Source organism: Sinorhizobium sp. P24N7 (assembly GCF_042436655.1).
Classification (GTDB): Bacteria; Pseudomonadota; Alphaproteobacteria; order Rhizobiales; family Rhizobiaceae; genus Sinorhizobium; species Sinorhizobium meliloti_A.
Map to the genome: position 1 here is coordinate 108,034 of NZ_JBHMIW010000017.1, position 55,720 is coordinate 163,753.

The following is a 55,720-nucleotide window of genomic DNA, read 5'->3' on the forward strand; positions in this document are numbered from 1 at the left end:
CCCTCGAATGTGATCCCACCACCATGCCCTTCGAGCAATGGTCGTCCGCCAAACGCACGTCGTTCGGTTGCTTCTCCGGTTGCGAGTTCATCGACGGGGAAACCGTTCGCGACGCCGTTGACGCGGGCAGCTCGCTCATTGTCGAATACCACTCGACCACCATGACTGTGTGCACAGAAGCGTACCTGTGAACGTAAGGAGACTGTCTGAAATGGCATCTGCGAAGGAACTTCAACGCCTCAAGGACTCGTGGCTCAGAGACCCAACCTGGGACATCGAGGACACCGAGGGCTTCGAGGACCACGCCGAGGAACTGCGAGCATTCGCAGAGGCACACCGCATCGAGCAGGAAAAGGAATACCAAAACCGTATTCTGGCGAAAGCCATCGCTCTCGGTTGCCCCGGGAACATCGACCTGGCGGTTTATGTCGAACGATTGGAAGAGCGCATCGCTCACCTCGAGCAACGGGTTTTCGACTGACGAAACCCTTCACCCGCGACAACTGATGCTCTGAAGGGCCGCCCTTGGTCAGAGGGCGGCCCTCTTGCCCGTGACGAGTTTTCCAGACCGCCTGACACCCCAAGCGGCCGCTCGTCATGGAGCACGCACTCATGTCCGATTACGCTTCCTACATCACGCAAGCTCTTGCCACTGAAGGCGGCCATCTCCAGATCGGCCGCGGCGGCTTCACCCTTCACTTCGGATTGAGCCGTCTCAGCGGATACGACTGCGACACGGTCAAGGCCGAAGCCATCGCCGCAGGCCTTCCCGTCTACGACAGCCGCAAGGTCGACTTCGGCGCCGTCGCGAAGATCGTTTGCAGCGGTCCGATGATCGCCGTCGGGCGTTCACCCGACCCGAAGCCGTGGAACGCTTTCTCCTCCGTTCCGCTCTACCACGTCATGGAAGCCTACCGGCAGGCCGGCGCCGAGGTCCATCACATGCCGCCCGTTCCCGTCGATTCCGACCTGGACGGTTAAGGGGGAGCCGATGAAAAGCTACAGCGAGGCCAGGATCGAACTCCGGCGCATGGAAGAGGCCTGCCGCCTGAATTGCCGGCACCTCAAGATCATCGATCGCCAAATCATCGCGGCCGCCGAGCGGATGACGATCCCAGACAGGAACAAGGTCCGCCAGTATGGCAGGCATGCATCCACCTGGACCAACGCCGACGAACGGCATTACCGGGACTGCATCGACGCCGTATTCGAAAGTCGGCGCGCGGAAGTGGAGGCTCTAAGGCGCAAGATCGAGCGCCAGACAGCCGCGATCAACCTGTTGCGGCGCCGACTCGGGATCAACGAACCTGCGCCGGCCATTCCACACATCGTCAGCGGCTGAATAATCCGCACCTCGAAGGATCCCGCCATGGACAGAACTCAAGTGAAAGTCGATCAGATCTTTGCCTCCGATCGGCAGCAGCCTCCGGCCGAACGATCCCTCCCCTGGCCGGAAAAGCGCAGCGGCATCACCGTTGTCGTCGAACCGAAACCGCACTGGGCCATCGATCTCCTCGCCTTCCGCTTATCGGAGCGTTCCTACTGCTATTACGCGGGCTGGTGCCACAACGGTTCGAATGCCCGCTTCTTCAGGCATATCGAAAAGTGCGGCGCCGATATCCTGGAGAAAGCGCGGGCCATGATCGCTGATGAGCTTTCCCAAGGGCTGTGGGACCGCGCAGCGTAATTAAAAAGAAGCAGCAGCACGCATCGGGCGCCCCACGTGGCGCCCGTTTTCTTTTCATCTGGAGAGCCAGAGGCAGGCCGGAAAGAGAGTGGACCGGCGGAGCCGAAAGAGTGAGCGCAAGCCGGTCCTCCCTTCCCACTCTCAGGAGGACTGCCCATGCCAGCCATCGCCCTGTCCGATCAGGACGTCTCCCCGGACGATGTCCTGTCGCGCTACGATGCCAACCGTCATCAGTTTCGCATTCTTTCCGCGCAGCTGCGTGATCCCAATCGAACGGCGCTGTTCGATGCACTCGCCGCCGCCAACGTCGCCTTCGTGATCGTCAGCTTGGACCGCGATGACGACGACGGTCGACTCGAGGATCTCGCGGTGATCGGCGCCGATCGCGCTGCGCGTCTCCCCGACGCCTCGATCACCCTTCCGGTCGCACTCTGGGGTGTGCCTGCGCCCGTCCTGCTCGATCTTTCATTCCCGCACGCGATCGAGCGGCTCGCTTTTGATTTCGTCGAGCAGAACTACGGTTCCCTCAGCCTCGACTTCACGAACCTCGACAACATCAGCTTCAACGTCGCGGCGCGCTCGATCGCGTTCGCTCCCCGCCGTGGAGGAAAAACCAATGCCTGAGGTCATCGAAACTCTCGTCTATCGCATCGACGAACTCTCCGAATCCGCCAAGGAAAAGGCGCGCAGCTGGCACAGGGAAAGCGCCTTCGACTACGATTGGCATGAAACCGTCTACGACGATTTCGAGACGATATGTGTGATCCTGGGGATCCGGCTCAAGTCCCGCTCGAGGCGGACAGCGGGCGGCGGGAGCTCCTCCAAGACCTGCATCTGGTTTTCCGGTTTCTGGAGCCAGGGCGACGGCGCTTGCTTCGAGGGCTACTACCGGTACGAGCGGGACTGCATCCGCAGAATCCGCACGCATGCGCCTCTCGACAAGGAGCTGCACCGGATCGCCGATGCACTGCAGCAAGTTCAGAGGCGGAATTTCTACCAGATCCAGGCCGAGACCACCCATCGCGGCCGGTATCACCACGCCTATAGCATGGACATTTCCGTCGAGCGCGACAGTCCGAAGTATCAGGACTTGTCCGGGGACGACGAGCCGATCGTCGTCGAGGCGCTCCGCGACCTCGCCCATTGGCTCTACCGTCAGCTGGAGCAGGAGTACGAGCACCTGACCTCGAACGAGGAGGTCGACGAGGCGCTTCTGGCGAACGGCTACACCTTCACCGAGGGCGGCCGGCATTTCGGTTAAGCCCTGATTTTCCACCGCGTGATTGCCGAATTTTCTACTTTAGAAAACGTGCATTGGCGACTATATGCGCAACCAGCGATTGGCCATCGAACGGCCCCAAAACAACGATTAGGAGCGGAGCCTTGAGCCGATACATCGTGCAAATCACAAACGGGACCGATACGGATGAGAAAGGGACGATCGGCTACGATCCGCCCTTGCGCACCTTTTTTCTCCAAGCATTTCCGGACCCGGAAACAGACGACTGTGCGCTCTGGTTGGGCGCATGGCTTGAAGAATACCCGACGCTTGAATCCATCATCGAGGCGGCGCGAGCCCAGGGCTACGAAGTGCACGGGCTGACGAAGGAAATGATCCTCGCGATGGTCAAGGAAGCCGGGCCGCCTCACCCACCGAGCCTGGGTGAACGACTCGGCATAGTGCGGTAGAAGTCTTCAGAGCAGATTCGAGGGCGGAAGCAGCAGCGCCGGGCCAGCGGCGCATTCGGGGAGGATGGGCCACCCCGACCGAGGCGACGGCCTCGCCCTCGAACCGGAGGTGTTGCATGTGGTTTCTGCCACTTAGCATCACCCTAGACGTGAAAAGGACCCGGACGAGCTGGCAACTCCGAATCCGGGTCCAATTCTGGGTCTAGGAAAGGGGGCGGGCCGCAAGGCTCGTCCCCACTCCGGAAATCAATATAGCGATTTTCGCCCCGACTTCAAAGCTCCCCGCCGCTCCAAGCCCCTCGAGCGAGCGAGGAGCGGCCAGACCGTTCGAACGGATAGGGCAGGTTCAAACGAGAGAGTGAGAGGCAGGCCGGGAAGGGCAAGCCTTCCTGCGGCCAAAGAGAGCCGCCGGGAGGATCCCGCAACCCTCGGAGGCCTCCATGAACGTTTCCTTCCGCCCCTCTCCCGCAATCCTCGCCCCACGCGCCGCCCCGCTGCTTGAAGCCGCGCGCCTCCTCCTCCCGCTCATCGAGGCTGGCCAGCCTATTTCGACGGACATGCTGCGCACGGCCGTCGAATCCGCCTACGGCGACAGCGATTCCAACGGCGCCTGGGTCTGGAAAGACGCTTATGAGGCGCTCGAATGCGCCCAGATCCTCTTCATGATCAAGTATGGCGCTCGCATCCGTCGCCAGGCAGCCGATCCCGCGACCGAACTCGGCATGCTGGAAAAAATCGCCGCGCTCGTTCCCACTCAGACGCGCCGCTCCGAAGAATCGCAGCGCCTGCAGCAATTCTCGACCCCCTTGCCGCTCGCTTTCGTGGCGGCTCACGCGGCCGGCCTGACTGCCGAGGACCTGGTCCTCGAGCCATCTGCCGGCACGGGGCTTCTCGCCTGCTTTGCGAAAATCTCCGGCGCAAAACTTCTCCTCAACGAAATCGCCGATGATCGCGCCCACCTTCTTGCCGAGATCTTCGGCCAATCGGTGACGCGCCACGACGCCGCCACCATCCATGATCGGCTGGCGCCATCTTCCTTCCCCTCCGTCGTTCTCATGAATCCGCCCTTTTCCGCAGCGCCAAATGTCGAAGGCCGGTTCAGGGCCGCTACCATGCAGCATGTCCGCTCCGCGTTGGCTCGTCTTGCCGCCGGCGGCCGGCTGGTCATGATCTCCGGCTCGAACTTCGCGCCGGGATCCAGCCAGTGGGGCGATTTCTTCCGCTCGATCGAGGACCGGGCAACGATCCGCTTCAGCTCGGCCATCTCGGGCAAAATCTACGCGAGCCACGGCACCACCTTTGAAACCCGCCTGACGGTGATCGACAAGGTGGCCCGCGACGACACCCCTGCCTCGCTGCACACCGAGGTTGCGCAGTCTTGCTGCGAGCTGCTCTCCCGCGTCGCCGCGGCGATCCCGCCACGTCTTCTTGCATCAGCCGGGCCGGTTTCGCTTCGCCCGGTGAAGCCCTCGAGCACCATTTCAACGTTGCGCGAAAAGGCACGGGCACAGGCACGCGCAGCTGCGACCGAGGCTGCTCGACACCCTCTCGACAAGGCCGAAGCCGTAGAGCTCGACTATGCGCCGCGCATCGACGAGGCAGGCCGTCCTTCTCAACCCTCCGGCCTCTATGAGCCTTATCGCGTCCAAGCGATTTCGATCGCCGGATCCGTGCCTCATCCGACGGCGCTGGTGCAGTCGGCCGCTATGGCGTCGATCGCCCCTCCCCTTCCGACCTATCGGCCCACCCTGCCGAGATCGATTATCGCCAGCGGCGTTCTCTCTGACGCCCAACTGGAGAGCGTCATCTATGCCGGCGAGGCCCATAGCGCCCACCTCTCCGGAACCTATACCGTCAACGATACCTACGATCAGCTGAAGGCGGCGCCCGAAGACGCGACCGACGCCTTTTGCCTCCGTCGCGGGTGGTATCTTGGTGACGGGACCGGTTGCGGCAAAGGCCGCCAGGTCGCCGGCATCATCATGGACAACTTCCTCAAGGGTCGCCGGCGGGCCGTTTGGGTATCGAAGTCCGACAAGCTGATCGAAGACGCCGTTCGTGACTGGACGGCTCTGGGAGGTGCCGCGTCCGATATCGTGCCGTTGGGCCGCTTCCGGCAAGGCGCTCCCATCAAGCTCAACGAGGGGATTCTCTTCGTCACCTACGCCACGCTGCGCACATCCGAGCGCCAGGACGGCGATGGCACTCTCAAGGCTAGCCGCCTCACGCAGATCGTGGACTGGTTGGGTCGAGACTTCGACGGTGTCATCGCATTCGATGAAGCTCACGCGATGGCGAATGCCGCGGGGGAGAAGGGCGAGCGCGGCGAGAAAAAACCCTCTGAACAGGGCCTCGCGGGGCTGCGCCTGCAGAACGCCCTTCCGGATGCTCGCGTCGTCTATGTCTCCGCAACCGGTGCAACGACCGTTGGAAACTTGGCTTATGCCAGCCGCCTCGGCCTCTGGGCGACCGGGGACTTCCCCTTCGCTACGCGCGCTGATTTCGTCGCGGCCATGGAATCGGGCGGTATCGCCGCGATGGAAGTGATCTCGCGCGACCTCAAGGCCCTCGGGCTCTATATCGCCCGGTCGATTTCGTTCGAGGGCGTCGAATATGAAATGCTCGTCCACGAGCTCACCGACGCGCAGCGCCGCATCTACGACGACTACGCCGGTGCATTCCAGATCATCCATCAGAATCTCGAAGAGGCACTTCTCGCTTCGGGCATCACATCAGATGAAGGAACGCTCAACAGACAGGCGAAGTCAGCCGCCCGCAGCGCTTTCGAGAGCAACAAGCAGCGGTTCTTCAATCACCTCATCACGGCGATGAAGTGCCCTTCCCTTATCCGCGCGATCGAGGAGGACCTGGCGGCCGGTCATGCAGCCGTTATCCAGATCGTGTCGACGAGTGAAGCGCTGCTCGATCGGCGGCTCTCCGAGATCCCCGCCTCCGAATGGTCTGACCTCACGCTGGACATCACGCCGCGCGAATATGTCATCGACTATCTCGCTCATTCCTTCCCCACGCAGTTGTTTGAGCCTTACACCGACGAGGACGGCAATCTCCGTTCCCGCCCGGCCGTCGATGCCAACGGCAATCCCATCCAGTGCCGGGAGGCGCTGCAGCGGCGCGACAGTCTGATCAAGCATCTTTGCGCCCTTCCTCCGGTCCATGGCGCGCTCGACCAGATCCTATGGCACTTCGGAAAGGATCGGGTGGCGGAAGTCACCGGCCGCACCCGTCGCATCGTGCGCACCGCCGACGGCCGCCTGGCTGTCGAGCGTCGCCCGGGTTCGGCCAACCTCAGCGAAGCCCATGCCTTCATGGACGACATCAAGCGGATCCTCGTCTTCTCGGACGCCGGTGGCACTGGGCGCTCGTATCACGCAGAGCTGACGGTCCGGAATCAGCGCCTTCGCGTTCACTATCTGCTTGAACCGGGCTGGCGCGCCGACAATGCTATCCAGGGCCTTGGCCGCACGCATCGGACCAATCAAAAACAACCGCCGCTCTTCCGGCCATGCGCAACGAACGTGAAAGGAGAAAAGCGCTTCCTTTCCACGATCGCCCGCAGACTGGACACTCTTGGCGCGATCACCAAGGGCCAGCGTCAGACCGGCGGACAGGGGATGTTCAGACCGGAGGACAATCTGGAGAGCCCCTACGCCCGTGCCGCTCTGCGTCAGTTCTACTCCAACCTCGTCCGAGGGAAGGTCGACGCCTGCTCGCTGACCGAGTTCATCGACATGACGGCGCTCAACATCGTCGACTCTGCAGGTTCCCTGCTTGATGAGCTTCCGCCGATCTCGCAGTTCCTCAATCGCTGCCTTGCGCTGACGATCGACATGCAGAACTCGATTTTCGAGACGTTCGAAATGCTGCTCGACAAGATCATCGACGACGCAATGCGCGCCGGCACCCTCGACGTCGGGCTGGAAATCCTGACTGCCGAGCGCTTCGACGTCGTGGAACGTCGCGTGATCCATCAGCATGCAGGCAGTGGCGCGACCACCCTGGCGCTGACGATCAACGAAACGACGCGCAACACGCCGCTGTCGATCGCCGCCGTTCGCCAGCTCGTCGCTTCCGACCGTTCGGCGTCTCTTCTGGTCAACGCCAAATCCGGCCGCGCTGGTTTGATGCAGTCAGCACCGAGCGTCATGGACGAGGACGGCACTCCTATCCGGCGCGTGCAGCTCACGCGACCGATGCACCGCGAGCGGCTTTTCGAATCCGAACTGGAGACAACGCAATGGCATCCTGCTTCCGATGCTGATTTCGAGCGGGCATGGGTCGAAGAGTTTGAACAGGTTCCCGAATTTTCAACGCGGCGGATCACGCTCATTTCCGGCCTGCTCTTGCCGATCTGGAATCGGCTGCCCGAGGAAAACTGCCGCGTCTATCGTTTGGAGACCCACGATGGCGAACGCATCCTTGGCCGACTGGTCACGACTGACCAGCTCTCCACGGTTTTCCGGTCGCTCGGCATCGATGTGACGGTGGACATGAGCCCGTCCGAGATGCTCGAGGCGATCATGGACCGCGGTTCCTCGATCGACATTGCAGACGGGCTCACCCTGAAACGTTCCCGCGTCATGGGCGAGCACCGCCTCGAGATCACCGGACACATGCCGTCGGCGCTTCCCGCACTCAAGGCGATGGGCTGCTTCACCGAGATCATTTCCTGGACGACGAGGCTCTTCGTCCCCGCGAACAACACAGACGTGCTCGAGAAACTGCTTCGCCGTCACCAGCTGCTCGATTGTTCGGAGGGTGCGTGATGGAAGCGATCGCCACAACACCGAATATCGACATGCTGATCGCGAGCGGTTCCCCCGTCGCGATCGGTGTGTCAGGCGGCAAGGACAGCCAGGCCTCTGCGCTTGCCACGTTCTCGCACCTGGACAGGATCGGGCATACCGGTCCCCGACTGCTGATCCATGCCGATCTCGGATCGGTCGAATGGGACGCCTCCTCCAGCATTTGCGAGGAGTTGGCCTCCTTTCTCGGTGTCGAGCTCGTCACGGTCAGGCGCAGATCCGGCGGTCTCATGGAGCGGTGGGAAGCCCGTTGGCTGTCCAGCGTCGATCGCTATCAATCGCTTTCGACTGTCACGCTCGTGCCCTGCTGGTCGACGCCGGCCATGCGCTTTTGCACCTCCGAGCTGAAGACCCATGTCATCACGGCCGAGCTGAAGCGCCGCTTCCCCGCGCAGACGATCATCAATGTCACAGGCGTTCGCCGTGCCGAGAGCGCTGCGGGGGCAAACGCAACGGTCGCAAGCGCCGACGCGGGTGGCCGCATCATGACCTGGCGCCCGATCGTGGAATGGAGCGAAGCGGACGTTTTTGCGGCCATTGACCGGAGCGGTCTGCTTCCGCATCCCGCCTACCGGCAGTTCGGCATGTCTCGGGTCTCGTGCCGGTTCTGCATCATGTCGAGCCTGCCGGACCTCGTCGCAGCGGCGGCCCGACCGGAAGCGCATGACCTTTATCGCCGAATGGTCGCGCTCGAGGCGCGCAGCACATTCGCGTTTCAAGGTTCCCGGTGGCTCGGGGACGTTGCCCCTCACCTCCTCGATGCACAGAGCCGGGCGGCGCTCGTGCGGGGCAAAGCCGCCGCTGTTGCTCGCGTTAACGCTGAGGGACGTATCACCAGACCAATGCTTTACGTGAAAGGCTGGCCGGTACGCATGCTGACCGATGGAGAGGCTGATCTGCTTGCTGAGGTTCGGCAAGAGGTTAGCCACTCTTTAGGCTTTGCCTCTCGATTTGTGGATCGAGAGAGCATCCATGCTCGATACGCCGAGCTCCTAGCAGCCAAAAACCCAACCCGTCTTGCGGAGGCAGCATGAACACCGTCACGGATATCTCACGCGCTCTTGCCGATCGAGCGGAAGCCTTTTGCCGCTCCTGGCTCCCCGCCGGCCGAAAGGTCGGCAATTACTGGATCGTCGGAAACAAGCATGGGGATTCAGGCCGCAGCCTCGTCATTCGGCTGAGGCACTCTGCCGGCAGGCAACCCGGCAAATGGGTGGATCACGCAACAGGCGAACACGGGGATCTTCTCGACATCCTCGAAGAGCGCCTTGCAGCCCGCTCCTGGGGCGATGTCTTCTCCGAGGCACGTCGATTCCTCGGCCGCAGCGATCCGGTTTTCCCTCAAGGTCGTTCGCGAAACCGCACATCCCAACCGGACCGCAATCGTTCTGCGGCAGCACGCAAGCTGCTCGCGATCGGGCGGCCGATCCAGGCCACACTTGCGGAACGCTATCTGCGTTTGCGCGGTATCGCGCGGTTCGGGTCCGCTCTGCGTTTCCATCATGCGGTCTATTTTCGCGACGAAGCTGACCGGACCCGGCAGCTTCCGGCCCTGCTTGCCGCCGTCACCGATAATGCCGGTCAGGTCACTGGTTGCGCTCGCACATGGCTAAATCCTGCGACCGCGCGCGTCGCGGCCATTGCCGAACCCAAACGCGTGATCGGCAACCTGGCGGGCAATGCGGTGCGGTTTCATCACGGTTCGGCGGGAGACGAGCTGGTCGCCGGCGAAGGCATCGAAACGATGCTCTCCATCGGAACCGCCTTTCCAGTTCTCGACGTCTGCGCCTGCCTCACGGCCACGCACCTTGGGCAGTTCATTCCGCCGGCGGACCTCAAGCGTCTGTGGATCGCGCGCGATAACGACGACGCCGGCGAGCGCGCTGCCACACTCCTGCGCCAGCGGGCCGAAGCTCTCGGGATCGCCGTCTTTGACCTTGTGCCACGGCGCAACGACTTCAACGACGATCTGAGGGAGGACGGGCTTCTGGCGTTGCGCGGGAGTCTGCAAACCGCGATCGAGGCCGCGCGAGGCGGATCAATGTCGGGTGCCTGAAAGGAGACAGGTCCGGGCGTGCCATTCGGTCACGCTGCGACCCCGCACGGCCTGGATGAGTTCGCGATATAACCCTTCGGGTCGGGCGCAAAGGCGCCCTCGATCCCACACAACGCCATCCCGTTCAAAAAATTCCCCGCCGGTAAACCGGCTCCTCGCGCAGCAATTTTTTGCGCTCCGGCGTCCGGCGCTTTGCTTGGCCCTGCGGGTGTGTGGGCTCTCCTTCGGGTTCTTATCGCCTCATCCCAGGCCGCGCAGGCCACAGCAAAATGACCGAGACCATGATGCCGCACCTTGCTCCCACTTCCAGCCCGACCGCCGCCCTCCTCGACGAACTCGCGCTCTACGGCGTGCGGGCCAACTCCGACGAACCGGATTTCCGCCCCCTCCCCGATCACGACGCCGTCGAAGGCGGCGTTGCGGTGATGGTCGAAGCGATCCAGTCGATCTTCGGCGGAACCCGCCTCGAGGATGAGGTCGAAGAAGTGCTCTGGTCCGTCGTAAACATCTTCCACCGCCGCCTCACTCACACCCAGAAGCGCCTCGACGACAACGAAGGCCGCCAACGCACCGCGCTGGCCGAGCAAGACGGCTCCGAGGTCAAGAGCGTCGAGCTGGAAAAGCTGGTGTCCGAGGGCTACTCGCTCAGCGAATGCCGGAATGCCTTCGAGGCCATGCGCGATATCGCCTCCGAACACTATCGCGTCGAAACGGGATCCACCTGGCTTCCACGCACAGGCTCGAAAGTCTCGCACCGGGCTCTAACAGCGGCCGTCATCGACAGCCGGAACTTCATCTCGGCCAAGCGTCGGTCGGAAATCGAGGTCCATTGCCCTGCCGGCACGCGCATCGCCTTCACGGGCGGCGACTATCAGGACTACGACGCCATCTGGAAGGTTCTCGATCAGTCGCTCGCAAAGCACCCTGACATGATCCTGCTCCATGGCGGAACGCCCTCCGGCGCGGAACTCATCGCCGCAAAATGGGCGGAAGCTCGCGGCGTCACCCAGGTGGCTTTCAAGCCAGACTGGAGAGCACATCGCAAGGCTGCCCCCTTCAAACGCAACGATGCCCTTCTGGAAACCATGCCGATCGGCCTCATCGCCTGCCCGGGGACCGGGATCACCGACAATCTCGTCGACAAGGCCCGCGCGCTTGGAATCCCGGTCAAGCGGATCGGGAACAGGACGGCGCCGTGATCGGCGCCTTTCCAACCCTTAAACGCCGAACGGAAAGAACGCATTCGTGCCTTTCGACTAGCTCCCGGACAGTTTCCGAGTCGGGTCAGGAAGCGGACGCTGGTTCTCTGCCGCCCGCGCGCCAGAAGCGGGCGTCTCTGCTAGGGCGACGTGGGATCGACTGTATCGGCATCAATCTGGGCAGCGACCAGCCTCTGCAGTCGCCACAAATTGCGGTCTCGAATACCGCGTTCCTCTAAGTGGACAACGGTGTTGTAGAGATACTCGGCGCCAGAACCCCAGTGGCCGCAGGCTCTGGATAAGCGTTCGGCCACCGCTTCAAGCGAAAGCCTTCCCGTGTAGCCCGGTCCCTTTCTGTTAGCGACAAAGCCGAGCGTCCGCACTGACTGACCCTCGATTTCGACGGTAATCCATCGCGGCATGTTGCTGGGAGGTTTCGTTGTCATCTCCCGGCGAAATAGTTTGTTGAGCTGGAGCTCCGCTGTGGTTCCCTGCAACCGGTAACCGACACCTTTGCACTGGCCGCCTCGATCGAGAGCCATCATGAGTCCGGGCTGATCTATGGTGCCGCGCCATCTCGTCAGACGGAGACAGAAAGACCGATGCCAGCCTCGGGCAATTCCAAGGCGTTGCTCCGTATGGTCTACTTCAGGTTTCCAGATCAGGGAACCGTATGCAAAGAGCCAGATGTCTTCGCCCTTCGGGGTGGCCGCTAGAATTGCGTCGACGGCTGCGGCATAGTCGGCATCCGCGTGATAGGCGAGCCCTGGGACCGGGCCGGGATCCTCAAGCTTCCGGTGAACCCGAGCCACCATCTGAGCAGTGAGTTGCATTTGCACAGTCCTCTATATCAGTGGTTGAAATTGCTGTGAGGAGTAAGGCCAAATCGGAATGTTCGTAGCCTTCGGAAGATTCCGCTGATGGCGGCGCCGGACTTCGAGAAGACGCGGTGTTGCCGGAGACCTGGATGAAGGTCGCACGCGCGGTCTCGCGGCGGCATGTAGGCTAGGGGATCTAGCCCTGAACAATGCACTGAGAGAATCATAAGTTCACCAATGTCCAAATCGCGGACGGTAGATCGTTGCCGATCCTCTCCGGAAGTATCCTCTGCTAAGGTCTCCCGCCATTTGTCGGATATGGTCATGACACGCTCCTCTTTGAACCGCGGCCAATCATCTCACCGACACGTTAGGGCGCCGTCGGTTAGGCATTCATGGAGCGTTAGAAGCGTGTTAGAAATGGGCCTATCGGAGTGCGGTGAGGCGCAAAATCGGATGGCAGCGCTTCGTGTCGAGGTTCTAGGTGGATTTGACGTTCAATCCGAGTCTGGACCGATCAGGTTTGCGACGCGAAAGGCGCTGGGATTGTTCGCCTATCTCGCTTTCAACCCCGGCCGCAGCCATGGCCGGACCCAGCTCTATGGCTTGTTCTGGGGGGAATGCGGCGAGCAGCAGGCCCGCGGTAGTTTGCGTTATGCTCTCACGGACATTCGCAAAGGACTGGGACAGTACCGCACAGAGCTAAGCACGGAGCGCGACAGGATTTGCCTCAAACCTGAGAACGTCACGGTGGACGCTTCGGAATTCGAGCACCTCGCCCGCTCTCATGTGCCCTCCGAGCTGCGGCGCGCCGCAGTGCTCTATAGAGGCGATCTGCTTGCTGATGTCGAAATCCGCGCACCTGCGTTCAACGAATGGCTGGAGGAAGAACGCGAGCGTTTGCGCGCCCTCCTCGCGCAGGCCCTTGGTCGCCTCCTCGAGATGGGACCGGATTACGACCTGGCTCAGCGGCTTCTCGCTCTCGATCCATTTAGCGAGGTTGCTCATCGGGCGTTGATGCGCCACTACGCTGCGCAGAAGCAGTGGACGCTCGCTATCCGCCAATTTGATGCCTGTGCGACCATACTGAAGCGCGAGTTGGGCGTAACCCCGGAACCTGCTACTTGCAGACTCCGAGAAACTATACTGAACCATCGGCCTGTCTCCGACCTGGCGATTTCATCGCCGGCGGCGGGCACTGCTTCCAACTGCGGACCTCCCGCCGTTGAGGTCTCGACATTTGCCTGCATTGATGCGCTACCCGAAATGGCGGCCCTGGCTTCAGGACTGCGCGAGGCGATCTCGACCGAACTTGCCCGGTTTCGAGATGTAATAGTCTTCCGTGGCGGTAAGGCTGACGACGCTCAATTCGGCCTTGAGGGGACGCTTCAACGATTAGGCTCGCGCCTAAGGCTGACCGTAATGTTGATTGAGAGGGAGACCAGCCAACAAATTTGGGCAGAACGCTATGACCGAGCGGCGGACGACCCGTTCACGTTCCAGGACGAGCTGGCCGCGACAATAGCCACGACAGCGGTTGCCAGCCTGACGAGGCTCGTGCATGAGCGAGCGCAACACCGAGCCGCTTCGGATCTGCGCGCCTACGAATGCTTCGTACGGGGCAACCGATATGTGGATCAAGTCGATGACCCCGAAGCTCAGGCACAAGCGCAATACTGGTTCGAAAGAGCTCTTGAGATTGATCCGACCTTGGCACGAGCCCACAATGGGCTGGCGTTCGCGAGCGTCCGCGCCTTTCTCGCCGATGTCGGAGTGCAATCATCGGCCAAGCTCGATCAGGCGCTTCGTCATGCTGAAACCGCCATTGAGCTCGATCCTACGGATCCACGGGCTCACTACGCGTTAGCGTACGTCTCCTTACAGCGCCGAGAGTTCTCGCGCGCACAACGCCACTTTCTCCAGGCTTTGCAAATCAATCCGAATGATCCGACAATACTAACCGGATGGAGCTACGCGCAGGCTTGCCTGGGTGATGCGGATTCTGGTCTGAAGACATTGGACTTGGCACTTCGATTGATGGCGGCCCCTCCAGAATGGTGCTTCATCTACCGGTCTCGTATTCTGCTTCTTGCGCGTCGGCCATCCGAGAGCGTGACGCAGCTTTCGAAGCTCGCCCGGGCAGATGGCCCGCGTGATCTCGCCTGGCACGCGATCGCCTGTGCCCATGCCGGGCGGCACACCGACGCCAGTCTCCTTGCGGCGGCTTTCATTGACGCGATGCGGGCGAGTTGGCGCGGCGACATCCATGCGGGGGAACGTGAGTTCGCTTCCTGGTTTGTCGATTCAGCGCTACTGGCCCGCACTGAGGATCGCGAATACCTGCGACACGGTCTGAATCTCGCTGGTCTCCACGTGCAATGAAGCCGTGGGAGCACTCGGAGTGCCTTGTACCGATGCGTTCAAACCAGCAGGCCCGACGGTCCTCTGGCTCACCGGGAGCGGCGCACTCCTTGCGGTGCGCGAGGCGGTGCCGGCCAATCCGTCGCACCCACTCGCATGACGCTTTCCGGCAACGACTTGGGGTTCACGAAGGGCAACTTGGGCTACCTTGGGCCGTAGACTGAGCGAAAACGGATGTCCGCAAAAGGGTCGCACGCTGCGGTTTGCAAGTTGCCCGTCCAACGACTGTTGTGTGGCGAAACCGGCCAAATCTCAGTCGCATTAACGTTGTCATGGCCCTTGGGATGTCATTTCGCCCCTACCGGAAGCGACCCCTACGATACAATCCTTGACGGCCCCTTCTTTGCAAACCCCTCCGTGTCTGGATGGCAATACCTGCAGCGCCGCAAGCCAGAGGTTCAGATCAAACGATCCGTCACAGCCTGGCGAAGGTGTGCGAGATGTCGGCAGCAGCCAAAACAGGCGCAGGGACGATCGGAAGCCTCGACCTCGGCGCAAGATGTGAGCGGCGGACGACTTCTCCGCCAAGCCTTGCAATTGGATGGGAGGGCTAATCGCGGCCCGGAACTGTTTTCGTCCTCCCTAGGCATCTGGATTCCGCATCAGTCGCTTAATGCGTCAAAGGCGAAAATGCCCCCACGGCCCTTCCCATCGATGAGCGACAAACACGAGGCGCGGAGACACCGTTCTCCGTGCTGGCCCCGAATTCATTCCCAGTGACGCCCCCTATTCGAACCGCCGCCGTCGATCCGGTCAACCCCTGCCCGACCCTTCGGGCAAGCCAGCGGCGGGTATCCCCATAATCGCTTCGCGATCACGGCGCTTCGCGCCGCCCTTCGGGTGGGTGATCCCCCTCCCGCCGCTGGCACAGGCATGGGTCAAGCTCCGGGATTTCATCCCGTCGTGACCAGCTCTCCTTCTGGCGCTTTTTCATGGGCGTTCACGGGAATGATCCCGATCAGCAAAGGAGAACTGCAATGTCCGCAACCATCGCTCGTCTCACCGCCAACGAAAAGGGCTTCGCCGGTACCCTCGCTACCCTCGCCATCCGTTGCCCGATCACCATTGTCGAGAATGCCAAGAAGGACGAAAACAGCCAGGAACCCGACTACCGCGTCCTCGCCAACCGCAACGGCTTTGAACTGGGCGCAGCCTGGGTCCGCACCTCCCAACGCACCGGCGCCGAGTACATCTCCGTCTCTCTCCGCGCCCCCGAGTTTGGCACCCTCTACGCCAACATCGCACCGGCTCCGGGCGGCAAGGAAGGCGAATACGTCATGATCTGGAACCCGCCGGCACACTGACCGGCGAGGTCGGAAAACCCCCGCCCAAACGGGCGGGGCTTTCTGCGCCGAACCGCCTCGGACCATCAAAGGAGCGACCTCCATGCCCGTCAACACACCACTAAACGTTGAAAATCATGGCAGAAATCCCTATATTCCGCCTCGAAAGAGAGGTGCCATGCTCGACAACGTTCCCGACTTCATCACCACGCGCGAGCAGGCCGATGCCGTTTTCGAGGAGTTCTTCAAGTCTGGAGACCTCGACGTCTTCTCGCGCCATCGCCAAGTGATGATCGATGACGTTCATCGTGGCAGCCTGGCAATCATGCGCGGTTCAGGCAATGAGCTCGGCCCGTTCGAAGAGTTCGTCGCTGCCCTCAGACGGCACAACATTCTCACCAGAGACGAGGCTTTCGCCCTCGGCGACCGCTACATCGAATACAAGCGTTCAACGGCGGCCTGATCGGCCGCTTTTCTTTTTCCTGATTGCAAGTGCGCTATTCGCCTCGCGTTAAGATTGACGCCGGGGCTCAAAGCGATTCAAATCGCGCCTGATTTATTGGCGTTTTTTTGGTGACCATGGCTCAAGATCCCTATTGCTATCCGGGCACTTCGGTTCTCATCAACAAATTCGGCGTTCGCGATCAGGAACAACTCAACTTCCGCGAACAGAGCGTGACCGACGAGGCAATCCAGGACCTCGCGCGCAATCCCGTCAAAGGCAACTTCGACACAAAGCACCTCATGGAGGTTCATCGACGCATCTTCCAAGATGTGTATCCCTGGGCCGGCCAGCAGCGGATCTACAATATGTCCAAGCCCGAACCGGTGCTTGGAGGCGCTTCCGTCAAATACGGCGATCACAAGCAGATGCAGCAGCTGCTCGACCACGACACCAAAGAGCTTGGCAGGTTCCGTTGGGACGACAGCAACAAGGCGCAATCGGCCGCTCAGTTCACGAAACTCATCAGCAATATCTGGCAGGCTCACGCCTTCCGCGAAGGAAACACCCGCACGATCGGCGTGTTCATGCACCAGTTCGCGAAGGAACGAGGTTTCGAGCTCGACCGCGAAACCATGTGGCCGGCCGCCAGCGAGACCCGTGACTTCCTTGCGAAAGCCACGATTGGCGACGGCAAGGACTTCGCAAAACGTCTGCTCCAGGCCCACCAGATCGCGAAAGACCGCAACCATCCGGAGCTCGGACGCGTCACCAGCATGACCGCCCAGATGCTGAGGATGATGGGCAAGCCGGAGATCCAGTTCCCGAAACAGGGCGACGAGGTCGAGGGGCAGATCCTCACCGTCAGTTACGGCACTGCCCTTGTCGCCAATGCCCGCGGCGTTCACGCCGTCGACACCAAGAACTTCGCCAAGACGCCGCAGACGAATGATCGCATCAGCGTCTCCGTCGAACATCCCGTCGCGTCCAAGAGCAGCCAGGATCGCTCCGACGACAAGGCGCGCAACGACGACAAGAGCCAGCGCACCCAAAGCGAGCCGCCTGGCAAGTCGGTTAAGCTTGCCCCGCCGCAATCCCCCAGCAAATACCGGTCGCGCTGATAGTCGCGCGGCCCTTGATCAGAACGGCCATGGCAAGCCGAAATTGCGCCAAAGCTCGATCAGCGCGTTGATGAACTCGATTATTTCATGGATGCGTCGGAAAGATTGCATGGGATGCCCTCAAAAAAGACATCCCCTTATTGATCGCAGAAAGTTGTCTCTCCCACTTTGCTGTAGGATTCCCGGGCACGTCGCCTGAGGCGACCGCGCTCTATCGCTTCGCGACCGAGCCCCGCAAGCGGGTCTCGGCCCATTCGGGTCACGATCGCTCGTGCGAGCAAAGCCCGACCATGGTGCCCATGACGTTCACGCTCACTCCGGCAACAGCCGGACAATGATCGTCCTGGCGGCCGATGGCAATTTGCCGATTGATGCGGTGGACGGCACCTCTGGCGTCGAATCCCGCGTTTGCGTCGGCATCTTCCAAAGCGGCTCTGCGCAATCCTTTCGCTACGCACTCTACCGCTGGCCCGTCCAAGCGCAACCCTGAAGGGTTCTCCTCTCCGCTTCGCTCCGTTGCGAACGCTTCGCGGTGCTGCTTGGCCGTTCCAGCGGTCGATGAGCTACGCGATTGCGCAAAACCACTTTGGAGGAAAACCTTATGAAAACGCTCGTAACCTTCTGCCAGAGAACTGGTCGCCGTCTTCGGCTCTATATCAATCGGCAAATCGCCAAGCTGACCCAAAAGGGCCAGCTCAAAATCACCGTCGGGCTGTCGCTTCCGTTCATCGCCAAACTGGAGGTCCGCTACCAGGTCGAGTTCGCTCGCACGCCCGACAACGGCACCAAGCCGCAATGACCGGGAGCCCCGCCCTGCGAGCCCAGGGCGGGGCTTTCCCTTGTCCCTTGCGCCTTCGCGCGCCTCGCGCTCGCTAAAGCCGGCCTGCCGGCCGGATACGGTCACGTCCGCTGGTCGCGGACGTGTTTCCCCCTCTCTCCATGCCGTCCCAGTGTACTTCCCTCTCCTTGCGCCTCAAAGATGAGCGGTCCCCCCAATTTTCAGCCACCACCCTCGCTTGGGCTCGGGGCCGCTTCGCTGGCGTCAGAAAATCCGGCTCCCCCGCTCCCCGGCTCTGCCGGCCGCTGGCGCGGTCCTTGACCCGCGCGTCGATAAAAGTTGCCTCCTTTCGTCATAGAGACGAAAAGGAGAATGATATGACACTTGATCCCTCTTACGAGCTGATCCCGGCCGTTGCGCTTGACCGGTTGAAGGCGAACTTCCGCAAGAATCTCGCCCGGCGCCAGGCCGATCGCGAGCCGATCGATTTTCGGCCTGTCGTCAAACTCTGGATGCCAACCGGTCAGGCGATCTGGCTGGTGACCGAGTATGACGAAGAAGCCGGTATGCTCTTTGGCCTCTGCGACCTCGGCCAGGGAGCCCCGGCTCTCGGCTATGTTTCCCTTGAGGAGATCAGATCCATCGTCGGGCCGTGCGGTGTGCACGCTGACCGCGATTGCACCTTCATCGCGTCCCGGACTCTGTCGGAATACGCCGAAGATGCTCGTCGCCGCGGACACATCGAAACTTTCGAGACGAAAGGAGACTGACATGAAAGGCGCTCTCGTCATCCTCTCGCTCATCATCGCACCGGCGAGCGCATTGGCTGATGCGACCCCGGTTTCCGCCTCGACGGCCGATCGTTGCGGCGCAGGCAACCGGGGTTGCGCTCCGCAGCTCGTCCGAGACTTCATGCATCTCGGTTACAGCCTGCTTCCGAACACATCTTCCGCGACAATTTCCCAATATGCCTATGCCTGTGCGGAACGGCCCGACTGGCGAAGCGATTGCATCTCCGATCCGGCTGCTGTTCTCGCCCGCCTGGGACTGACTCCAGAGGATTGATGATTTCTGCCGATCTTTCATAGGCTCCTGCGTCACCAGCGCAGGGGCCTTTTTCTTTGCCTCCTGGATCGTGCCGGGGCTTTCACGCCCCATTGCCGGCCTCGCGGCCGGATACGGTGTCGTCACCTTGCGGCGCCGACCGGCTTTTCCGTCTCGACTTATCTATTGTGCCATCCGGGCCACGCGAGCCTCAAGGATGAGCGGTTCCCCCAATTTTCAGCCGCCACCCTCGCTTACGCTCGGGCCGCTACGCTGGCGCCAGAAAATCGGCACCCCCGCTCCCCGGCTCTGCCGGTCGCTTCGCGATCCTTGACCCTCGCTATCCGGATGCCGGGACCTCTCCGTTCTCGACGAGGAGAACGGATCAAACGATGAGGTTCACAATGTCCATTCAGATCACTTCCGCGAACGACATCACCCGCGTTGAACTCCGCGGCCACTCCTACGCTGCCGACGAGCTGCGCGAGGCAATCTGGCTCTCCAACATGGAACTGCGCAACGGCCTTCCGAAGCGCGAGCGCATCGAAGCTCAGCAGCAGCTCGCAGAAATGGAGATCGCTCTTGAGGCCCTTGTTGCGGTCGAGGGAGAGAGGCGGTGACGCCTCTCTTTCCTTTATTCTCGCGGAGTGGCTTTGGGCGCAAAGCCAACCGCATCGAGCGAGCGGCGCCGTCTTTATAGGGTCGTGCCCTACTGCAACGTAATCTTCTCTCTATGTCGTCCCATTCTACTGGCCCCTCCTCCCGCCTCAAGGACATCGCGGCTCCCCCAATTTTCAGACGCCTACCCTCGCCCTGCTCGGGCTGCTTCGCGCCGGAGTCTGAAAATCGGCTCCCCCGCTCGCCGGCTCTGCCGGTCGCTTCGCGATCCTTGACCCACTCGTCGGTTCGGCGTGGCCCACCTCCGTCATAGACACGGAAGGAGTTCACCATGACTACGGTATTTGGCGGCTGCATCGAACCTGACGGCTACGAGCTGGCCAACGACGTCATTGTCACTGAATGCAGTCACTGCGGTGGCGAGGCGCGTCACAGCTATTGGGAGACTTGCGAAGCCGGTTCGATCAATCTCAACGAATCAATCATTTGCACCGTCTGCGGGGCTAGTGAGGGCGACCTCGACGACGGCTACTTCGAGGTTGATGAGGCTGCCAGGGCCTTGGAGTATGACGAGTACATCGCTGAATTCTGCTGAGTGGTGCGCTCGAGCGGGAGGGCTTTGTCCCTCTCGCTCAATGAATTTGCCTCTCTTGTCCGCTCACTGGCATCGAGCCTGTTCGCGGCTATGAGGGGAGAGACTAGCCGCCTCTCCCCTCATTCTCCCCTCTTCTCACGGAGCGGATTTTCAATCCGCCCGGCCTTTCGGGCCGTTTGACGGACGCTGCCGCGACTTCCCCAAACAATACGGAGCGCAGCATCCGGCTGCACTTCACCCTCATGTTTCGGGTTTCCGTTCCGCCGGATCCCGCCCTCCTGCGGTGTGTCCGCCGCCCCACTTCTCGTCCCTTATGAGCCAATTTTCTGAACGAATCTTGGCTCAAGCGGTCCTCGAAAGGGCGGCTCCCATCAGCATTTCTAGACAGCCTGAATGCCTTCCGTGCTGTTCCCACGACCCCGATCACTCGCATTCACTCGTGATGCTGCATCGGATCGAAGCAGCAGGGGGTAGGTGGGGCACTACAGACAAACAGTCCGTTTAGAAATGGCAGGATAGGCTATCGGTATACCGCTAGCCGTTGCCGCCCGAGGGGCGGTGCTCGCTGCGCGAGTGGGGTCTGGTGGAGATCGGAAGTGAGGCTATTTCGGCCACAGATGGCCGGAGAAGAGGAGAGCGGGTTTGGCTGGTGTGGTGGTGGACCGCTCGAGCCGCTTCGCCTCTCTGTGAGCCGTTATTTTGGCTCGCTCCCAGGAGAGCGACGGGCGGCGGCCAAATCCGTGGCCGAGACGTAGCCGAGATGGCAGTGGAACGCAACTGCCGGCGGTGGCAATCGCAGCGACTGGCAGTATGCCACAATGCACAACGTGGCGAGTGCCATAATGCCAGAGAGGCAGAATGGCAAAAGCTGCGCCTGCACGACGCGACAAGTGGTCGTGAGGCAGTCGCGCAGACTGGCAGACGTTGCGACGTTGCAACGCCGCGACTGGCATAATGGCAGAGTGGCAGAGTGGCAATGTGGCAGTGTGGAAGAATGGTAGACGCCGCGACTGTACGACGTTGCGACAGGCATTATGGCAGTATGGCCGCCGCGCAGTTGTAGCGGTGCAGCGACGCGACGGCGCGACAACGCACCGACGATACGACGCTGCGGTGTAGCATCGCTGCAACGCTACGCCGCTTCGTCGCGTCGAGGGGCACACGCCGCGATTGAACAAGTGGCAGTCGTCTCTTATGGTCGTCGCGTCGTCGCTACGGCTGGCAGTCGCGTCAACTGACAGTTAACGATCCCGAGGTAGTGTGACGACATGCTCACCAATGGGTGGGTGACGAAATCAGGTCTGAACCAAAGGATCGACTATGCGACCACTTTCACTGGCCATCTCGACTTTCAAAGGCGGGGCAGGGAAAACGACATTGTGCATCAACCTGGCTGCCGAGTTCGCTGAGCAGGGGCACCGTGCGCAGCTGGTTGATTGCGATGATCAGCAAACTGCTACGCGGTGGTATGAAGTCTCGAAAAAGCGCGGGATGATACCATCAGACGGAAGCATCACTCACGTGCAGATTTCTTCGGAGGACGACTTCCACGCCAAACTGCGTTCGGCGCCACCAGCAGACGTTCGTGTCTTCGATGTAGGCGGCTATGTCCACGGCCGCGCGGTCGACGTCTATGAAGAGTGCGATGCCGTCATCATTCCGATCATTCTCGAGCCGACGTCGGCAACACAGGCGATCAACGTAGCCAAAATCCTTGACGAGATCTCGGCGAAGCGCGGCGGTCGGCCGATCCCGTACGCTGCGATGTGGAACAACGTGGACATGATTGCGCTGAAATCCAACCGTTCGCTGCCCGAGGTCGTCAAGATCCTGCACTACGGCAAAATTCCTATCGTCAACTCGATAATCAAGAAGAGCAACCATTTCAGCGACGTCGTTGCTGGCTATGGATCACTCTATTCGAAGCTCGAGAGCATCGAAAACAACCCGAAGCTCACGCCTTCGGCCAAGACGCGAGCGGCTGAGAGTGTCAAAGATGCGATCGACTCCGTGAAGATGGTCAACAACGAATTCATCAAGCTTCTCTCGCCCGAGGAGCAGGACACGAAGAAAGCGAGTAACGGTTGATGGCCAAAGAACCGAAAGAACGGGAAGTTGCTGGCAATATCCTTAGTATGGCCACTTCGCGATTTCAGCCACCGATGTCGGTCGATGATGATGACGCGGCTGTGGCTTTCATGCCCACCGACATGACGATCGAGAAGGCAAGGCGCATCGCCCCGATGCCGGCCGAGACGCCCGGGCAAACAGAGCAGGCTTCACCCGATCAGCCCGATGCGCCCGCCGAGGGGCAGGACTCGCCAAAGTCTGCCGCATCGAGAACGCCAGCGCAGCGAAAGAAGCCGGCGCCAGAGCCCAAGGCCAAGGCAGCATCGCGGCGGGTTTCGTTATTCTTCGACGATGAAATGATGCTCCGCGTGTTCAAGTACGCAGTCCACGCGGGGAAAGACCCCAAGAAAGCGCTTCGCCGGCTGATCGATGAAGCGCTGAAGGAGAGGGGATTCTAGCCCATGCGGGATCCCGCTGTTATGTTCCGCCTGCCGGGGCATCTTCAAGCAAACCTGGATGCCCTGGCCAAACATCTGAACACCTCTCCAAACCTGATTGCGAAACTGATCGTGATCAGGGAGATCACGCAAATTCCTGCAATGTTGGAAGAGCATGAAAAGCAGCTTGGAAACATGCACCACTTCCTGCAGGAGATGGCTTTGCGTAACGAGCAATTCCTTGCGGAAGACGGCGATCGCACGGAAGCGGCCGAGGCGATCATGGCCAAGCTGGACGAGGTCATGCTCGCCATGGACTCTATCCGTGACTCAGCAATTGTGCGACCATCGACCTATATCGAGGATCTGATCAAGGAGCACGATGAACGACCTGTCCAAGAGTCGCTCGCGGTCTAAGCCGGTAGGGCGGCGACTACCGTCATATTTCGATCTGATCAAAGACGAGCAGCGCCGCCGCGGTGGCGGCGGCGGGGGAGGGGGCGGCAAGCCGCAACCAATTTCTCCCCCAAGAGCTCGCAGCGCCGGCCCCTCGGCGGCCGCCGGCGCAGCAACTGCACTCAGCAGAGCTGCAGGCAACAATGCTGTTGTCGTGAAGGTGCTTTCTTACGGCGCCGGCTCTGGTTCCGCCCGCAATGTTCTGGCCTACCAGGCCAAAGAGGAGAAAGCCCGTGACCAATATGGTCGCGAAGTTTCCGACTTGAATGCCGCCGTAAAAGAATGGGAGCGCGAGTTCGCGCACCGCAAAGGCAGCAAGGATATTGTCCGCTTCAGCTACGAGCTGGAGAATGCAGACCGCGAAAAAGTCGCGCGTGCGCTGGATGCTCTCGCCGGCGAAGGATTTCGCGATGCAGGGGATACCGATCGCACCTATGCTTTCAGCGTCAGCCCTGGGGTGAAGGGGCAGACCCGTCTCCAGTTCGCCCTGGTCATCGCTCATGAGAAGACCAATCGAGGGGACCGCACCAGTCAAAGCAGGATCCCGGCAGAGCTCGGCGACATTCATGCTATCGATGCCCGGCTGGATCGAGCTTTGCGAGGGGAGGGGATCAACCCGGTCTCCAGATATCCGGTCGATTTTGCTTCTGGTCCGAAGGGTCTCACCGCGACACTGCACGCGATGCAACGCGAAGGCGCCGAAGTGACCTTGTCGACGAAAACCCACATCAGGCAGCGGCCTGGCAGGAGCGGCGTTTACGAACGTGGCGACGAGCGGCGGACGATCACGACAAAAGACCACAAAGAGATCACGGCGGAAGGCAAGACGGTCGCGGCGCTCATGCAGACCCGGCAGCCACGGGATTTCATGCATCTCTTGCTCTCAGGACCTGCAAACGTCGATCGCGATCAATTCATCCTGGCGGGCCGTGACTTCCTGAAGGAGCAGTTCACCGGTCACCGGTACGCCTACGCGGTTCACAATCGCAATGACATGGAAAAGCATCCGCATATCCATGTCATCGTCTCGCTGCGCAATAGCAACGGCAAAACGCTCAATCCGAACATTCGTGACTTTACGGAATGGCGCGTCCGCTTTGCGGACAAAGCCCGCGAGCGGGGAATTGCCATCGATCGTCAAAAGCGGATCGAGAGGGCAGGGCCGCCTCCGGTCAAGCGGTGGGAATGGGAAATGTTTCGCAGGATGGGTGCAACCGCGCCCGGTAACGTGATCCAGAAAGTTATCGCCAAGGTCCACGACAAGCCCACAGCTCCAAAGCTTGAAGTTGCGCGGGAAAAGTTCGACCAAACTAAAAGTTCTGTAAACCGTGTTATTGATATGCTTGAAGGCATGGCGAAGGATAAGTCTGCGCCAAGCACTATTCGCGAACTGAGCCAGGATCTGTCCGTCGGTCTTCGACGCGAGTATGACCGGCTCGAGATGGCAATTCGTGAGGGCAGGGACCCAACCTTAGAGAAAGGTCAAGATCACATGCTGCGATGCACTCCCATCAGTGCTGCCCAAGCGGCCGCCGCCAAAGAGACCTTGGCGAAAACCGCCATCAGCGTCGCCTCCAAAATTACCAACCCGGCTGACCGCGTGATCTTCGAGCAGGCGACAAAGATCATTGGCAAGGTCGTTGGGCTGCAGCTCGACTCGAGAGTGGCAAAGGAGAAAGATCGCGGGGAGGGAGCTCAGAACAATCGGAAATCGACCGCGCTCGAGACGAAATCCGCGGCCGGCCGTGATCATGTCGCTGAGCAGGGGATCGTCACGAAGACGTCGAACAACCGGGCGGTCGACGCCGCTCGCATTGCGGCGTCCAATGCGCGCGAGACTCGGGATAACGATCGTGAAGAGCGCGGTCGTGACAAGCAGAAGGAGCGCGAGGTCGCAAAGACAGTCAAACTGCGCCCGCCGCAGACAAAGGACCGCGATCGCAGCCGCTAGGCGAGGGCGGTGCGCTGATCGGCGCAACTGCCTTTTCAGCTTGTCGATACCGCAACTGATGACGCCGAACGGGCGTCATGCTATTGAAGTGGCATGGCCAAGAACACCACCACCATCAAACATACGAAAACCGGCACCTTAAAGGTCGCCGCCGGCAGGTCTGAGAAGTCGCCCAAGTCGCTTGCGGCTTCGGTGCTTTCGCAGCAACCCGCCTCCGGCAGGTCTGGGAAGTCGGCTAAGGCGCTTGCGGCTTCAGTGCTTTCGCAGCAGCCCGCCACAAAACGCGCGCACATAAGCCAAGCTGACGCTGACCGCGCCGTCGGCGCTTACCTTTCGAGGACGAAAAAGTAAGCATTGCATGGCGGGAGGCACCAAGGACGTCTTCATTAATTGCCCGTTCGACAACGACTTCAAACTCAGTTTTGAAGCGATGGTTTTCGCGGTTATTGGGTGCGGCTTCCGTGCTCGATGTGCCAAAGAGATGGACGATGGAGGCGAAACCCGAATAGACAAGCTCTATCGCATTATCGATGAATGCCGATATGGAATTCACGATCTTTCCAGAACGGAACTGGATCCAGTGAACCAGCTTCCAAGGTTCAATATGCCTTTGGAACTGGGTTTGTTTCTTGGTGCAAAGCGCTTTGGCGACGAATCTCAAAAAAGTAAGCGCTGCTTGGTTTTGGACGTCGCGCAATACCGCTATCAGATGTTTATCTCCGACCTAGCTGGGATAGATATTACCGCGCACGCCGGGGAACCCCGTCGGATCGTTGGGATCGTAAGGAACTGGCTTGTCACGGTTTCTCGCAGGAGAACCATTCCATCGCCCGAGGTGATACTCGACAGTTACGATCGCTTCCTCGTGGCGCTTCCGGAAATTGCCAATGTTGCCGGCATTGCGCCGGACCAAATCCTCTTTGCAGACTATGAGCGCATGGTAAGGGCTTGGGTCAAAAGGGACCATGGTAGAGGCTAATGGTGACGCCACCCGCATCGGGCTGGGCTAAAAAGAACCCCGCCGGTCAGAGCGGGGTTGAGAAACTAAAATTTCCGCGTTTTCCGTGCGCGCCTCTTGAGCAGATATCGCTCAAAGGCTGGCAGGTAGGTCCGTCTCGCCAAAGGCGACATCACTCGCCCTAACGAGTATCCCCGGAGCGGCGTGTTACGACGATGGTGCTCGATAAAACTCCGACGCGAGACAGGTGTGACGACGACGTAGTTGAGCCCTTGGCGAAACTGAAGCCGCCAGAGAGTTGGTTCGCTGTGAGGGTGCGATAGTCCGAACTCCGCCTCGCCGAAATCCAGGTAAACCGGGCATTCGCTTCCGTTCCACCGTTCCACGATGGAAGAGGCCTTCACAGGCAAGACCAGTTTGAGAGGTTGAGCGTTGACACAGGCGGCGGCCGCAAGCGCTTTCTGGAATGATGGCAGATCCTTTTTGAGCCTGGTCCCGTTCACCACCCATATCAGTCGCTTGTGGAAGTTCTCCCTGGCAGTCCGTTCCTGGTGCGAGATGTTGGAGTACTGGAACTCAAGCACGTTTCCGCCTTCTATTTTGACGTCGGCAATGTGCCACTCGCCGTCTGGCGCGCGTTGACGGACTTCCTGCCACTCAACAGGGAATTCGTTTTTCCAGCCACGATGCCATCCTGTTTCAGTCTCCCACCAGCGGTCGCAGTCTAGAACGCTGATGTGAGCCCAGTGCCACAGTTTCCTTGTGCCACATTTGGCAAGTACCGCTGAGGCGCACCCAGGGCATTCGCCGCGCAATTTAGGCTCCGCCTCGCAGCGGCCTCCTTTCACAAGTGCAAATTTCATTGTCTACCTCCAAGACAGCAGATCGCCGCCGGCAAGGGCGCGCGAGATTTAAAACCAGTGGGAAAAATCTGGCGGGCGGCTTGGATACCGCTTGGAGCTTCTTCGGGCAGCCTGTTGTGCTGCTCTTATTCGTTCTTGTGTCGTCCGCCATGACGACTTAAGCGCAAGCTAATCAACCGCAGAACAGAAATCAACTCGATCTGTGGAAATCGGGTTCCCCTAATTGGGCCCTTACTGCCTTGACAGCGACGTTGACAATTTCCATGTTGATCCCACCTCGCTGGTCCGGAAAGGGTAGGTGAGGGGTCTCGGGTGTTGCTGGGCGCTCCAGATTGAATGCTATCCAGTGTTGACGATTTCGGGCCGACTTCATACTAGGCAAGTCGGCGCCCCAACTTACACGTGGCCAGTACCACGCCTTACACAGGGGCCCGGGTCAGCAGCACTTTCATCGTGTGTGCGTGCCTATTTGGCGCAACAGGAGTCCCATATGGAACCGAAGTTCCCCATGGGCCAGATGAAAGTGTTCATGCTGACACTTTTCGCAATGGCCCTTTTTGCAAGCATCGTCCTTCTCAATAATCCCGGTCGATTAAAGATCGAGATTTTTCATATGTTTAATCTGGAATACGAGGGATGAAGCGCCGTTCCGTCGACGCGAAGCCGGGTGGTGCGGCCGCGGTCGATCGCCCCCCTTGCACCACCACGTGCAGCGCGACCTTTGCCGCCGCACGTTCAAAGCCTAGCAGCACTAGTATCGCCGCCGCCTTTGTGTCCTCGTGCCGCGAGTTCGGGGCTTGGGTTTGCTAGGGCCATCGGGACCGAAATACTCGGCGAGATGTGCAGCAGTTCTCTCGGCACCTTTGCGAGTTTTTTCCTTAAGCTCCTCGAGCTCCTCGTCGGATAGGGGCGCAGGTTGAGGCGGCAAGTGTTGCGCCAAATATGCCGCATCCCGGCGCGATTTGGCCTCGCTTTCCGCCCGCTCCTGTATCCGCTCTCCCTTCTCGAATAGCCATTCGGCCAATAACCCAGCGGGAGCGAACAAGAGCAGGAATGGCACGACAACCAGGGCGGCAAAAGCAAAATTGTTAGACATTGCAATGGTGGCGTACCACCACATGACCGTGCTGTCGGCGGTTCCCTTTGCGAAATTCATCAAGGCGTAAATGAAGGCAATGAACCATCCCAGCAGGAGAACGATGGCAACGAGCTTCAGCGACTTAACCATACAGAATTCCAGGAGTTCACTGCTGCGCCTAAACCATTACAGCTTTTCGGGGCTACACCGCCGCGACGAGCTGATCAGCACCGAGCCGTGCCATCAGACGATTCTGATCATCCCGGGTTGTAAGGCGAGGGCTGGCAACGGGCAGTTCTCACCCACTGGCCTAGTTTTCAGCAGGCGCAGGCTAGCGCAAGCTCGCCACCATTAATCCTGCAAGTCGTCGATATCCTTCCCCAAGGCACGCTCAATCCCTTTCCGCACCCCCATGAGAAACGGTGTGCTGTTGCCGCGAGTTCCAGGCTGCCCGGGAATACCGGGAAGGCCTGCGGCTGTTCCGCGTATGGCCCTGTAACCAACCTCAAAACCGTCTCTGAAGGTGCCTTCTCTGATAATGCCGGCCATGGTCGCCCCCTCCCATCGAAGGACATCACAGTTACACAACCCTCGGTGGGTCGTCAATTTCCCGCCGCAGATGGCGCTAAGCCGCCTCACCAGCCGGGTCACATCCCTCGTCAAGATCCAAGGCTCCGATCGAACTCGGTCGCTCCTGGTCGTATCATTCGAAAGCAGGCGGGGCAGGCTCCGTGGCAGTCACCCAGTGTACCCAAACTCGAGCCCCACGATCCTTCAACAAGTCGAAGATACGTCTTGTTGGCGTGCCGGCCGTCGCGACCTCATTATAAATATCATCGTCGAGAACCCTCACTTCCTTCAGCGCAGGCAAGTCCAGCAGAGCTTCGACGTGATCAATCCCGGTGCTGAGACTCAGATGTTCCAGTCTCTGGAATGGCACGAGGGTGCGCACGTCGACTTTTCCGATCATCGAAATCGCAGAAAAGCGCTTGAGGTTCGTACAAAGCTCGATCCCAGACAGGTCTTTCACATCGAAGACATCGTCTTCGCCGCCCCAGAAAAACCAAGCGTATGGGTAGGCTGTTCCGCCGCCGTCAAACTCGATCTCCTCCACGGCCGCGAGAAGCTCGTCGGTCAGCGGATATCGCTTCAGATAGTCCAGCGCCTCGGGAATAATTTCGTAACCCTCGTCCTCGAGATCGACGGCTCGGCCGAGGACGTGAGCGGCGAGCTGTTCGGGTGTGCCAAGATCGATCTGCTTTGCGTCGAGAAGCGAAGACAGCACGACGAGCTTGAGATTTGGATCATCAAATGGCGCTCCGGCCATGCCCGCTGCCGCCGGATAGGCTGGTTCCGTCGGTTCCGGATATTCCGCCTCAGGGTTGGAGAAGCTGATTTCGTTCACGGTCTCGAGAGTGAGTCGGACACACAGAGTGTAGCCTTCTGGAAACCGTCGCACGCCCATGCGCACGCCGCGCATCATCGGAAGATCGTCTCCGATCTCGAGAGACGGCATGGCGGCGCGCACCTGCCCGATCTTCAGTCCCATGGCGATTCCGCCGACCGGGTGCTGGAATCGGTGGTCGTAGTTCAGCATGCCGATCAGTCCGTTTCGATCGATCCATGCGACGAATCCGTGACTGTTCTCAAGCAGGTCAATCTTGCCGCCCTTATGGGGAGCAAGTGGCTTCCAGGCGGAGCCAAATGCTTCTTCGACCTTGGTGATCGGCATCCCGGGCCTTAGGTCAGCCAGCGCTGCGACATTCACACTTCCGTTCCATGCCGCCATCACCCGCACTCCGTTCATGGCTGCGACCGCGGCTGCGGCCAAGCCCGGCCATCAGTTCTCGCTTCCGCATCAAAAGTCAGCCATTCCCTGTAATGGAAAAATGCGACCGGCTGACATCAAGCGCCAGCCGGTCGCAGCGCGTTTCCTTGGGAGGATTTTCGCTAGGTCCGCCGCATAGGGGACGTCACCTTACTACCTTGGAGAGCGGACAGGATCAACGCTTCTCGGGAAAAAAATTCTACTGGAGTGGAAATCAGATAATAACAATTATGGAACTAACTGTTTGTTTTTGTTTGATAATCGAGATGAGCGCCGGAGCGCCGATCCCCACCAGAGGCGCAGCAATCCACATGGATACCCTTCGCTCTTTTCAGTCACTCTGACACTGGGATTCGTTCTCGAGTGTGCCTTCGGATCCCGCGGCTCATTCGTAGGGCTCGGACAGCGCTGCATCAGGCCGGCTGACAGGGTATCTTATGTCGGAGATCTTTGCAGCGAGCTTATCTGGACCATTCTGCTTAAGCAGCGCGCGGAAGCTCGGATGCATTCCACCGTCCTGATAAGCGAGCAGCTTCGGCGCCATTCCATCCCGCGTCAGATCTGCAATCTTGCGCTCGTCTGAAGCTCGGTTTGCGAGCACAGCCGCGTCAGCCGTTTCGGGCATTCGGCGAGGGACTCAAATAGCTTCCTCCCTCAAACTCCGCGTCGAAGACGTAGCGCCGTGAGGGGCGGCGATCGTCGGCACACGCCTCGCCTCGAAGACATCGTAGCCCGCCAAGGTGCCTATCATCCGCTACTACGAGATGGGGCTTCTCACGCACACGGAACGCTCGAAAGGCAACCAGCGTCGCTATTCGAGGCGCGAGCACGACCGTCTTTCGTTCATCAAACACGCGCGCGAGCTGGGTCTCACGATCGAGGCGATCCGCGAGCTGATCGATCTCAGCCAGCATCTGGAGCGCCCTGCGCCAAACGCTGACCGCATCGCCGCCGAACAGCTACGGGTGGTCAGGGGCAAGATCGCCCGACTGAAGAAGCTCGAAACGGAGCTGGAGGGTATAGCTACGCACTGCCATCGCAGCCAGGTTGCGACTGCTACGTCATTCAGGCGCTGGCAAATCATGAGCTCTGTGAGACCGATCACGCCTGAGCAGCGATCCGCGAGGAGGTCGTGCGGGCGAGGAAGCGCTTGAACGCCTCGAGCGCCTCCTCCTTGATCCTTTACTCTGTCGGCACGGCATAAAGCTCTACCCGCCTTCGAACGATTCGATACCCCATCTGCGCGGCGATTCTTTCTTCAAGTGCGTCGAGGCGAGGGTCGGAAAACTCAATGATCTTGCCGGTCGAAATGTCGATGAGATGATCGTGGGTCGCGGCGATCTCGTATCGCGCTTTGCCCGACCCGAAATGATGCGCAATAACGAACCCACCAGCGACCAAACGGCCCAATGTTCTGTAGACTGTTGTCAGTGAGACGCGTCTCCCCCGCGACCGCAGCCATCCGTGAAGCGAATCGGCATCCGGGTGGTCTGGTCCGGTAACGAGCGCTTCGAGGATGTCGCGCAAGTTTGCGGTAACTCGTAATCCGAGCTGCTGGCATCGGCTCTCAAGTTCGGACAAATCACCCATCACTACACAACGAAGTCCATGAGAAGCTTTATATTGAGGGCTGCAATGACAACGGCAATCAATATCGCAGCCCTTAACTGCAGTTGCAACTCATTTGCATATAGCTGACCGCTCATCTGCGCGCAATGTCTGCTGGTCGAAGAAGGGTGTTTGGGACCGGGACAGGTCCCCAAAGTGGACGGGTCCGCGTTTCAGCTCAAAAAGGCGAAGCAGCATGCATTTAGCCGCCGCGTTCGGCCGTCCTGCTGGAGCGTATAGCCACGCACTAATCACGGCAGCCAGGTCGCGACCGCTACGCAATCCAGGCGTTGGCGAACCATGAGCTCTACAAGAGTGGTCACGCCTGAGCGGCCGCGAGGAGATCCTGCGCGCGAGGGAACGTTTGAACGCCTCAAGCGTCTATCGACGCAAGTTGCCTTATTCAACAAACAGAAGGGCGAGAAACTCCAATCCCTCCAAACCCTATCTGTCTCAAATTGATTCGCAGAGGGGCACCATCGTTCATCCCTCACGAAATCAGCTGGCGGCAGATATCGACGAAATCATTCGCCCAGCCGGCAAAGAGTGCGAAGAGAACCACCCAGACGAAGAGCATGAAGTGCCAATAGAGGGCACAGAGGTCCACGCGCAGCCGCACCCTGTTGCTTACCGGGACGCTCCACGCCTTCGTCATCGTCCGGCCAAGCGCTACGATCCCGCCTACGATGTGAAGCCCGTGCATTCCGGTGATCACGTAGAAGAAGCTGTTAGCCGGGTTGCCAGCGAGCACATAGCCTGCCTGTGTCAGCTGTCGCCAAGCGAGAATTTGTCCTGTGAGAAAGAGGATCGCGGTAGCAAGCGCGGCAAGGAGCGCGGTCCGCACGGCCTCGCTGCGGCCTCGCTGCGCTTCGGTTTTCGCCCATTGCATGGCCGCACTGCTTACGATCAGCACAGTTGTGTTCACCCAGAGCAGCCGGGGAATGGGTGTTGACCACAAGTCGGGCGTTTCGACGCGCATCAGGTAGGCGCTGATGAAGAGGCTAAAGAGGGAGCCGACGACGGCAAGGAAAACGCCAAGGCCGATCCTAGCGGGCTCGATCGACAGTTGCCTTTCGCGGAACGCCTCGGGCGCGGGCCCCACTTCCAGCCACGGCTTGGATGTCAGCCGATGTTGGGCCATCCACCAGAGAATGATGGCGGCGATAACCGCCAGAAATATCATCATGACACTCATGAGGTCGCTCCCGCCGGTATGCTCAAGGTCCCGGGTCGTTTTGCGGAACGAAGTCCTTGCCATTGCCCGGCATGCTGTAATCATACGCCCAGCGAGAGATCACCGGAAGTTCTCCATAAACAGGCGGCGTATGCGGACTGCGAAATTGCGCGACGCCCGTGTCTCAGCGGGCGTTCGAGTTTTCACTTCCGCTCGCGCGCCAGCAGGGAACGGTCATGCGAAACCTTATCGGCCAACTCGATCTCGATCGTGGCATGGTCTATCCCAAACCGCTCCTTCAGCCGGGTCTTTGCGGCTTCCTTTAGCTCCGTAGCCCGGCCAAAATCGGTTTCGGACAGGGCGACATGTGCTTCGAGAGCAAGTTTCCCCTCCTCACGTTGCCACACATGCAAATGATGAACATCTTCGACTCCGGCCATCTCGTGCAACGAGGCCACAAGCCCGTCATAGTCGAAATCCCTCGGCGCGCTGTCGATCAGGACGGCGATCGATTTCTTGATCTCGTGATACCCGTGTACCCAAATATACAGCGCAATTAGTCCAGTGATCAGCGGATCGAGCCAAGCGAAAGCCGAACCCCACGCCATGATCGCCAATGCGGCAATGATCACACCCACCGTGGTCATGGCGTCGGCGATCATATGGAGAAAAGTGCTCTTGACGTTGAGGCTGCCGGTCTCCTTGCGCAGCACCCAGGCTGCGGCCAGATCTTCGACGAGCGCAATTACACCGACGACGAGCATTGTAGTGCTGGCTATTTCGGTCGGCGTGATCAGCCGGCTCACGGCCTCGTAGAGCAGGTAAAGTCCGATCAGTAGCAAGGTAGTAAGATTGATCACCGCGCCAACGGTCTCTGCACGCGCATACCCAAAGGTGCGCAGCTTGTCTGCCTGGCGTTGCGAAATGCGCCAGGCGATATAGGAGGCAAGGATTGACGCTGCGTCGGAAAAGTTATGGGCCGCGTCCGCTATCAGCGCGAGCGAACCAGAAATCAGCCCGCCGATAAGCTCGGCGACCGTAATTCCTAAATTGAGCGCGAGTGCAATCAGGAGGCGGCGTCCACGCCGCGAATTGTCTTCACCCCCAGCGCTGCGGTGTACATGGGCCATGGTCTGCGTAACGCAACGCGGTGTTTATCGTTCCCACTGCGGCGAGTGGCCGATCCCGGAAACCGTTCAGGTTGGCGTAACGGCAGGCGATCGAGGACCCTGGCCAAAAGGGAGGGGTCATTTTCGTCTCATCGCCCGCGTTTGCTTTGCCGAGTAACTGACCTATCCAACGATCAACCAGCCACCAGCCCCCCGGTGAGACCGCGTTCTGACCCCGCAAAGCCCAATCCGCCGGCGATGGCGCAGCAAACGAGCCTAGGATCTGATTGCGGCGACAGCAGCTCCCGACGCCATTTCAACTGAGGATCAAGCTTCTTCAGATCTCGCGGTCATCCACCGGGTCGGCCTGTAGGTGGTTGAAGCAAGCTGGTCTGACTCATGTTACGCCTGATGATCTCGCAAGATCGCCCATTAATCAATCGGCTGAAACAGTCTCTTAATTGTTGTCCTTCGAGAGTCGTGGGCTGCATGAACGTTGTATGGGCCTTGGATGGGCGTCATTGACGCAGGCTGCCGAACTCTCTTGAACCTCGACCAGCTGGAGGTACTACGGTCATGTCAAGCGCAGGGCTATAACTCGACGCATCAAGTCTCTAAGAGGCAAATTTTTAAGGAAATGCGACATGCGATTATTCGGAGTTTTCTCGACTTTTTTCCTGAGCGCCCTGATGGTCCTGTCAACCGCGCCGGTGGCCAACACAAGGGAAGCAGAGGCGCTGGTGATCGAGCGTGCTGAGATCATCGCTGGCCGCGACGGGCAAACCGACCGGGCATACGTGACGATATGGAATGGGGGAGAATCTCCGGTCTCCATCATCGATGTTTCGATCGCCGGCTACGAAGACGTGCGAGTTGTTACCGCGGCAGAGACAACTAGAGTGAAAGTAACGGACGCCGTGCTGACCATTCCCGCAAAGTCCGAACTTTTGATGCGCCCCAGCACAGTCTATTTTGAGATGCGCAGGACAAATCCTCTAACGGTAAATGCCTCCGTCGAAATCAAGATCGAATTCGATAACAAGAGGAACATGATCATTGCGACGTCACCGAAGACGCAGGGAACATTCACCGATCATCATCACCGTCGCGAGGGTTGACGCCTTGTTGTTCGTACGGCTGACATTTCTGTTCTAGCTGCTGATTGCCGTGGTTATGGTTTCATCGATCTTCCTCTGACATCGGCCGGCTTCTCGGCAAGGCTATCGAGAATTGTTACTCCGGTGCCAAAGCATACCGCCATATCCCAGTGCGAGCCCCAGAATTGCGGCTGTCCAAAACCCCCAAATCGCTTCCTCGCTCGAGTGCCCGACGATAAAGCAGACGAGCCGGAAGACACTCGACAGCAACAGATATCCGATGGCGGAAAATCCGAGAAACAATGCGGTCGTCCAGATGAGACGCGTCATGACAATACCACCTTCGATCGCGAAGGTAGCTTCAAGGTATACGGCGCGGAACTCAAGTTTTCTTGAGCTGGCGGGACGAAAAAATCACCTGAGTCCGCTTGCACCTCAAGCTGCTAGAGGTTTTATGATCTGGCCGCCAATTCAGGAGCGACCATGCAACGACGACAGATTCTCAAAGCTGCCACGGCACTATCTGCTGCCATTCTCTTCAGTGCGCGGGGCAGCTGGTCGCAAGACAATCTCGCCAAATTGATGGCACCGGGCCCCTTGCCCGAGAAATCGTTTGGATTCGAGAATGCGCCTGTCACGGTCCTCGAATATGCCTCGATGACCTGCGGCCATTGTCAGAACTTCCATCTTAACACCTGGCCGGAGATCAAGAAGCAATTCGTTGATACGGGCAAGGTGCGCTTCATTTTGCGCGAATTCCCGTTCGACCCCAGGGCAACGGCGGCCTTCATGCTGGCTCGATGCGTCGGCGAGGACAAGTGGTATGCCGCAATCGACCTCCTGTTCCGGACGCAGGAAAAGTGGGCCCGCGCTGAAGACGGCAAGCAGGCCATGCTGCAGGTGATGGCGATAACGGGCATGACGGAAAGCCAGTTCGAATCCTGTCTCAGCGATCAGGCGCTGCTCGAGAAGGTCAACGCCGTCGCTGCGACTGGGAGGGAGCTGGGGGTAGATTCGACGCCCACATTCTTCATCAACGGTAAGATGTATGCAGGTGCTCTGCCGCTTGACGAATTCAAGGCGATCGTTGATCCCCTGGTAGAGGCCGCCAAGCGATGACGCTCAAATCGATCCAGATTCTGCCACTCGCCCTCTCGGCCATTCTTCTCCTTGGCCCCACGTCCGCGCCCGCCCAGGAGGGCAGGGATGAGGTGTTGGCGCGCGTAAATGGTACAGAAATCCGCGCGTCCGACACGGTGATCGCCGAGCAGATGTACGGCGGCTTGGATGCCTCGGCCACCCCGGAGGCCAAGCGCTCGGCGCTTGTCGACGCGCTGATTGAACTGAAGGTCGTCTCTGACGCAGCCATCGAGGCAGGCGTCGAGAACGACAGCGAGTATCAGCGCCAGATTGCGCTGCTGAAGCAGCAGGCCTTGCGGGCGGCGTACGTCAAGAAGCTGGTGTCCGACGTGGTCACCGAGGAGGCCGTCAGCAAGGCCTATGCCGACAGAATCGGGAGCATCCCCGCGGTCGAAGAGATCAGGCTGAAGCACATCGTGGTGGCAACGGAACAGGACGCTGCCACGGTGATTGAAGGATTGAAGTCAGGAAAGACCTTCGAGGATCTGGCACAGCAGTATTCGAACGACGAAGTGTCGAAGGCGAAGGGGGGAGATCTTGGCTTTGTTGCGGTCGGACAGTTATTGCCGGAACTCGATGCGGCCGCGGCAACAATGAAAGCAGGCGACGTTAGTGCGACGGCGATCAAGAGCACTTTTGGCTATCATGTTCTGAAGCTTGAGGAGCGCCGCCAGCGTCCCGTGCCGCCTCTGTCGGAAGTTGCCGGGCAGATACGCGCTTCGCTGGAACAGGCCGCCGCACAACAGGTCGTTCAGTCCCTGAAGGCAAAGGGCTCGATCGAGAAGCTTATCCCGGACGTTCCCGTGAATGATGCGCACGCACATGAAGAGCAAAGCGGAGAATGATGCCTCGTGGTCTCCTGCTCAGCGTCCTGATCTTTCTTGCAACCATGATGTCGTCCCTTGTGGTTGCTAGGGACGCAATGCCGAGCCAGCAACTCGCATTAACCGCCGGATCGGTGCCGGCGCTTAGCGATTTCGATTGCGCTGACGAACTGCGAGCGGAGCAGACCATTGGGCATTGTTACAGCGAGGCGGCTCCGGCCATACTCCCTGCCCTTTTGCCATTCTGGATGTCGCGAACGGTCCTCGTTCCGCCCCTTTTAACTGTGCGCTCGGGTGTCGCCGGCGACGCTGAGAAGAGACCTCCCAAACGAGCCGCATAACACTCGCAGCTCGACGCAAATTGGGGACCCTTCATGTTCGAACGTCGCACAATATTGTTCGGTTCGCTTGCCACACTCCTGACTGGAACGACTGCGGCTGCAGCGGGCAAACGGATTTTCAGCCTTCGACCAGCCTTTCGACCGCAAATCGTCAACATTTCCGGCAGATATCCATCAGGTACTGTTCTGATAGACGTCCGCGGCCGTTTCCTCTATCTCGCCGCAGGCAGAGGCAACGCGATCCGTTATGGCGTTGGCGTCGGTAAGGCCGGACTCGCGTTTTCCGGTACAGCTACGGTCGGCCGCAAGGAAAAATGGCCGAGTTGGACGCCGACGAATAATATGATCAAACGGGATCCCGCCAAATATCTGCGATACGCAGGCGGTGTTTCGGGGGGCCCGCACAATCCTCTCGGTGCGAGGGCGCTTTATCTTTATCGCGACGGCAGAGACACCTATTACCGTATTCATGGAACGAATGAGCCATGGACCATCGGCAAGGCGGTCTCCAGCGGCTGCATCAGGATGATGAACGAACACGTCGTGGACTTGTACGAGCGCGTCCCGCTTGGCGCAACCGTGATTGTGTTATGAAAACTCCGGCCCGAACCCGCAACGAATCATCTTTTCAAAGCAAGAGTATGACCAGCAATCTTCTCCCGCATAAGCAATTCCGCTTTAAAGCGCAGATTGGCGCGGCTTACCGTGCCGGAATCGCCGTGCTGCTGGCGGTGGCTTTGACAGGCTGCATGTCGATGGAGCTTGACGACCTCGGCGATCCGTCGCCCGAGATTCCGTCTAAACTGATCGGCGAGATGGCCAAGAAAGGTACCAGACCGGACAGTGCCGTGCTCGTCCGCATCTTCAAGCAGGAGAGCGAACTCGAGGTCTGGAAGCAGAGCAAGACGGGAGAATACGCGCTGCTGAAAACCTATCCGATGTGCCGCTGGTCAGGAAAGCTTGGCCCCAAAACCAAGGATGGCGACCGCCAGGCGCCGGAGGGCTTCTATCATGTCTCCTCTGGCATGCTGAACCCGAAGTCACAATATTACCTTTCATTCAACCTCGGCTACCCGAATAGGCTGGAGTCTGCACTCGGCTACACGGGAGAGGCGCTGATGGTGCATGGCGCATGCTCGTCGTCCGGATGCTACGCGTTGACGGACCAAGGCGTCGGTGAGATTTATGCCGTCGTGCAGCGTGCGCTCGCCGGCGGTCAGGAGCGGTTTCAGGTGCAGGCGTACCCGTTCCGCATGACAGCGGAGAACTTGGCGCGGCATAAGACCGATCCGAACTTCGGCTTCTGGAAGAACGTCAAGCAGGGCTACGACATATTCGAGGCGACGAAACGTCAGCCTAAAGTGTCCGTATGCGGCGGCAAGTATGTGTTCAACACGGAATTCGAGGACGGCGAGCCGAAGGATCCCCTCGCCGTCTGCCCCGCGGCAAAAATGACGCCGGATGCCGGACTGCTGGCGAAGCTTCAGGAACAGGAAAAGAAGCTCGCCGATCTGTTGGCAGAGAGCACGTCCGTTCCGGTCAACGCCTATGTCGATGGCGGCATGCACCCGAACTTTCGGGCGCTTTTAAAGAAGAATGGTCCCGAAAAACTCGCTGAGAAAATCTCCACAATAAAATACCCGATTAGCCGACCGGATGCAGCCTTGGCCGATCCCTATGGCGGCTAATGCGATGCCGGAGAGATCCGGCTGCTCCCAAAACTTGGTACACGTGACGACAAGGAAAATTATGCCGCAGATTGTCGTTTGCCGTCGGTCATTCTTGAGGTTCTCCGCTGGCGCGGCGGCGGTGGGGTTGATTGGATGCACTACTGCGCGCGAAAGACCGCAAGCCGTTCCCGACGTGCCATCGAGGGCCGGTACCAGTTCTGTTCTCGCGGAAATGTACGGTGAGCGGCTGGAAGAACTCTATCCTCTTCCCCCAGTCCCCTATGAGAAGATCGATTCACGTTTTTATCGTCAGCTCGTTGCCGATCCTACTGGCGAACGCCCGGGGACCCTGGTTGTCGATGTCGGAAATCACTTCCTTTATCTTGTCCATGAGAACGGCCAAGCAATCCGCTATGGCGTAGGTCTTGGGCGTGCCGGCTTTGCGTGGGCGGGACGCGGTGTCATCCAGTACAAGCGGCAATGGCCGCGCTGGACCCCGCCGGACGAAATGGTTGCGCGACAACCCGAGCTGCAGCAATACAGCATCGCTAACGGCGGCATGGAGCCCGGTCTTACCAATCCTCTCGGGGCACGCGCCCTTTACATATTCCAAGACGGCGAGGACACGCTCTATCGCATTCACGGATCGCCGGAGTGGTGGACCATTGGTCAGTCGGTCTCCTCCGGTTGCGTCCGCATGATCAACCAGGATGTCATCGACCTCTATGATCGTGTGCCGAACGGTACGCCGATCGTCGTGACAGACCTGTCGGGCGGACCGCCGATGCAATCGTAAGCGTGCGAAGATATGATCCTCAAGGCCTTATACGCGGTTCGTGGTCGAGTTTGTATTAACCTCAATGAGAAGCGGCGTCCGATTGAACGTCGCGAAAAGAGTGGGAGATCAAGAGTTCCCAGGCGGTGCAAAGAAACAATTCAAGTCGTTTTCCGTCGGGTTCAAACAGATATGATAGCTCCCATCTCCCGAGGGCCTTTCGCGGCCATAGGGGATGAAAAAGAGCTGCCGCTTCGTGACTATAGGATGATCGCCCGGGTGAACAGATATGGAGAAGCCGTCTCGTCCTGGTTTTACGTCCTCGCTGGGCAGGGCCACGCAGTCGCCGCCGACCTCCGTGCCTCTGCAGCAACCCGGCGGGTACGTCCAGTCTCTGCTTGCCCGGTGAGCATAGGTTTCCGAGACAACGCCTAGAGTGACAGCTAGGAAAAACATGGCGGTTGATGGCTTCAAAATCATCTGCCCCTCCCAGGATCAATTCCCCAGAATCTGCCAGCAAAATACCTGACCGCTTCCCAACGACCTTTCTTGGCATGTTGCTGAGACAAATCGCCGCTCGGTCGAAAAGGCGGCTGCGGGGACTTGAACCTCTACCTGCTAGAGCTTCTATCAATTTAGCGTCACAAAAAAACGGATACCGACAAGATGCGCGTTTTGGCAAAAAGGCCGTTACTGCTGGCAGCCGTGGGCATGAGTATTCTCCTCGTAGATCAAGTGAGCAAGCTGCTGATCATTGAATTGGTGATGCAGCCCCCGCGGGACATCCCGCTCTTGCCCTTCCTGAATGTGACGCTTGGATTTAACCGAGGCGTGAGTTTTGGGCTCTTTGCCGATCAGCTTGGGGAGATGCCGGGCGTGCTCGGTATGTTCAAAATTGCTGTTGTGATCACCATTTTGGTTTGGGCCAGTACAGTGAAATCGCTTTTTCAAGCGATCGCGCTTGGAGCCATCGCTGGCGGTGCCGTCGGAAACATTATCGATCGGCTCCGTGACGGCGCGGTCACCGATTTCATCGATGTCTCTGTGGAAAGCTGGCACTGGCCGGCATTCAACATCGCCGACGTTGCAATCGTACTGGGCACGGCGGCCATCATACTGCATTCCATCCGTCCGGTCGGTGAAAGTGAACGATTCAGGAACCAGCAATGACGATATCACACGACGCAATTAACCGAGCATCGCGCGCCCGAACAATCCGTCGACGCAACAGAATCCTCTTCCTCGTGCTATTTGGCTTCGTGCTCGCTGTTTTCGCATCCAGCATGACGCACCTCGAACAAGAGACACTCGTGAAAGAGCGACTGGCCGCACCGTGATGAACAATCGTGGCTAATGAGCATCGCCCCCGGTCTCCGGCCGTAGCTGCCGCAGCGATCCTCATCGTGTCAAGCGTTGGACTGTTTCTTATGCCGCGGATCGTACTCTGGTTCGGGGAGATTTCCCCGTGGCTCGGTCTTGCAGTCGGATCGCTCATGATCCTTGCGTTCTTTGGCGTGTTCTGGCTACGCGCAAGATTTCAGGATCGGAAAGAACGCAGGTGACTTTTACGCCCCCGATCTGCCGGTCTGTGCCGGGCGACCGCGTTCAGGCGCTGATGGGCGGGCGCGCACGGGTTAACCATACCGACATTGAGAGGATTGCCACCCGGATAGAGCTATACTATCAGATCAGCGTTAACACTTTCTTAACCATGCTGCATTGGCCGGAGTTTCCGGGCAGGTCGGAGGAGTTTGCCCGTGATTTTCCGCGTTTGCCTCGCCGTATTCGCTTTGTTGCCCTTCTCTACGGCGTTTGCCAAGCCGCAATCACAAAGTGCATGGATGCAAGTTGGTTCGATCACGTCACAACCGATTGGACATTATGAGCTTTGCAAGCGCTTGCCGGATGAATGCTCGGTCCGCTCTAGTTCGATGCCTCCTCCCCGCTTGACACAGAAGGCCTGGGAGGTGCTGCGGCAGGTCAATTCGGAGGTCAATGCGGCAATCTCCCCGAAGACCGACAAGGAGTTGTATGGAGTAGAGGAGGTCTGGTCCTATGCTGACGAGGAAGGCGATTGTGAAGACTACTCTCTACTGAAACGGCGAGCGCTGATTGGAAAAGGCTTTCCGGTCAGGGATCTTTTGCTGACCGTGCTAAGGAAGCCTGATGGTGAAGGTCACGCCGTGCTGACGGTCAGAACGGACCAGGGCGACTTCGTGCTCGATAATCTTGAGTCTGAGATAAAGATTTGGACCGCCACGAGCTACCGTTACATCAAGCGGCAAGCGTCGTTTCACTCAGGCCGCTGGGTCACGATCGAGAATGATGCCGATACCCCGGTGGGTTCCGTCGAGTAACAAGCGATTGCAAGAAACGCGTATCAAGTTGACCCTCTAGTGGCATGAGGTACTAGAAAGACCGGCATCGAGTTGGAGCTGGTCCGAGCTATGCCCCCTGAAACAAATGACACGCGCATCTGGATGCTGGATGCCGTGAGAGGTACGCTTATACTGGGCGTCGTGATATTCCACATCATCTGGAATTTAGAGAGCTTCGGCGTGCTGCCGTTCTCCTTCGCTGAATCACCGATTTCGACCGCGGTGAGCAGAATAGGTGCGGCGGGCTTTCTATCGCTGGTTGGTGTGGGCGTGAAGCTCGCCTATGGAAAAGGGTTCCGAGCAGCCAAATTCGCGGCTCGCGTCGCGTCAATCGCCGCATGTGCAATGCTGATATCAGTCGCGACATACGCTCTAGACAGCGGGAGCTTCATCTATTTCGGGATTCTTCACGTTATCGCAGCCGCGACGTTGGTTAGCGTCCTCCTGCTTAGGGCCCCTCCGGGTGTCTGCGCAACAATCGGCATGATCGCCATTGCCCTTCCGCACGTCTTCAATATCACCGCTACCGTCTCGCGAACGTCCGCATGGACGGGCTTGACCCGAGATGCCCCGGATAGCCTCGACTTTTATCCGTTCTTTCGCTGGGCTGGGTGGGTTTTCCTGGGGATGGCGCTCACTACTCCCATCATCTTGGTTTGTCGCCGCCTCTCGCCGCCGGGCATCGAAAAGTACCGGCTGCCTAACGTTGTCGCCTGGGTGGGGAGACGCAGCCTCACGATCTATATGCTGCACCAGCCGATCTTATACGGACTTCTCGGAGCACTAGTAGCGCTGCGTTCCTAATGGCGAGTATCGCACAGAGAGCCGGCTGTGGTCGTGAGACCGCAGGCGATGATCGGCTCAAAAGCTTGACTTTTCGCAGCGAAACAATTTCGATATCTCCAGCGGCTTTACATTCAAGAGACTTGTCCATGCTGACGATCGGTGACCTCGCCAAATCGACCGGTGTAAAAATCCCCACCATCCGCTACTACGAACAAATGGGGCTCCTCTCTCACACTGAACGCTCCGAAGGGAACCAGCGACGATATTCGAAGCGTGAGCAGGAACGGCTGTCGTTCATTAAGCACGCTCGGGAGTTGGGCCTCACGATCGAGGCGATCCGAGAACTGATCGACCTCAGCCTACATCCGGAGCGTCCCTGCGCCGATGCCGACCGCATTGCGGCCCATCAGTTGCAGATGGTCCGTGACAAAATCGCGCGACTCCAGAAGCTTGAGACGGAACTGGAGCGTATTGCCACCCAGTGTCACGGAAATCACGTTCGAGACTGCTATGTCATCCGGGCGCTGGCAAATCATGATCTTTGTGAGGGTGATCACTCCTGAGTGGCCGCGCGATCAGGCTCTACGGCCAACGAAGCGCTTGAAGGCTTCAAGCGTCTCGGGACTGGCATGGTGCTCCATTCCCTCGGCATCGATGCGTGCGGTCTCGGGCGAAACGCCGACTGCACACAGGAACGATTCCACGATCTGGTGGCGTTCGCGGCAAAGCTGTGCGAGCTTTCGGCCCGTATCGGTCAGAAAAATACCGCGGTAGCGCCGTTGCTGAATATATCCTTCGGCGGTCAGCCGCTTCAACATTTTGGCAACGGTCGGCTGGGCTACTCCGAGGCGCTGTGCGATGTCAACCTGGCGGGCTTCGCCACCATCTTCGATGAGATCCGCGATGAGCTCGACGTAATCTTCGACTAGTTCGGTGCGACGGTTGTTCCGTGTCTGCCGGAAGCTTTCGACCTGTGTGTCGGCATCGATCAGGCTCGTTTCGAAGTCGTGCTCTGTAGCCTTATGCTGCTGCAAATCCGATGTTCCTGTGCTGAACTGCGATAGCTGGCAAATAATATAGCCCCGGGTATTTTTCAATCCAACCATGAACTTTCTTCAAACCCGCCCGCCACTGAGTATTAGCATTCTCATCAGATTATAGCTCTTGCTATAATCATGCTGCCATGCTCTATTTTATCTAACCGACTAATTGGAGTAAGAGCTAACATGCTGAAATGGGCGCAGACGGCGTTGAGCAGACGGAGCCTGCTAGGCGCGGGGATAGCATCGATCGGCGCAACAACGATCGGAACGAGCAAAACTGCGGCTCAGGAAACGCACGGCAATCATGCCGCAGCAGCTAAACCGGAAAGCGCGGCTGCGGTGCCTTCGCACCAATCAGCGCACGGAGCGATGATGACTGTCGGGACAGTCGACGATGAGCGCAACGGCTTTCATCCGACGAAGATATTGACGGACTGGTATACGGGCACGGTCGCCGATCTGCCAGACGGCCGAAAACTCAGGACCTTCGAGATCACTGCCGAAGACAAGGAAATCGAGATAGCGCCAGGCGTGATGTTTCCCGCCTGGACCTACAATGGTCGCGTGCCGGGTCCGGCCCTACGCGCGACCGAGGGCGAGCGGCTCAGGATTGTCTTCAGGAACTTCGGATCGCATCCGCACTCAATGCATTTCCATGGCATCCACTCGGCGCGCATGGACGGCGTGCCCGGTGCGGGCATGATCGCGCCCGGTGAAGAATATGTCTATGAGTTCGATGCCAGGCCCTTCGGCTGTCACCTCTATCATTGCCACGCCCTGCCGCTGGCCCGGCACATCCATAAGGGGATGTACGGCCTCTTCGTCATCGATCCCGACCCGGCGCGTCACCCGGACAACGTCGAGGTGGCAAAATCCCGTCTCCATGGTTCGCCGGAAAACGCCGAGTGGCAGGAATTGGCGATGATCATGAACGCTTTCGACACCAATTTCGACGGTGAGAACGAGTTCTATGCCTGCAACACCATTGCCCATTGCTATGCCAAAGAGCCGATCAAGATCGAAAAAGGCCGGCCGGTGCGGGTTTATCTGGTGAACGTCACCGAGTTCGACCCGATTAACTCGTTCCACCTCCATGGCAACTTTTTCGACTATTTCGATCAGGGGACGACCCTGACGCCGACGCTGAGGACGGTCGACATTATCATGCAATGCCAAGCACAGCGGGGCATCCTCGAGTTCACCTACAAGGAGCACGAGGTCGGGCTTTACATGTTTCACGCCCATCAATCCGAATTCACGGAACTCGGCTGGATGGGCATGTTCGATGTCGTGGAGACGCTGTCATGAACGAGAACCCTCGCAACTTTCGCCCGGTCTCCACTGTCGCGCCGGGGTCCTCGCGACATCTGTTGTGGCTCGCTTTACCGTTATTCGTGCTGGTCGCCGCGGTGCTGTGGCTGTTCCAGAGCAATGTTCTGAGCGGCTTCAACAACGGCGCACCCCCGGTCGAAAACCTGACGGTCGAACGAACCGTGCTCGACGAGGACGGCCTGCGGCTCAAGGTGCGCGCCGGCGGATCGGAACCGATGACGGTCGCGCAGGTGCAGGTCGACGCCGCCTACTGGCAGTTCACTCAGCAACCCGCCGGAACGATCTCGCGCGGCGACACCGCCTGGGTGGCGATCCCCTTCCCGTGGGTTCTCGGCGAAGCCCACAAGGTGACATTCGTCACCAATACAGGCGCGACCTTCGAGCATGAAATTCCCGTGGCCGTCCCGACGCCGAAGGTCAGCGGAAACGCTCTCGCTTCCCAGGCGCTCCTCGGAGCTTTCGTCGGCATCCTGCCAGTGGCAGTCGGCCTTCTCTGCTATCCCGCCCTTCGTGGGGCCGGCCGCAACACCATGACCTTTCTGTTGGCCATGACGGTCGGCCTGCTGGCCTTCCTGCTCGTTGACACCATGATCGAAGCCTTGGAATTTGCGGGCGAATCGGCGGCGATCTTCCAGGGTAGTGTCATGGTGATCCTGACGGCAGTGGCCAGCTTCCTGATCCTCGTCGCGATCGGCCGCCGCCAAGGATCGCCGACCGGGCTTGCGCTTGCGACCTATATCGCCCTTGGCATCGGGCTGCACAATTTCGGCGAAGGTCTTGCCATCGGCGCGGCCTTCGCGGCTGGCGCAGCGGGGCTCGGGACGTTCCTGGTGCTCGGCTTCACGCTCCACAACATCACCGAGGGGATCGGTATCACGGCTCCCCTTCTGAAGATGCGCCCGAAGCTCGTTCATTTCGTGGGCTTGGCGTTGTTGGCCGGCGGCCCTGCGGTCCTTGGAATCTGGCTCGGCAGCCTGGCCGTCGCGCCTCACTGGACCGCGATCGCCCTTGCAATCGGAGCAGGCGCTATTGCGCAGGTGATCGTTGAAGTCACGGCGCTGCTCGCAAGGAGCGAAAATGCTCGTGCGGACTATACGCAGGTTCTCAACCCTGCGGCGTTCGGCGGCATCGCGGCCGGGCTGGCGTTCATGTATGTGACCGCTATGCTCGTCAAGATCTGACGCCATCGCCAATAGATGTGGAAGAGAATACAGTGCGCAAGAAGATGCTGGCCACAGCCCTGACCATCCTGACCATCCTGACCACCCTGCCCGTCTCCGCCAACGCCCATGATTTCAAGGCGGGGACGATTGAGATCAAGCATCCCTGGTCGAAGGTCGCGCCGCCGGTCGCGCCGGTTCTCGGCGGCTATGTCACGATCGTCAACACAGGAGCCGAGCCGGATCGGCTGCTCGGCGGCAGCGCAACGATCGCCGAGCGCTTCGAAATTCACGAATCCAAAACCGAGAACGGCGTTGCAAAGATGCGACCGCTGAAGGACGGCTTGGTCATCGGGCCGGGAGAGACGGTGAAGCTCGAGCCGGACGGGTCAGCCCACATCATGTTCGTGAAGCCGTCGAAGCGGCCGGCGGCGGGTGAGAAGTTCGCGGGCACCCTGGTGTTCGAGAAGGCCGGGGTGGTCGATGTTGAATTCGCGGTGCAGCCGATGGGCGAGCAGCCGCAGAAGATGGAAGACCACCAGGCCCATCGGAACTAGGTGCGCGATATGAACGCCCTGAAGTTCGTCCGCTACGCCGCCTGGGCGAGCATCGCCGTGCTTGCCGCCGCCCTGGCGACCGCGTTCGTCATTCCTCGGCTGACCCCGCAGACGTCGCAGCCGGTCATGACGGGCAAGGCGCTGGTCGGTGGTCCCTTCCAGCTCGAGACGGTCGAAGGCAAGCCGTTTTCGAACAAGGATGTAGAGGGAAGACCCTACCTCGTGTTCTTCGGTTTCACCAACTGCCCGGATGTCTGCCCGACAACCCTTTTCGAGCTGACGGGGCTTCTGAAGGACCTCGGACCGGCCGCCGACAAGATCGTACCGCTGTTCATCTCCGTCGATCCGGAAAGGGACACGCCGGAGATGCTGCGGGTCTACATGAATGCGTTCGACCCTCGGATAACTGCCCTTCGCGGCACGCTTGATCAGACGACCAAGGCTGCCAAGGCATTCGCCGCCTATTTCAAGAAGGTGCCGCTCGATGGTGGCGAATACACGATGGACCACACTGCGAGTGTTATCCTGATGAAGGCGGACGGCACGTTTCAGGGCACGTTGGACATGCATGAGCCTCGTGAGACTCAGTTGAAGAAGCTCGAGCGGTTGGCCGGTACGTCAGGGCCGTAGGTCATCCGTTTCACCGCCGCTGCGGAGCAAAGGGTTCGGCGGCTACCGTTATCTCACTTCAGGCTTGCGCTCGACTTCGGCCAAGTGCTCCTTGGCGATCTCGTCCACCGTCTTGCACGATCGCGATCTTTCGTCCGACGGTTTGAGAAGCGTGCGTACCTGGTCGAGCGAGAAGCCAAGATCGCGGGTGAACAAGGTCTTCTGAGCCGCCTTGGGCGCGGCGCCGTGACGGCGGGAGCGGTTCGCATCGTAGAACAGGCGGGCCGCTTCCGAGCCGGTCATACAAATGGTCCTCTCGAGCAACAAGCGTGTCTCAAACAGGTCAGCCTGGTAGCGGCGACATCGTTTCGAGATAAATCGATACGGATCGCTTAATAGAGCGAGCGTCGAGTCTAAGCTCTTGTCACGCAGGATCCGGAGCATCGGGGCACCATCTCAAATCAGCTCGGCGACATCCTCTAATCTGCGATGGGCGAACGCCTGGCGAAGCGTCCACAAGAGACCTGTGGTCATCCTCTGTCTCATTGTGGTGCACGGTCGGCAGAATTGCGGGCCTCGCGCGCCTCTCCGAGGATCTCCCATCCCCCTTTGAGGACAATTCCGACGACCACAAATCCGATCAGGAGATCCGGGATCGGAGACTTCAGAAGCATGACCAAGAGACCGGACAAGACGATGCCCGCGTTGGCCAGCATGTCGTTGGTCGTAAAAATCCACGAGGCTTTGAAGTGGACGCCGTGCTCACGATGCGCACGCAAAAGCCGAAGGCAGAGCAGATTCGTCGCCGCGTTGGCGAACGCCGTGACAATCATTGCTAGCCCGATCGGCTCCGCTCCCATAAAGAAACGGCGCAAGACTTCGATAAGCAATCCCAAGGCAAGGAGGATCAGAAGCACGCCAGACAGGTTCGCCGCACGCGCCTTGGCAATAACTGTGCGGCCCACTGTATAGAGACTGACTGAATAGACGGCTGCGTCTCCCAGATTATCGAGGGCAGCGCCTAGCAGGGCTGTGGAGTCTGCCACGATACCGACGGCACCCGCCACCACGACCTGGGTGAAATTAATCCCAAGTACCCAGCGCAGCGTGCGGCGTTCGTCGACATTGCGAGCGTCGAGACGGATCTCGGTCTCCTCGTCTCTTGGCATCGTTACCTCGCTTTGAATTACAACTCCTGTTCTTGCAACTGGATTGGCATTGGCGAGTCGTTGCTGGGATAGAGCAGCCGAAATAGTTTGCCGCAAGCATCAAACGCCAAATCCAATATGACATCGAGTCGATGCCCTTCTGCGGGGCGGTTCAGCTCCGGAGGGGTTTCTAATCTCGCACGTTTTGCAGACACGTCATGCTGACCCACGCTCGTCATCTCCTGGCCCAAGCATAGTAGATGAGCAGCAGAAGAATGATCACCCAAACGACAACAGCGATCGTGTTAAGCCGCTGGTCATAGATGATCCCAAACAGACTGAAGTGAATGCCCGCAGCGGCTAAGGCTCCATGAGTGAGCACCTGGCTGACTGCAAAGCCGGCGAAGAATTTGGCAATTTCCTTCCCCTTCATCGACAGCTCCCTGAGACCGATTCACGTGCAAGCACGCGAGAGCGGAATGACCTCCCGGAATTTCCCGCCGCGACCCGGTTCCGGCGGCTCGCCTCCGCGCTCGACAACGACGTGTTCAAGCCCGTTCTCGGCAAGCACCTTCCGCAGACCTGCTTCGGCCTCGCGCCAGACGGTGTCTGCGTTCGTCATCGGCGCGATTCGCAGACGTAATTCAAGTCTTTCCGGCTCGGACTGCGCGAGCTGGAATAGCGTGACTCCGCGGACAGTCTCGATCGGTTGGGTGAGCGCCAGCGGAGGCACCCTGACATCGCCGCCCGAAGTCCGGAACGTGAGAACGTCCGCGGATCGCCCCTGCACGCGGATTGCGGGCAAGGGGTTGCCGCACGGGCAAGGGTCGGGCCGCTGCAGCACGCTGTCACCAAGATCGTAACGGAGGATCGGCTGCACGCGGTTGGCGAGATTGCTGATGAGGACGGTATGCGACTCCTCGCCCGGCGCCACTGGCTGGTAGTCGGCATCTACCGGCTCGAACGCCACCCAGTCGCTGTTGACGTGCAGCCAACCGTGGTCGCAGTTGCCACTGAAGAACATGCATTCCGTGGCGGCATAGCTGTTGCCGACCTTGGCGCCGAACGCCCGAGCGATCCGTTCATACTCGCCTTCGGGCAAACCCTCTGCGGAGAGGGCCACCAATACAGGATTGATATGGAGGCGGCCGGCCTCCTGCTCGTTGGCAAGTAGCGCAGCCATGCTGGCGTAAGGAGTGAAGAGCGCCGGACGAAAGCGATTCAGTCGCGCAACCAGTTCGGGCATGGGCGAATGCACCGAGAGCACCTCGACGTGATCGCCGAGCCTCCTTTTCAAGCGGGCAGCGGCAACCGCAGACGCGAAGTGTCCGCCGGTGGCCATGACCATGGCCATCCGGCCGCGACAGGCGATGATCTTGAGGAAATCGCCCGGGCTGAGCAAGTCGCCGATCCAGCGTAACATCATGGCGGTCACGACCGCCATCGTGCGGTCGTCGATCACGAAGATTCCGCGGCGGCCGGTGGTGCCTGACGTCGTCAGCAGCGTGTATCGCCCGAGGAAGTACTCGCCGATCATATCCGGATTTTCGATGAACGCCTGCGCCTTCGCCAAGGTGACCTCACGATCGGTAGGCCACTCGTCGAACCGGCCCATCAGCATCTTCTTGTCGGTTACGGGAAGCAGCGACGGATCCTCCACTCGCTCGGGAATATCTCGATAAAGGTCGCCGTAGACGGACGAATTGGCCCGCGCGTGAGCCACAATCGCGGCGAGACGTTCGCGCTGCCGCCGAGCGATGGCTTCCGGGCCGCCTCGTCGAGCGCGCCACGAGTCCCAGATCAGGCTTACGACATGCTCGGTCATGGTCGTTCTCGGTTCACACACCTCCGGTCAATTGCTATACCTACCTCCTGTAGCCACTACAGAATCAACCCCTGATGATCACTATCGGAGCCTTGTCCAAACGCACGGGCGTCAATATCGAGACAATCCGCTATTATGAGCGGATCAGGTTGATACCACCGCCGCCCCGAACCGAAAGTGGACGACGCCTTTATGGAGCAGAGGGCGTTCGGCGGCTGACTTTCATCCGCCACGCCAGGGACCTCGGCTTCGACATCGCGGCCATCAAGACGATGCTCGCTCTGCAGGAGGTGCCGGAGGCCCCATGCGAGCAGGTCAGCCGCATTGCCACCGATCAGCTCGCTGCGGTTGAGGGCCGTATCCGTCGCCTCCTAGGGCTGAGGACGGAGCTTACCCGAATGATCAAAGAGTGCGAAAACGGAAAGGTTGCGAACTGCCGGATTATCGAAGTTCTTGCTGACTCTTCCGGACTTCGGGACGAGACGTCCACTTAATCGTGCAAATAAGACATTCCGAGCGGCTGCGGCTCGTGCGCGAGCATATCCGCGCCATCGAGCAGGAACGGCTGCGCCTGCTGGAGGCGGCGCCGACCGAGGCAGGAGATCATCCGCCGGCGCTTGCTCGCGAAGGTGATTGGCGTCGGCGTCGAGACCGCCGACATGCTGGTCCACGAGATCCTGCCACGCAAGTTGCGCGATCGGCGTGCCGTGGCGCGCTACGCCGGCCCCACCGGGGCGCCGGACGAGAGCGGCAAACGCCGGCGCGAGAAGGGATTGTCACGCACGTCGCGTGCGATGCGGGATGATCCAGTTGGCGTGGCGCTTTCTCCGCTTCCGGAAAGACGTGCGCTTGCGCAACGGTTCCAGGCGCGCACGAGCGACGGCCGCAGCGCCACACGGAAGACGATGATCGTGGCGCTCGCCCGCAAGCTGCTGATCGCCCTGTGGCGCCTTGTCACCACGGGCGACGTGCCCGAGGGTGTAGTGTTGCGTCCGGCGTGATGCACGCGGAAGGACCTCGCACCACGCCCGAACAAATTGGCGGCTCCGTCGGTCCGCCGATGACGATCCGAGGTGGCGGTGACCCGCATTTCCCGTTGGCCCGGAAGCCGTTGCTTAGAATGGGCCCGCCGCCCGGAGCTTCGCCGCCGATGCGAATGCTTGCATCATGGTTGTGTCCCGCATGGATCAACCGAAATACAAGCCTGCCAGGCGCGACCACAGCGCTTCGGTTCATCCCTTTGCACCTTAGACTGCCCTGACTTCGCCGATGATGAACCGGCTTCGCGGCAAGGCGGGAAGCCGCGACCAATCGATTCGCAGATCCTGTTCCGCCACACGATATTCAATGCGATGGCAGAGGATATCCGCGGCCAACTTCATGAGTTCAACCGCGATCCATTCGCCTGGACAACGGTGCCCGTTGTGGTGATCGCCACCACCCTGTGGGACGAAATTGAAGGTGCCCGCCTCCCCTCGATTAAACCGCTCCGGGTCGAAGTCGTTGGGACGCTCCCAACTCCGCGCGTCGTGGTTCGTCCCATAGAGGTCAAGGATCACTCGTCGACCGGCGGCCAGGGGATATCCATTCCACTCAAATGTCTGCCGGACCCGCGCGGCAACTGCAGGGAAGAAGGGGTAGTAGCGGCGGACCTCCTGGACGAAGGCTTCTACATGAGCGTCGCGTTCCGTGCTCAGACGTTCACGAAATTCAGGGTGAGCATGCAAAGCATGGGCAAGGAAAACGATGTAGACCGAAACGGCGACGGTTGGCCGAATGACGTTCATCAGTTCGACCGCGGCGACGTGAGGGGGGAGAAGTTCACCGTTCCAATCCCTATGCCAGGAGATAACATGGGCGGGTGAGTCTTGAGGCGGGCGGAGTTGGCCATTGCGGATTCGGCCGACGACGTCTGTCAGCCAACGGTCAGTTCGCTTGCGAGCGAGCCGTGACCAGAGATGCCCGAAGCCTGTCGAGGCGGCTCGGTCGAACAGCACCGTGATTTCTCGCGTTCGCGTTTTGACGTCCCCTTCCGTTAGCGGCACGCCCGCCCATGAGCATGCGGCGCGTGTCAGAAGCTCCTGAAGCTCCGCATAGAGCACGATATCACGATTCGAACCCCACCTGCGGATGCTGGCTTCCCATTCGGCGGCGCTCAATTGCGAGAGCCTGCCAATGCGCTCCGGCGTCATCAGGGACATGAACATCTGCTTGCGATGGCGATGCGCCTCGCCATCGAGGCCCTGCACACCACCCTCCCCGAGGAGGGTTTTCTGGATCGCCACGGGCATTGCTCCGTGGCGGGCGAAACGGTTTGCATCATAAAAAAGCCGGGCGGCCTCTGGTCCTGTCATGCAGATGGTCTTCTGTAACAGGATTCGCGTCTCGAAAAGGTCCGTTTCATAGCGGCGACATCGACTGGAGATGAACCTGTACGGATCGCTCAGCAAGGCGAGAGTTGAATCGAATCCCTTCGCACCTGGAATCTGGGGCATAGCATTTGTCCAATGCACAGGCGGTCGTATGGCAGCTCGTCGCGGTCGCAGCCGGAACGACGTGTCTAACCTGCGTCCTGGAGCCGCTGTTCCTCTCAGCGACGCAACTGCAATGCATAACTTGCGCGCCCTGGGCAAAGGATCCGACCGGCCGCGTCGTCAAATATGCATCCTGCAGTGTACATCCTGTAGCAACTACAGGATCAACCGCAGTTTGCGTGCGACAGCTTTCATCGAATGAAACAGTTGTATGCACGAACTTACTCAGATCAAAGGACGCATCGACAGCAATCCATTCGTTCGTTTGGAGAGATCAACGATGCCGGTTTTGGAAATACCGCCGAACGGCCGCCGCGATAAAGCCGCCTATCCGCTGCATTCCGGCAACACGATGGGACCCATACGGCGAGCGGAACCAGACTGCACTTCCGGAGGCGCGTTGGACCTACGATCTATCCCGCTGTCAATCACTAGCTCGCGCCGAGGTGACGGACCCGACCGCGGCGACTCCGCGCCTCTGAAACGCTACTTGGAGGCTCTCGCCGGACGGCGAGCATAAGAACTCCTGCAGCTTGTGGACCACGACAGCGGCGTCCGCTCCGGCTCCAGCTATGAGAGCCGACGCTCGGTTACGCTGCCATGGCCGCCCAAGAAAATAGATTCCCGGTATGGGCGAGACGCCTTGCATGTGGATCGCCCGACTTTCGCCATCGATAGCGCCGGGGATGCGAATCCAACCAAAATCGTCCCGGTACCCTGTCGACCAGATGACGCATTCGGGTGCGATGGCGACGCCGTCCGAGAATGCCATCTCCGTGCCGCTGCAGGAAACCAGTCGCCCAACGAGGTGCACGCCCATTTGGGACAGAGCAGCGTCGTCCCGCTGACGGTTTGGAAACGGATCTGTCTTGCGCATCGCCCTGCCGATTATGCTCTCCGGGGACGCCTGAAGGAGCCCAAGCTTGCTCATCCACCACCAAATACTGCGACCGAATATTCTCTCCGCAAGCAAGCGGCGCATCCGGCCTCTGGCAAGATAAGTCTCATGGTACTGCGATAGCTCGGCGGCAATATCGCGGCCACTCGCTCCGTCGCCGACAACGAGGACAGGACCTGGCGGTATCTGTCTGGCGTTACGGAAAGAATCAACGTGAAGCTGGGATATGGTCGGGGAAAGGCCTTGTGAAATCGGTGGAATCCAAGGCTGCCGGAAAGCGCCGGTTGCGACGACGACTGCCTTGGCTACGAATTTCGGTCCGGACCTCGCGACCGCGAGGAATCTCGTATCGAGCTTTTGTAACGAAACGATGTCCACACCCGTCTCGATCGGGAAACCCCCGTCGAGAGCGTAGGCGGCAAGGTAGTCCGCAAACTCGTCCTTGCTCGCGTAGCCGAGCGGATTGCCCGGAAGTTCGCGGCCGGGCAGGGAGCTTACATTGCGGGGAGTGAACAGCGTCAGGGAGTCATACCGGGCACGCCAGCTATCGCCAATGGAACTGCCGGAATTTACCAGAAGGTACTTGAGCCCTGTTTTCGCGAGTTTATTCGCGGCTGCCAGGCCGCACTGACCCGCGCCGATCACAAGCACATCCACGTGGCGAGCGTCAGCCCGTTCTCCCATCATCCCACCCGTTCTCATCAACTCGTTGGCGGCCAAGAGCCCACCTGAATCTAAAAGGAGAGCGGCGTCGCCGCTCCCCTTTCCCTCGCTGATATCTCAATTACTAAGCGCGAAGAAGCCTCAGGGCGTTCATCGTCACAAGAACGGTCGCGCCCGTGTCGGCCAGAATCGCCGGCCAGAGCCCGGTGACGCCGATGACGGTGGTCACCAGGAAGATAGCCTTCAGGCCGAGGGCGATGGCAATGTTCTGGTGGATGTTGCTCATTGTTCGCTTTGAGAGATCCACCATGCCCGCAATGTCGGAGACCCGGCCATGAAGCACCGCCGCGTCGGCGGTCTCAAGCGCCACGTCCGTGCCGCCGCCCATGGCGATGCCGACATCGGCCGCCGCCAAGGCGGGCGCGTCGTTGATCCCATCGCCGACCTTACCGACGAAATGGCCTTGGGACCTCAATTCGCCAACGATCCGCTGCTTGTCCTCGGGAAGGAGCTCGGCCCTGACCTCGATACCGAGCTGTCTGCCGATCGCGGCCGCTGTGCGGCGGTTATCGCCTGTCAGCATAAGCGTCTTGACGCCGGCATTTGCGAGCGCCTTCAGTCCGGCGTGGGCATCAACGCGCGGTTCGTCCCGCATCGCGATCGCACCCGCGATTGCTCCGTCAACGAGAAGGACCGACACAGTCTTTCCCTCATCGTTAAGGGCGGCGATCGTGCTGGTCTGGTCCGGCGTGAGCGCGTTCTGCTCTCCCGCCGCCTTCGGCGAACTGAGGAAGACTTCCTGCCCGCCGATCGTACCCGACACACCTTTGCCGC

The 55,720-nt window shown here is 59.7% G+C and carries 59 protein-coding genes and 2 pseudogenes (2 of these 61 running past the window's edge); 45 read left to right on the forward strand and 16 right to left on the reverse strand.

What is annotated here, in order from left to right; genetic code table 11:
• From ACFHWW_RS26620 to ACFHWW_RS26675, 12 genes are all read left to right on the forward strand, one after another.
• Positions 1-191: the 3' portion of a DUF3085 domain-containing protein gene (locus tag ACFHWW_RS26620; RefSeq protein WP_379941969.1), read on the forward strand. It extends 187 nt beyond the left edge of the window; 191 of the gene's 378 nt are visible here — the last part of the coding sequence; its start codon lies off the left edge, out of view; it ends in the stop codon at positions 189-191.
• A gap of 20 nt (positions 192-211) precedes the next feature.
• Entirely contained in the window at positions 212-481 is a 270-nt protein-coding gene (locus ACFHWW_RS26625) for a hypothetical protein (protein WP_379941971.1), read from the forward strand.
• Positions 482-612: 131 nt separating this feature from the next.
• Complete coding sequence (locus ACFHWW_RS26630) at positions 613-981, forward strand: hypothetical protein (protein ID WP_379941973.1); 369 nt, start codon at positions 613-615, stop codon at positions 979-981.
• A gap of 10 nt (positions 982-991) precedes the next feature.
• The gene (locus ACFHWW_RS26635) at positions 992-1,342 is read left to right on the forward strand and encodes a hypothetical protein (protein WP_379941976.1); all 351 of its coding nucleotides are present in this window, start codon (positions 992-994) and stop codon (positions 1,340-1,342) included.
• A 27-nt stretch (positions 1,343-1,369) separates the two neighbouring features.
• Entirely contained in the window at positions 1,370-1,687 is a 318-nt protein-coding gene (locus ACFHWW_RS26640) for a hypothetical protein (protein ID WP_379941979.1), read from the forward strand.
• Positions 1,688-1,843: 156 nt separating this feature from the next.
• A complete protein-coding gene (locus ACFHWW_RS26645) occupies positions 1,844-2,311 on the forward strand; it encodes a DUF6878 family protein (RefSeq protein WP_379941982.1) in 468 nt (155 codons plus the stop codon).
• Positions 2,304-2,948, forward strand: coding sequence for an antitoxin of toxin-antitoxin stability system (locus ACFHWW_RS26650; RefSeq protein ID WP_379941984.1), 645 nt, complete (start codon positions 2,304-2,306; stop codon positions 2,946-2,948). Before ACFHWW_RS26645 ends, ACFHWW_RS26650 begins: the two co-directional genes overlap by 8 nt.
• A 122-nt stretch (positions 2,949-3,070) precedes the next feature.
• Complete coding sequence (locus ACFHWW_RS26655) at positions 3,071-3,376, forward strand: hypothetical protein (protein WP_379941986.1); 306 nt, start codon at positions 3,071-3,073, stop codon at positions 3,374-3,376.
• 440 nt (positions 3,377-3,816) lie between these two features.
• A complete protein-coding gene (locus ACFHWW_RS26660; protein WP_379941988.1) occupies positions 3,817-8,160 on the forward strand; it encodes a strawberry notch-like NTP hydrolase domain-containing protein in 4,344 nt (1,447 codons plus the stop codon).
• Positions 8,160-9,233 carry a phosphoadenosine phosphosulfate reductase family protein gene (locus tag ACFHWW_RS26665; RefSeq protein WP_379941991.1) on the forward strand — a complete coding sequence of 358 codons (1,074 nt, stop codon included), beginning with the start codon at positions 8,160-8,162 and terminating at the stop codon, positions 9,231-9,233. Before ACFHWW_RS26660 ends, ACFHWW_RS26665 begins: the two co-directional genes overlap by 1 nt.
• Positions 9,230-10,255 carry a toprim domain-containing protein gene (locus ACFHWW_RS26670; RefSeq protein WP_379941994.1) on the forward strand — a complete coding sequence of 342 codons (1,026 nt, stop codon included), beginning with the start codon at positions 9,230-9,232 and terminating at the stop codon, positions 10,253-10,255. The genes ACFHWW_RS26665 and ACFHWW_RS26670 overlap by 4 nt, the downstream gene beginning before the upstream one ends.
• A 269-nt stretch (positions 10,256-10,524) precedes the next feature.
• Positions 10,525-11,454 carry a DUF2493 domain-containing protein gene (locus ACFHWW_RS26675; protein WP_379941996.1) on the forward strand — a complete coding sequence of 310 codons (930 nt, stop codon included), beginning with the start codon at positions 10,525-10,527 and terminating at the stop codon, positions 11,452-11,454.
• A gap of 140 nt (positions 11,455-11,594) precedes the next feature.
• Here the strand turns inward: ACFHWW_RS26675 and ACFHWW_RS26680 are convergent, their stop codons facing one another.
• The gene (locus ACFHWW_RS26680; protein ID WP_379941999.1) at positions 11,595-12,287 is read right to left on the reverse strand and encodes a gamma-glutamylcyclotransferase; all 693 of its coding nucleotides are present in this window, start codon (positions 12,285-12,287) and stop codon (positions 11,595-11,597) included.
• 531 nt (positions 12,288-12,818) lie between these two features.
• Here ACFHWW_RS26680 and ACFHWW_RS26685 point away from each other — a divergent pair.
• The 15 genes from ACFHWW_RS26685 (at position 12,819) to ACFHWW_RS26755 (ending at position 26,467) form a co-directional block, all read left to right on the forward strand.
• Positions 12,819-14,654, forward strand: a complete 1,836-nt coding sequence (locus ACFHWW_RS26685; RefSeq protein ID WP_379942001.1) for a BTAD domain-containing putative transcriptional regulator — start codon at positions 12,819-12,821, stop codon at positions 14,652-14,654.
• A gap of 1,016 nt (positions 14,655-15,670) precedes the next feature.
• On the forward strand, positions 15,671-15,997 hold the full coding sequence (locus ACFHWW_RS26690; protein ID WP_379942003.1) for a DUF736 domain-containing protein: 327 nt from the start codon (positions 15,671-15,673) through the stop codon (positions 15,995-15,997).
• A 157-nt stretch (positions 15,998-16,154) separates the two neighbouring features.
• Positions 16,155-16,439 carry a hypothetical protein gene (locus ACFHWW_RS26695; RefSeq protein ID WP_379942005.1) on the forward strand — a complete coding sequence of 95 codons (285 nt, stop codon included), beginning with the start codon at positions 16,155-16,157 and terminating at the stop codon, positions 16,437-16,439.
• 116 nt (positions 16,440-16,555) lie between these two features.
• A complete protein-coding gene (locus ACFHWW_RS26700; RefSeq protein WP_379942128.1) occupies positions 16,556-17,539 on the forward strand; it encodes a Fic/DOC family protein in 984 nt (327 codons plus the stop codon).
• Between the two features lie 601 nt (positions 17,540-18,140).
• Entirely contained in the window at positions 18,141-18,338 is a 198-nt protein-coding gene (locus ACFHWW_RS26705; protein ID WP_379942008.1) for a hypothetical protein, read from the forward strand.
• 356 nt (positions 18,339-18,694) lie between these two features.
• Complete coding sequence (locus tag ACFHWW_RS26710) at positions 18,695-19,087, forward strand: DUF2958 domain-containing protein (RefSeq protein ID WP_379942011.1); 393 nt, start codon at positions 18,695-18,697, stop codon at positions 19,085-19,087.
• A gap of 1 nt (position 19,088) precedes the next feature.
• A complete protein-coding gene (locus ACFHWW_RS26715; protein WP_379942013.1) occupies positions 19,089-19,382 on the forward strand; it encodes a hypothetical protein in 294 nt (97 codons plus the stop codon).
• A 383-nt stretch (positions 19,383-19,765) separates the two neighbouring features.
• Positions 19,766-19,981: a hypothetical protein gene (locus ACFHWW_RS26720; RefSeq protein ID WP_379942015.1), complete on the forward strand. Its 216-nt coding sequence runs from the start codon at positions 19,766-19,768 to the stop codon at positions 19,979-19,981.
• Between the two features lie 329 nt (positions 19,982-20,310).
• On the forward strand, positions 20,311-20,574 hold the full coding sequence (locus ACFHWW_RS26725; RefSeq protein ID WP_379942018.1) for a hypothetical protein: 264 nt from the start codon (positions 20,311-20,313) through the stop codon (positions 20,572-20,574).
• Positions 20,575-21,894: 1,320 nt separating this feature from the next.
• Positions 21,895-22,662 carry a ParA family protein gene (locus ACFHWW_RS26730; protein ID WP_379942021.1) on the forward strand — a complete coding sequence of 256 codons (768 nt, stop codon included), beginning with the start codon at positions 21,895-21,897 and terminating at the stop codon, positions 22,660-22,662.
• Positions 22,662-23,102, forward strand: a complete 441-nt coding sequence (locus ACFHWW_RS26735; protein ID WP_379942023.1) for a hypothetical protein — start codon at positions 22,662-22,664, stop codon at positions 23,100-23,102. The genes ACFHWW_RS26730 and ACFHWW_RS26735 overlap by 1 nt, the downstream gene beginning before the upstream one ends.
• 3 nt (positions 23,103-23,105) lie before the next feature.
• Complete coding sequence (locus ACFHWW_RS26740; protein WP_379942025.1) at positions 23,106-23,498, forward strand: hypothetical protein; 393 nt, start codon at positions 23,106-23,108, stop codon at positions 23,496-23,498.
• A complete protein-coding gene (locus ACFHWW_RS26745) occupies positions 23,464-25,488 on the forward strand; it encodes a relaxase/mobilization nuclease domain-containing protein (protein WP_379942028.1) in 2,025 nt (674 codons plus the stop codon). The genes ACFHWW_RS26740 and ACFHWW_RS26745 overlap by 35 nt, the downstream gene beginning before the upstream one ends.
• Before the next feature lie 93 nt (positions 25,489-25,581).
• On the forward strand, positions 25,582-25,839 hold the full coding sequence (locus ACFHWW_RS26750) for a hypothetical protein (protein WP_379942030.1): 258 nt from the start codon (positions 25,582-25,584) through the stop codon (positions 25,837-25,839).
• A gap of 7 nt (positions 25,840-25,846) precedes the next feature.
• Positions 25,847-26,467 carry a hypothetical protein gene (locus ACFHWW_RS26755; protein ID WP_379942033.1) on the forward strand — a complete coding sequence of 207 codons (621 nt, stop codon included), beginning with the start codon at positions 25,847-25,849 and terminating at the stop codon, positions 26,465-26,467.
• Between the two features lie 65 nt (positions 26,468-26,532).
• Here the strand turns inward: ACFHWW_RS26755 and ACFHWW_RS26760 are convergent, their stop codons facing one another.
• Entirely contained in the window at positions 26,533-27,309 is a 777-nt protein-coding gene (locus ACFHWW_RS26760) for a competence protein CoiA (protein ID WP_379942035.1), read from the reverse strand.
• 490 nt (positions 27,310-27,799) lie between these two features.
• On the opposite strand from ACFHWW_RS26760, the gene ACFHWW_RS26765 reads away from it, so the two are divergent.
• Positions 27,800-27,949 (forward strand): hypothetical protein, encoded by a 150-nt coding sequence (locus ACFHWW_RS26765; RefSeq protein WP_379942038.1) that lies wholly within the window; start codon positions 27,800-27,802, stop codon positions 27,947-27,949.
• A 111-nt stretch (positions 27,950-28,060) separates the two neighbouring features.
• On the opposite strand, the gene ACFHWW_RS26770 is transcribed toward ACFHWW_RS26765, so the two are convergent.
• The 3 genes from ACFHWW_RS26770 to ACFHWW_RS26780 all read right to left on the reverse strand — a co-directional run bounded on the left by ACFHWW_RS26770 (position 28,061) and on the right by ACFHWW_RS26780 (position 30,840).
• Complete coding sequence (locus ACFHWW_RS26770; RefSeq protein ID WP_379942041.1) at positions 28,061-28,537, reverse strand: hypothetical protein; 477 nt, start codon at positions 28,535-28,537, stop codon at positions 28,061-28,063.
• 553 nt (positions 28,538-29,090) lie between these two features.
• Positions 29,091-30,176, reverse strand: coding sequence for a DUF6892 domain-containing protein (locus tag ACFHWW_RS26775; protein ID WP_379942044.1), 1,086 nt, complete (start codon positions 30,174-30,176; stop codon positions 29,091-29,093).
• Positions 30,177-30,600: 424 nt separating this feature from the next.
• Complete coding sequence (locus tag ACFHWW_RS26780) at positions 30,601-30,840, reverse strand: hypothetical protein (RefSeq protein ID WP_379942046.1); 240 nt, start codon at positions 30,838-30,840, stop codon at positions 30,601-30,603.
• Positions 30,841-30,979: 139 nt separating this feature from the next.
• On the opposite strand from ACFHWW_RS26780, the pseudogene ACFHWW_RS26785 reads away from it, so the two are divergent.
• Positions 30,980-31,326: pseudogene (locus ACFHWW_RS26785) on the forward strand (MerR family DNA-binding protein).
• A 71-nt stretch (positions 31,327-31,397) separates the two neighbouring features.
• Here the strand turns inward: ACFHWW_RS26785 and ACFHWW_RS26790 are convergent.
• The 3 genes from ACFHWW_RS26790 to ACFHWW_RS26800 form a co-directional block, all read right to left on the reverse strand.
• On the reverse strand, positions 31,398-31,805 hold the full coding sequence (locus ACFHWW_RS26790; RefSeq protein WP_379942048.1) for a Fur family transcriptional regulator: 408 nt from the start codon (positions 31,803-31,805) through the stop codon (positions 31,398-31,400).
• 508 nt (positions 31,806-32,313) lie between these two features.
• Positions 32,314-33,018, reverse strand: a complete 705-nt coding sequence (locus tag ACFHWW_RS26795; protein WP_379942050.1) for a cytochrome c oxidase subunit 3 — start codon at positions 33,016-33,018, stop codon at positions 32,314-32,316.
• 182 nt (positions 33,019-33,200) lie between these two features.
• Positions 33,201-34,127, reverse strand: a complete 927-nt coding sequence (locus ACFHWW_RS26800; RefSeq protein WP_379942052.1) for a cation diffusion facilitator family transporter — start codon at positions 34,125-34,127, stop codon at positions 33,201-33,203.
• A gap of 623 nt (positions 34,128-34,750) precedes the next feature.
• Here ACFHWW_RS26800 and ACFHWW_RS26805 point away from each other — a divergent pair.
• The 10 genes from ACFHWW_RS26805 to ACFHWW_RS26850 all read left to right on the forward strand — a co-directional run bounded on the left by ACFHWW_RS26805 (position 34,751) and on the right by ACFHWW_RS26850 (position 43,680).
• A complete protein-coding gene (locus ACFHWW_RS26805) occupies positions 34,751-35,224 on the forward strand; it encodes a hypothetical protein (RefSeq protein ID WP_379942054.1) in 474 nt (157 codons plus the stop codon).
• Positions 35,225-35,686: 462 nt separating this feature from the next.
• A complete protein-coding gene (locus tag ACFHWW_RS26810; protein ID WP_379942056.1) occupies positions 35,687-36,322 on the forward strand; it encodes a DsbA family protein in 636 nt (211 codons plus the stop codon).
• Positions 36,319-37,188, forward strand: coding sequence for a peptidylprolyl isomerase (locus ACFHWW_RS26815; RefSeq protein WP_379942058.1), 870 nt, complete (start codon positions 36,319-36,321; stop codon positions 37,186-37,188). The genes ACFHWW_RS26810 and ACFHWW_RS26815 overlap by 4 nt, the downstream gene beginning before the upstream one ends.
• Before the next feature lie 353 nt (positions 37,189-37,541).
• Positions 37,542-38,102, forward strand: coding sequence for a L,D-transpeptidase (locus ACFHWW_RS26820; RefSeq protein WP_379942060.1), 561 nt, complete (start codon positions 37,542-37,544; stop codon positions 38,100-38,102).
• A 47-nt stretch (positions 38,103-38,149) separates the two neighbouring features.
• Complete coding sequence (locus ACFHWW_RS26825) at positions 38,150-39,196, forward strand: hypothetical protein (protein ID WP_379942130.1); 1,047 nt, start codon at positions 38,150-38,152, stop codon at positions 39,194-39,196.
• 61 nt (positions 39,197-39,257) lie between these two features.
• Positions 39,258-39,974, forward strand: coding sequence for a L,D-transpeptidase (locus ACFHWW_RS26830; RefSeq protein ID WP_379942062.1), 717 nt, complete (start codon positions 39,258-39,260; stop codon positions 39,972-39,974).
• A gap of 645 nt (positions 39,975-40,619) precedes the next feature.
• Entirely contained in the window at positions 40,620-41,123 is a 504-nt protein-coding gene (lspA, locus tag ACFHWW_RS26835) for a signal peptidase II (RefSeq protein WP_379942064.1), read from the forward strand.
• 587 nt (positions 41,124-41,710) lie between these two features.
• Complete coding sequence (locus ACFHWW_RS26840) at positions 41,711-42,310, forward strand: transglutaminase-like cysteine peptidase (RefSeq protein WP_379942066.1); 600 nt, start codon at positions 41,711-41,713, stop codon at positions 42,308-42,310.
• Between the two features lie 90 nt (positions 42,311-42,400).
• Positions 42,401-43,135 carry a heparan-alpha-glucosaminide N-acetyltransferase gene (locus tag ACFHWW_RS26845; RefSeq protein ID WP_379942068.1) on the forward strand — a complete coding sequence of 245 codons (735 nt, stop codon included), beginning with the start codon at positions 42,401-42,403 and terminating at the stop codon, positions 43,133-43,135.
• A gap of 128 nt (positions 43,136-43,263) precedes the next feature.
• Positions 43,264-43,680, forward strand: coding sequence for a helix-turn-helix domain-containing protein (locus ACFHWW_RS26850; RefSeq protein WP_379942070.1), 417 nt, complete (start codon positions 43,264-43,266; stop codon positions 43,678-43,680).
• 12 nt (positions 43,681-43,692) lie between these two features.
• On the opposite strand, the gene mntR is transcribed toward ACFHWW_RS26850, so the two are convergent.
• Complete coding sequence (gene mntR / locus ACFHWW_RS26855; RefSeq protein WP_379942072.1) at positions 43,693-44,223, reverse strand: manganese-binding transcriptional regulator MntR; 531 nt, start codon at positions 44,221-44,223, stop codon at positions 43,693-43,695.
• Positions 44,224-44,343: 120 nt separating this feature from the next.
• On the opposite strand from mntR, the gene ACFHWW_RS26860 reads away from it, so the two are divergent.
• Genes ACFHWW_RS26860 through ACFHWW_RS26875 form a run of 4 tightly spaced genes read left to right on the forward strand, consistent with a single transcriptional unit; the run spans position 44,344 to position 47,839 of the window.
• Positions 44,344-45,468: a multicopper oxidase domain-containing protein gene (locus ACFHWW_RS26860; RefSeq protein WP_379942074.1), complete on the forward strand. Its 1,125-nt coding sequence runs from the start codon at positions 44,344-44,346 to the stop codon at positions 45,466-45,468.
• Entirely contained in the window at positions 45,465-46,673 is a 1,209-nt protein-coding gene (locus ACFHWW_RS26865) for a ZIP family metal transporter (RefSeq protein ID WP_379942076.1), read from the forward strand. Before ACFHWW_RS26860 ends, ACFHWW_RS26865 begins: the two co-directional genes overlap by 4 nt.
• 32 nt (positions 46,674-46,705) lie before the next feature.
• Positions 46,706-47,209, forward strand: coding sequence for a copper chaperone PCu(A)C (locus tag ACFHWW_RS26870; RefSeq protein ID WP_379942078.1), 504 nt, complete (start codon positions 46,706-46,708; stop codon positions 47,207-47,209).
• Positions 47,210-47,218: 9 nt separating this feature from the next.
• The gene (locus ACFHWW_RS26875; protein ID WP_379942080.1) at positions 47,219-47,839 is read left to right on the forward strand and encodes an SCO family protein; all 621 of its coding nucleotides are present in this window, start codon (positions 47,219-47,221) and stop codon (positions 47,837-47,839) included.
• A gap of 63 nt (positions 47,840-47,902) precedes the next feature.
• Here the strand turns inward: ACFHWW_RS26875 and ACFHWW_RS26880 are convergent.
• From ACFHWW_RS26880 to ACFHWW_RS26895, 4 genes and pseudogenes are all read right to left on the reverse strand, one after another.
• Positions 47,903-48,025, reverse strand: a pseudogene (locus tag ACFHWW_RS26880) (MerR family DNA-binding protein); the annotation flags it as partial.
• 335 nt (positions 48,026-48,360) lie between these two features.
• Complete coding sequence (locus tag ACFHWW_RS26885) at positions 48,361-48,987, reverse strand: cation transporter (RefSeq protein ID WP_379942082.1); 627 nt, start codon at positions 48,985-48,987, stop codon at positions 48,361-48,363.
• Between the two features lie 214 nt (positions 48,988-49,201).
• Positions 49,202-49,399, reverse strand: a complete 198-nt coding sequence (locus ACFHWW_RS26890) for a hypothetical protein (protein WP_379942084.1) — start codon at positions 49,397-49,399, stop codon at positions 49,202-49,204.
• A 21-nt stretch (positions 49,400-49,420) separates the two neighbouring features.
• Positions 49,421-50,581 (reverse strand): phenylacetate--CoA ligase family protein, encoded by a 1,161-nt coding sequence (locus ACFHWW_RS26895; RefSeq protein ID WP_379942086.1) that lies wholly within the window; start codon positions 50,579-50,581, stop codon positions 49,421-49,423.
• Positions 50,582-50,865: 284 nt separating this feature from the next.
• Here ACFHWW_RS26895 and ACFHWW_RS26900 point away from each other — a divergent pair, with 284 nt between their 5' ends.
• Both ACFHWW_RS26900 and ACFHWW_RS26905 read left to right on the forward strand, forming a co-directional pair.
• A complete protein-coding gene (locus tag ACFHWW_RS26900) occupies positions 50,866-51,285 on the forward strand; it encodes a helix-turn-helix domain-containing protein (RefSeq protein WP_379942088.1) in 420 nt (139 codons plus the stop codon).
• 123 nt (positions 51,286-51,408) lie between these two features.
• Positions 51,409-51,792 carry a transposase gene (locus tag ACFHWW_RS26905; RefSeq protein WP_379942090.1) on the forward strand — a complete coding sequence of 128 codons (384 nt, stop codon included), beginning with the start codon at positions 51,409-51,411 and terminating at the stop codon, positions 51,790-51,792.
• A 246-nt stretch (positions 51,793-52,038) separates the two neighbouring features.
• Here the strand turns inward: ACFHWW_RS26905 and ACFHWW_RS26910 are convergent, their stop codons facing one another.
• The 3 genes from ACFHWW_RS26910 to ACFHWW_RS26920 all read right to left on the reverse strand — a co-directional run.
• Positions 52,039-53,241, reverse strand: a complete 1,203-nt coding sequence (locus ACFHWW_RS26910; protein WP_379942092.1) for a cytochrome P450 — start codon at positions 53,239-53,241, stop codon at positions 52,039-52,041.
• A 508-nt stretch (positions 53,242-53,749) separates the two neighbouring features.
• The gene (locus tag ACFHWW_RS26915; RefSeq protein ID WP_379942094.1) at positions 53,750-54,943 is read right to left on the reverse strand and encodes a flavin-containing monooxygenase; all 1,194 of its coding nucleotides are present in this window, start codon (positions 54,941-54,943) and stop codon (positions 53,750-53,752) included.
• 67 nt (positions 54,944-55,010) lie between these two features.
• Positions 55,011-55,720, reverse strand: partial view of a heavy metal translocating P-type ATPase gene (locus tag ACFHWW_RS26920; RefSeq protein ID WP_379942096.1) — the 3' portion only. The gene runs 1,534 nt beyond the window's last position; only the last 710 of its 2,244 coding nucleotides appear in the window; the start codon falls outside the window, past its right edge; the stop codon is at positions 55,011-55,013.

Bases quoted from the DNA above. Each gene is read 5' to 3' on its own strand.
- ACFHWW_RS26625 (WP_379941971.1), top strand. From the start codon at position 212: ATGGCATCTGCGAAGGAACTTCAACGCCTCAAGGACTCGTGGCTCAGA.
- ACFHWW_RS26630 (WP_379941973.1), top strand. From the start codon at position 613: ATGTCCGATTACGCTTCCTACATCACGCAAGCTCTTGCCACTGAAGGC.
- ACFHWW_RS26635 (WP_379941976.1), top strand. From the start codon at position 992: ATGAAAAGCTACAGCGAGGCCAGGATCGAACTCCGGCGCATGGAAGAG.
- ACFHWW_RS26640 (WP_379941979.1), top strand. From the start codon at position 1,370: ATGGACAGAACTCAAGTGAAAGTCGATCAGATCTTTGCCTCCGATCGG.
- ACFHWW_RS26645 (WP_379941982.1), top strand. From the start codon at position 1,844: ATGCCAGCCATCGCCCTGTCCGATCAGGACGTCTCCCCGGACGATGTC.
- ACFHWW_RS26650 (WP_379941984.1), top strand. From the start codon at position 2,304: ATGCCTGAGGTCATCGAAACTCTCGTCTATCGCATCGACGAACTCTCC.
- ACFHWW_RS26660 (WP_379941988.1), top strand. From the start codon at position 3,817: ATGAACGTTTCCTTCCGCCCCTCTCCCGCAATCCTCGCCCCACGCGCC.
- ACFHWW_RS26665 (WP_379941991.1), top strand. From the start codon at position 8,160: ATGGAAGCGATCGCCACAACACCGAATATCGACATGCTGATCGCGAGC.
- ACFHWW_RS26670 (WP_379941994.1), top strand. From the start codon at position 9,230: ATGAACACCGTCACGGATATCTCACGCGCTCTTGCCGATCGAGCGGAA.
- ACFHWW_RS26675 (WP_379941996.1), top strand. From the start codon at position 10,525: ATGACCGAGACCATGATGCCGCACCTTGCTCCCACTTCCAGCCCGACC.
- ACFHWW_RS26680 (WP_379941999.1), bottom strand. From the start codon at position 12,287: ATGCAACTCACTGCTCAGATGGTGGCTCGGGTTCACCGGAAGCTTGAG.
- ACFHWW_RS26690 (WP_379942003.1), top strand. From the start codon at position 15,671: ATGTCCGCAACCATCGCTCGTCTCACCGCCAACGAAAAGGGCTTCGCC.
- ACFHWW_RS26695 (WP_379942005.1), top strand. From the start codon at position 16,155: ATGCTCGACAACGTTCCCGACTTCATCACCACGCGCGAGCAGGCCGAT.
- ACFHWW_RS26700 (WP_379942128.1), top strand. From the start codon at position 16,556: ATGGCTCAAGATCCCTATTGCTATCCGGGCACTTCGGTTCTCATCAAC.
- ACFHWW_RS26705 (WP_379942008.1), top strand. From the start codon at position 18,141: ATGAAAACGCTCGTAACCTTCTGCCAGAGAACTGGTCGCCGTCTTCGG.
- ACFHWW_RS26710 (WP_379942011.1), top strand. From the start codon at position 18,695: ATGACACTTGATCCCTCTTACGAGCTGATCCCGGCCGTTGCGCTTGAC.
- ACFHWW_RS26715 (WP_379942013.1), top strand. From the start codon at position 19,089: ATGAAAGGCGCTCTCGTCATCCTCTCGCTCATCATCGCACCGGCGAGC.
- ACFHWW_RS26720 (WP_379942015.1), top strand. From the start codon at position 19,766: ATGTCCATTCAGATCACTTCCGCGAACGACATCACCCGCGTTGAACTC.
- ACFHWW_RS26725 (WP_379942018.1), top strand. From the start codon at position 20,311: ATGACTACGGTATTTGGCGGCTGCATCGAACCTGACGGCTACGAGCTG.
- ACFHWW_RS26730 (WP_379942021.1), top strand. From the start codon at position 21,895: ATGCGACCACTTTCACTGGCCATCTCGACTTTCAAAGGCGGGGCAGGG.
- ACFHWW_RS26735 (WP_379942023.1), top strand. From the start codon at position 22,662: ATGGCCAAAGAACCGAAAGAACGGGAAGTTGCTGGCAATATCCTTAGT.
- ACFHWW_RS26740 (WP_379942025.1), top strand. From the start codon at position 23,106: ATGCGGGATCCCGCTGTTATGTTCCGCCTGCCGGGGCATCTTCAAGCA.
- ACFHWW_RS26745 (WP_379942028.1), top strand. From the start codon at position 23,464: ATGAACGACCTGTCCAAGAGTCGCTCGCGGTCTAAGCCGGTAGGGCGG.
- ACFHWW_RS26750 (WP_379942030.1), top strand. From the start codon at position 25,582: ATGGCCAAGAACACCACCACCATCAAACATACGAAAACCGGCACCTTA.
- ACFHWW_RS26755 (WP_379942033.1), top strand. From the start codon at position 25,847: ATGGCGGGAGGCACCAAGGACGTCTTCATTAATTGCCCGTTCGACAAC.
- ACFHWW_RS26760 (WP_379942035.1), bottom strand. From the start codon at position 27,309: ATGAAATTTGCACTTGTGAAAGGAGGCCGCTGCGAGGCGGAGCCTAAA.
- ACFHWW_RS26765 (WP_379942038.1), top strand. From the start codon at position 27,800: ATGGAACCGAAGTTCCCCATGGGCCAGATGAAAGTGTTCATGCTGACA.
- ACFHWW_RS26770 (WP_379942041.1), bottom strand. From the start codon at position 28,537: ATGGTTAAGTCGCTGAAGCTCGTTGCCATCGTTCTCCTGCTGGGATGG.
- ACFHWW_RS26775 (WP_379942044.1), bottom strand. From the start codon at position 30,176: ATGGCGGCATGGAACGGAAGTGTGAATGTCGCAGCGCTGGCTGACCTA.
- ACFHWW_RS26780 (WP_379942046.1), bottom strand. From the start codon at position 30,840: ATGCCCGAAACGGCTGACGCGGCTGTGCTCGCAAACCGAGCTTCAGAC.
- ACFHWW_RS26790 (WP_379942048.1), bottom strand. From the start codon at position 31,805: ATGGGTGATTTGTCCGAACTTGAGAGCCGATGCCAGCAGCTCGGATTA.
- ACFHWW_RS26795 (WP_379942050.1), bottom strand. From the start codon at position 33,018: ATGAGTGTCATGATGATATTTCTGGCGGTTATCGCCGCCATCATTCTC.
- ACFHWW_RS26800 (WP_379942052.1), bottom strand. From the start codon at position 34,127: ATGGCCCATGTACACCGCAGCGCTGGGGGTGAAGACAATTCGCGGCGT.
- ACFHWW_RS26805 (WP_379942054.1), top strand. From the start codon at position 34,751: ATGCGATTATTCGGAGTTTTCTCGACTTTTTTCCTGAGCGCCCTGATG.
- ACFHWW_RS26810 (WP_379942056.1), top strand. From the start codon at position 35,687: ATGCAACGACGACAGATTCTCAAAGCTGCCACGGCACTATCTGCTGCC.
- ACFHWW_RS26815 (WP_379942058.1), top strand. From the start codon at position 36,319: ATGACGCTCAAATCGATCCAGATTCTGCCACTCGCCCTCTCGGCCATT.
- ACFHWW_RS26820 (WP_379942060.1), top strand. From the start codon at position 37,542: ATGTTCGAACGTCGCACAATATTGTTCGGTTCGCTTGCCACACTCCTG.
- ACFHWW_RS26825 (WP_379942130.1), top strand. From the start codon at position 38,150: ATGACCAGCAATCTTCTCCCGCATAAGCAATTCCGCTTTAAAGCGCAG.
- ACFHWW_RS26830 (WP_379942062.1), top strand. From the start codon at position 39,258: ATGCCGCAGATTGTCGTTTGCCGTCGGTCATTCTTGAGGTTCTCCGCT.
- lspA (WP_379942064.1), top strand. From the start codon at position 40,620: ATGCGCGTTTTGGCAAAAAGGCCGTTACTGCTGGCAGCCGTGGGCATG.
- ACFHWW_RS26845 (WP_379942068.1), top strand. From the start codon at position 42,401: ATGCCCCCTGAAACAAATGACACGCGCATCTGGATGCTGGATGCCGTG.
- ACFHWW_RS26850 (WP_379942070.1), top strand. From the start codon at position 43,264: ATGCTGACGATCGGTGACCTCGCCAAATCGACCGGTGTAAAAATCCCC.
- mntR (WP_379942072.1), bottom strand. From the start codon at position 44,223: ATGGTTGGATTGAAAAATACCCGGGGCTATATTATTTGCCAGCTATCG.
- ACFHWW_RS26860 (WP_379942074.1), top strand. From the start codon at position 44,344: ATGCTGAAATGGGCGCAGACGGCGTTGAGCAGACGGAGCCTGCTAGGC.
- ACFHWW_RS26865 (WP_379942076.1), top strand. From the start codon at position 45,465: ATGAACGAGAACCCTCGCAACTTTCGCCCGGTCTCCACTGTCGCGCCG.
- ACFHWW_RS26875 (WP_379942080.1), top strand. From the start codon at position 47,219: ATGAACGCCCTGAAGTTCGTCCGCTACGCCGCCTGGGCGAGCATCGCC.
- ACFHWW_RS26885 (WP_379942082.1), bottom strand. From the start codon at position 48,987: ATGCCAAGAGACGAGGAGACCGAGATCCGTCTCGACGCTCGCAATGTC.
- ACFHWW_RS26890 (WP_379942084.1), bottom strand. From the start codon at position 49,399: ATGAAGGGGAAGGAAATTGCCAAATTCTTCGCCGGCTTTGCAGTCAGC.
- ACFHWW_RS26895 (WP_379942086.1), bottom strand. From the start codon at position 50,581: ATGGGCCGGTTCGACGAGTGGCCTACCGATCGTGAGGTCACCTTGGCG.
- ACFHWW_RS26900 (WP_379942088.1), top strand. From the start codon at position 50,866: ATGATCACTATCGGAGCCTTGTCCAAACGCACGGGCGTCAATATCGAG.